This is a genomic window from Brevibacterium sp. UMB1308A, assembly GCF_030230605.1.
Taxonomy (GTDB): domain Bacteria; phylum Actinomycetota; class Actinomycetes; order Actinomycetales; family Brevibacteriaceae; genus Brevibacterium.
Genome location: NZ_JASPDO010000001.1, coordinates 1 through 57,671 on the forward strand (window position 1 = coordinate 1; position 57,671 = coordinate 57,671).

Sequence of the window (57,671 nt, forward strand, 5' to 3'; positions counted from 1 at the left end):
TTCACCTACGAAGACGGCATCAAACTCCGACAAGGATGGGCAGGAAGACACCCCTGACACGCCAGGCCCATACACACTTTTTGGCCTATAACCCACAAAAGTTACAACCGGCTGATTCACTCAAAGACTAAAAACATTTCGAGAAACCGAGCATCCAGAGTCTACCAACACTGAGCACTCTCATGCCCGGCCGCCTGGCGGTCGAGACTCTCTGTTTCACACCTCGGCCAGAAACCACACAAGGCCAGCTCGCTTTGGAGCTGACCTTGTTTGTGTGGTAGCGGAGGCGGGACTCGATCCCGCGACCTCACGATTATGAGTCGTGCGCTCTAACCAGCTGAGCTACCCCGCCATAGGCACGAACCGTAATTCGCACGAGAGCCCCAAAAGGGAATCGAACCCTTGACCTTTTCCTTACCATGGAAACGCTCTGCCGACTGAGCTATTGGGGCAACGAAAGAAAACTATACACACCCGCGCGGGGTGATGCAAAATTTGGGCACGTCTTCATTCAGCCTCGCATCCACATCACCCCGCGCTTCCAAACCATCAGGTGCTAAACAGCCACGCCGCCTTGGAAAACACGCTTCTCAACACTGCGCAACTGTCCAACACCGCTCTCTTCCAGACTTCCTTCAAACAGCACAAAGTCACCGTGGTTACCCACGCGCACTCTGCCCACTGAGTCATCACCCATCAAGTCCGCGGCGTTTGCGGTGGAGGCGCGCAACACCTCGGCGGTACTCATCCCCACACCAGCCATGAGTTCCAATTCCTCCAAATTCTGCCCGTGAACGCCTACCCCGGCGTCGGTTCCCATGGCGATCCGCACGCCCGCTTGGTGAGCCATGGCAACAGACTCGCGGTGACGCTCGGCCACTCGGCGCGCTTTCTCGACCATGGCTTCAGGAATCGGCACACCCGCCTCAGCAGCGCGAATCACTGCCAGCGGAGCCTGCAACGTGGGCACCAGGACACAGTCTCGCTCAAGCATCAGGTCAACAGTTTCGTCGTCCAAGTAGATGCCGTGTTCGATCGAGGCGACCCCGGCCAGCACCGCATTCTTGATACCTGCGGTCCCCTGCGCGTGTGACATGACGCGGCGTCCCTGCGCGGTGGCTTCTGCAACAATCGTGGAAATTTCGTCCACCGTGAACTGTGAGTGGCGCGGGTCGTCAGCCGCGGACAACACTCCCCCGGTTGAACAAATCTTGATGTGGTCGGCACCAGCGCGGATCAGCTCACGCGTTTTCACCTGCACACCCTGGGCGCCGTCGGCCACTCCAGATGGGCGCCCAGGGTGGGGCATCAGCATGGGCGAACATGCACCTGAGGGCAACATCCCGTCGCCGTGTCCAGCGGTCTGGCTCATGATGGTGACGGCCACTTTGAGTCGCGGCCCGCGCACCAGCCCGCGTTCCAGAGCTTCGCGCACACCCGCGTCCGCTCCGCCGGCGTCCCTCGCCGAGGTGACCCCAGCTTCCAGCGTCAAACGAAGGTTTTCGACGCCTCGGTAGAACTGGAGAGAGAACGGTTCGGTGAACCCTTCGAGCGAACCCGCGTTGTTGACCAGCGCGTGGATGTGGCAGTCGATGATTCCTGGGGTCAGGGTGTGCCCCGTACCATCCACAACGGTTTCTGACTCGCGCTTCTCAAGTGTTCCTGCAGGTTCGACAGCGCTGAAGCGCCCTTCCTCGACACGCACGTCGTAGGTTCCGTCTTTAAACGCTTCCCCGTCGAACAGTGCAACGTTTGTCACCAGCACGTCTGCTTTTTGTGCCACGTTTTCTCCTTCGAAACAACTTATGCGTTGGCACTCATATTAGACAGGCGTGAAGGTGCCTGCGGTGGGGTATCCCCATGTGAAATGGGAGGGCGCGTCCCCTTATGACGTGCGAGGGCGCGTCCCAATAATCGCCCCTTACGAATGCGCGATGTCGTACTTCGCAGCCAAGAACCCTTGGAGTCGCCCAGGCTGGTTCGTGATGATACCCGTGACCCCTGCCCCTACGAGCTTCTCCCAGTCACGCGGCGAGTCCGTGGTGTAGACAAAAACGGCCAGGTCACGGCCCAGAACTTCTTCAACAAAATCCCTACGCGCGTGGAAGCCCCGAATCGACGGGTTCACCGCAACAACCTCAAGCCGCTGCGCAAGTCCCATGTCCTCTTCACGAGGCACCAAACGCAACAACCCACGTGGCACGTGCGGGGCAATATCCCGGCATACCTCTACTGAACGCGCGTTGAAACTCTGGAGGATGACACGGTCGGCCATTCCCACCTCGGCGATTTCTTGCCCAACCCGGGCCACCGCGCCCGGACTCCATTCACCCTTGAGCTCCAACAGCATCCGACCGCCCATTTCCGCAACGTTCTTCAGCATGGCGTCCAAACGGGGAATGCGCTGACCGGCAAAACCCAGGCCGTGGCCGTAGCCGGCGTCGGCCAGCGAAATACGGTCGTAGCTCATGTGCGCGATCGTGCCCTGAATGTCAGTGGTGCGCTGCAGCGTGGGGTCGTGCACCACAACGGGCACACCATCTGCGGTGACGTGAAGATCGACCTCAATGAAGTCACACCCGATCAGCCGGGCCGCATCCACGGCCGCCATCGTGTTCTCAGGCACAGCCCCCGAATACCCTCGGTGGGCGATCACCCAGGGTTTGACACCTCGGCCGGGAACTTCGTCGATTTCACGTTCACGCAGATAGTCAGAAAACATCACACAACTCCGAAAGCAAGCATGGCATCTGCTACTTTACGGAATCCTGCGATGTTTGCACCCATGACGTAGTCGCCGGGGTGTCCATATTCTTCAGCGGTCTCGAGACAGCGGCGGTGGATGCTCTGCATGATTTGGGTGAGGCGTTCTTCGGTGTAGTCGAAGGACCAGGAGTCACGCTGCGCGTTCTGCTGCATTTCCAACGCCGAGGTGGCAACCCCACCTGCGTTCGCAGCCTTACCGGGCCCGTAGAGGACTTCCGAGTTCTGGAACGCTTCGACGGCCTCTTCGTTGCAGGGCATGTTCGCGCCTTCTGCGACTGCTTGGACGCCGTTCTTGATGAGTTTCTTGGCGTCAGAGCCCAGGAGTTCGTTTTGGGTAGCGCACGGCAGAGCCACGTCCACTGGCACGTCCCACGGGCAGTTGTTGGGGACAAACCGGGCCGAGGTGCGGGTCTCCACATACTCGCCGATGCGTCCGCGCCGGTTGAGTTTGATGTCCTTGAGTAGTTCTAGGTCGATGCCCTGCTTGTCGTACACGTACCCGGAGGAGTCTGATGCTGTCACAACCTTTCCACCCAGCTGGTGGACTTTTTCGATCGCGTAGATGGCGACGTTTCCGGCTCCGGAGACGGCTACAGTGGTGCCGTCCAGGCTGGTGTTTTTGGACTTGAGCATTTCGTTAGCGAAGATCGCGGCACCGTATCCGGTGGCTTCGGTGCGTACCAGTGAACCGCCCCAGGTGAGGCCTTTTCCGGTGAGCACGCCTGATTCGTACCGGTTGGTGATGCGTTTGTACTGGCCAAAGAGGTACCCAATTTCGCGTGACCCCACACCGATGTCACCTGCTGGAACGTCGGTGTATTCGCCGATGTACCGGTAGAGCTCAGTCATGAACGACTGGCAGAAGCGCATGACTTCGTCATCGGATTTGCCGCGCGGGTCGAAGTCCGACCCACCCTTACCACCACCGATGGGCAGGCCGGTGAGGGAGTTCTTGAAGATCTGTTCGAAACCCAGGAACTTGATGATTCCCAAGTTGACCGACGGGTGGAAACGCAGACCACCCTTGTATGGCCCTAAGGCTGAGTTAAATTCGACACGGAATCCGCGGTTGATTTGGATGACGCCGTTGTCGTCGATCCAGGGCACACGGAAGATGATTTGGCGTTCCGGTTCGCACATTTGGCTGACGATGCGAGCGTCAGCGTATTCAGGGTGACGGTCGCCCATTGCACGAAGGCTGGCGAGGACTTCCTTTACCGCCTGGTGGAATTCCGGTTCAGCCGGGTTGCGTTTGAGAACTTTGCTATAAAGTTTGTCGATTGCTTCGTCTAACACAGCTACCTCTTTTCCGTATGACCTGCCCTCTCAATCTATGGGAAAACCGGGTCACCTCACTTTTCGGTCTCAAATTTTGTGCACGGGGTCACGTATGTAAGGCGAGAATGACGGCGCGTCTTACTGCGCTGTTAGTGCCTACTGGGTGCGTGACCGCATGCTGGGCATGCGTGCATGTATGCGGGCTTGGGAGCGTGGCACTGTGGGCAGGTGGACGTGCCCGAGGTGTTCCCCGGGTGAGTCGGACCACTGCCCGTAGGGGTGAAAGCGGGCCCCGAGCCGTACGTTGCGGAGCTGTGCGAACTGGGCGCTGCGGAGTTGCGCGGTGTGGAAAAGCTAGGCGTGGAAAAGCTCGTTGGGGCGGAGCCTTGGTGTGTGCCTTGATTGAGCGACGGCCTGCCGGGGTGAGCATTAGCACCTGGGGTCGGTTGCCCACCGGAGGGCCTGCTGGCTGGCGCGTTGCGCACTGGCCTGTTGTTGCGGGGAGCAGAGTTCTGTTGTGCCGGTGCTGGTTTTTGGACACTTGCCCAGTACGATTCTTCTTTCAGAAGGTTTTTAAACATTCGAACCGCCGCCTGGTCATGCGTATCGTTCATATTAACGGGCGGTTCTTCGCGCAAGAGTTCCAAGACGTCACTTAAGTTGCATACAGGAATGTTTCCCGTCCACGTAGTTCCTGGAAAAATGGACCCGCTCCCATTATTTGTGGGCATCAACACGACACGCGAGGTGACGTTGTGGGGCAAACGGGCATCGGACGAACGTCGTTTCACAATTGAGTCCGCCATTTCCATGTTGCGCGACATGGAACGTGGCTGGCCAATATAAACGTCTTTTTGGTTATCGACTGCGACGAGCTTGTTATCCTCATCGACTTTCCACGTGATGTCTCCCTGCATGTAGTACTTGAGGTCGATCACCCAGATGCTACGGCCTGTGACTATCACACAGTCGATGTCGGATGAGTACTTTGTGCTCCACCCCACCTCTTCGTCGGGAATGTGGATTGACCAGAACGTCGCAAAACGGTCGAGCATACCTTCTGCGGCTAGCGTTTTCGCGAAATTCAGCTCACCCAGTTGGCCTTTAGCGACCTTAGATTCATTGAAACCCGAGGATTCCAAGCCAGCGCCTGGGCTACCGAACATCAAGTCATGTCCTGTTGGCCGTGGCCAATCTTTCACCTGGTCGGCGTCATACTGCGATCGTGTCCCGGCCTGGGTGGGAGAGGTTAACCGATTGCGCTGAGCGTTGAGCTCCCACTCTAATGCGACTTCAGCTTCGCGCCGCTGAATGGCGAGCGAGTCGCGTTCGTCCTGTTCTGTGCCAGTAATCACGCGTTTTGCCGCTATCGCGCGGACAATGAGGAGAACCCAAGAGGTAATCCACCATAAGAATTGAGCGGTACCTGCGATCCAAAAGCGTCGGTTGACGTCTTTGTCTGGGATGTCTAGTTCGTACAGTCTTTCGGCGATGAGCGAGCCGTCGAGAACAAAGCCGATGCCTGTCACCACAGTCAGAATTCCCATAGCGATAACGGCTTCTGCGACGCTGCCGATTTCGCGGTACTCACGGACCGAAGTTGCTTTCAGGGTGCGGAAAGATCCAATCACCATGTGAAGCCCGAATTTAAGCAAAACAAGCGCACAAATACACGCGACGATTTGCCCAAAAATTGAGCGTCCCACAAAGGGGTTGCAATACCAGAAGATAGTGATGGCTAGAAACCAAATCGTGTATATCCACCCGGTGACGATGACTACACGGCGGGGACGCCGTGCCCTATCTGTCCTAAGCTCTTCAGCCAATGCCATCCCCGATCTTCATTCGCGCAGTCAGCTACCGTTTTCAAGATAAATGTGTGAGTGCAGAGCAATGCCCATCACTGCACATTGCCTACTACTTATACATCGCTCACCAAGCTTTTCAAACCCGTCGGACGGTGAGTGGGGTGCTATCTAGCGCTATTAGTGTTCGCCGGGTGCGTGACCGCATGCTGGGCATAAGTGCATGTATGCGGGTTGAAGCGAATTACACCGGGGGCAGGCTGACAGTCCCGAGGTGTTACTTGAGTGCGCTGGGCCACTGCCAGTTTGCGCGGCGGCGGGACCTGACCCGTATTCAGCGGACTGCTGGGAGCCGGTGGGGTTGTGTTTCGACTGGACGCGGAAGCTGGGAACGCCGGGGTGCTCATGTGAGTATGTGGGTGAGTGAGGTTTCGGCTTTTCGGGTTGTTTCGGTTCGGGTTGTTTGGGTTCCGGAGGTGACGGGTGGGGCTCGTTTAAGTATGGGTCGAAGTCCCGTGGTTTCGCATCGCCTGAGCGAGTGGGTGGCAGGGCGGTAGGTTCTGGGTCAGGGTCAGTAGAAACGTGAGGCGAGGTGTCACCGAAGTTGAATGGTTGGTCGTTTCGGTTGGAAATTGGTTTGGGTATGGTGCCGTAGTCCGGGAGTACAACCGCATCGATTTTATCGCTAGTTTCGTACTCTGAAATGCGACGAGAAATAACAGCGCGAATAATCAGGCAGACAAGTGATACCAGCCACCACAGGAACTGTAGTTTGCCCACGACTGGCATGGCAGTGGGGTGAAGAGGCCAGGTGAATTCTTTTTCGCCCTTCCAGCCAAGGTAGATGAGGCCTGTGATGATGGCGAACCGCACGCAGGTGCCCAATACAGTCGGAACATAGCTTGCGGCCTTTGGCACCGGGTTGAATGTGGTCTTGAAAGGCTTCGCAACATTGCTAATGAGGAGCAATATGATGACCCCGCCCACGTAGCACACCGCTTGCCACAGTGGCACACGAATCACTGAAGGTTTGAAATACCAGAAGAAGGCAAGTGCAAGCGCGCCGCCCATGACAAACCATCCGGTGAACCTGATGAAGATTCCCGCTTTACGAACTCGGTTTTTTCTTAGCTGCCCAGCCATGTTTTCCTCCAGGAACCACTTCTATGATCATGCCAGTCGCTCAACTGTTTTGCCAGCAGTGAGCTGAGGTGGGACGAAGACAAGGCGCGAGAAATCGTTGCCGAGTACATCAAGCCACGCAGATAAATGACCGAGCCATCAAAAAGAAGATCACCATGAATACTGAAAACTTCCCCCAGCCCTCTTCAGACCAAGTGATGAAAGACGTTGAGATTGTCCGTCAGCTTCTAGTCGCGAACGAAACGAAAAGACCCGACCAGTCTTGAGTCTGGTCGGGCCCCTTGTTTCCTGTGGCAGGTATAGGATTCGAACCTATGAAGGCAATGCCGGCTGATTTACAGTCAGCTCCCTTTGGCCGCTCGGGCAACCTGCCAGGGGTGCGTGAAGCACCTGAGCAATACTAGCGGAAGTTTCGCCAAACTAAAAATCCGCACCCAGGTGCCCCGCTACCCCACCTACGCCGAGGTCGTTTCCGGGTGCTCCTCGAACGTCCCCTTCTTGCGAACCCGGCTGTAAATTGCTGCACCGACGACCAGCGCCAAAGTCACGTACAACACAATCGTGATGCTAGAACCGAACAGAACAGACACATCACCGTTCGAACTCAGCAGCGCGTCACGCAGGTTCGTTTCCGCCAACGGCCCCAACACCATGCCGATCATCAGTGGCGCAATCGGCATGCCAAAACGCCGCATCATCCAGCCGACAAGCCCAATGGCCAACAGCATGGCCAAGTCGAACACCGAATTCGACGTCGCCCAAATACCCAACACACAGAACATGGTGATGCCCGCGTACAAGTACGGCTTAGGGATCAGCAGCAACTTCGCCCACAGCGGCGCAAACGGCAAGTTGAGAATCAACAACACCACCATGGCAATGAAGAAGCTTGCCAGCAGACCCCACACCAGTTCAGGTGACCGGTCAAACAACAGCGGCCCGGGCTGCAGGCCATACTGCTTAAACGCAGCCAACAGAATCGCAGCAGTCCCAGTCACCGGCAACCCTAAAGCCAACAGCGAGGCCATCGCCATACCCGTGGTCGCGTTACCTGCCGCCTCGGGAGCAGCCAGACCTTGGATCGCACCCTTACCAAACTGGTTGCGCCCAGATTTCTTATCAATCCTGCGCTCCAGCCCGTACGCCATAAACGTGGGCACTTCAGAGCCACCCACCGGCACTACCCCGAACGGCAACCCGATCGCAGTACCACGCATCCATGCAGGCAGAGCTTGACGCACCTCGGCGCGGGACAAAAACGGCCTACCCGCCGCCAGCACCTTGAATTGGTCACGCTCACGGCTAGCACGGCTCGCTACCCGAAGGATCTCGCCCAAGGCCAGAACAGCCACGGTCACGGTCACAATTGAGATGCCGTCAAACAGTTCAGGCACCCCAGAGGTGAATCGTTCCACACCGGAAACGGAGTCGATACCCACGACCGCGATCGCCAAGCCCAACGCCAGCGAGCCCAGCCCCTTGACCACCGAATCCGAGACCACCGACGACGTTGCGACAAACGCAAACAGGGCGAGCGCGAAGTACTCGGCCGGACCAAAGAACGCAGACAGGTTCGCCAAGGTCGGCGCCAAAAACACCACCAAGATACTGGCAGTCATTCCACCAATGAACGCACCGATCGCGGCGGTCGCTAACGCCTGCGGCGCCCGTCCCGAGGTGGCCATCTTGTGACCTTCGAACGTTGAGGCGATCGCGGAGGACTGCCCGGGCGTGTTCATGAGAATCGCCATGGTCGAGTCACCAAACAACCCGCCAAAATACACGCCGGCGAACATGATGAAAGCCCCAGTGGGTTCAAGCGCAAAGGTCATGGGCAACAGCAACGCCACTGCCATTGACGACCCCAGGCCGGGCAGCACTCCCACTGCGGTACCCAGCAGACATCCCACCAGGACCCAGAGCAGGTTGATTGGGATGAGCGCGGAACCGAACCCTTCAATGAGTGAACTTAGGGCATCCATCAGCGGCCTCCAGCAAAAATCAGTCCTGATGGCAGATCAACGCTTAAGAGCACTGCGAAAATCAGGTAAATAACACTCGACAAGAACAACCCAACCAGCACGTCCATGAGCCAGCGCTGCGAACCGATCGCGTGGGCCACCATGACGAACATCAAGGCTGCTGAGATGATCCAGCCAATAGGCACGATCAGTGCGATGAACAGCACCAGACCACCCACGGCCCACGCCACGGCGCGCCAGTCCGTGTACCAGGCACGTTCTTCGAGGTCTTCTGGTTCGGTTGCTGGCGCCAACTCAGGGAGTTGTGGCTTGCGGATGATGTCAACCGCGAGCACCGCTGCGAGCAGGTAGAGCGCCACAATGATGATCCACGGGAAGAACTGTGGCCCAGGGAGGTCCACGCTTTCCGGCACCTTCATCGCAAACTGGCCAATCAGCATATATGTGGCAACCGCCGCCATGAGCGCGGGCATAGCCAGCCCTGCGCGGCCGGTCCACCAACCTCGGTCCTTGAGGTTTTCATGCCCCAGGATTTCAATCTGATCATTCTCACCCGGTTTGACCGGGTCAACTGCGCGTGATCCGCTCACAGGCCCAGCTCCTTCAGTAGTTCAGCGGTCTTCTTTTGGTCTTCTTCGAGGAACTTCGCTAAATCGTCCCCGGTTTCCCACGCATCGGTCCACGCGTTGCGTTTCAGAGCGTCCTGCCATTCGGGGGTATCACGCATTTCCTTGAGCAATTCCAGCTGCTGCTGGGCTGCTTCTTCACTTACGCCTGGAGCGGCCAACATGCCACGCCAGTTCGCTAGGACCACGTCGTGTCCCTGTTCTTTGATGGTGGGAATGTCAACGCCTTCGATCCGTTCAGGACCGGTCACACCTAGCGCTTTCACACGGCCTGCTTCGACCTGGTCAGCTACTTCGTTGTACCCGGTTGCCGCGTAGTCCGCCGTGCCGTTGAGTAGCGCGGCAATGGCTTCACCACCACCGGACTTAGGGATGAACGTGGTTTCTTTACCGTCCAGCCCCGCTTCTTGAGCGAGATTGGCAACCACGAGGTGGTCCATAGACCCTGCCGACCCGCCGGTCCACGGGTGACCCTTGGGGTCTTCTTTCCATTCGTTGAGCAGGTCGTCAATGGTTTCAAGCGGGGAATCCGCAGGAACGATCACCACGTCGTAGTCTTCTGCGATTTTCGCCAGAGGAACAACATCCTCGTACCCAACCGGGGAGTTGTTGATGAGGATTCCGCCGGTCATCGCTGATCCCGTAGCCAGAAGGGTGTCAGACCGTTCGTGCATGGTGGAGAAACGCCCCAAGCCAATGGTTCCTCCCGCTCCCGGGATGTTGACGACTTGCACGTTTCCAACCAGACCTGCCTGGCGCATAGCCTGTTGCTGTTCACGCACAAACCCGTCCCATCCACCGCCGGCACCTGCCGGTGCGATGAGGGTGAGGTTCGCGCGCACGTTGTCTGATGCACTGGCGCGCTGGATGGACATCGTCATGGCGACCACCAGCACAACCGCGGTGATCACCGCGAACACCAGCAGCCCAACTGGGCGTTTGCGTGGCTGTGAATTCATAAAGCTTCCGTTCTGTTCAAAAGTTCAAGTAGCGTAGATCACCATGAAAACTTCGTCAAAAGTGACAGCGCCTATTCACTATGGTGAGACAGGTTACACTGTGGGTTGATCACGCTGAAGAGGAGACAACATGGCGAGCGACTCAAGTTTTGACATTGTGAGCAAGGTTGACCGTCAAGAAGCGGACAACGCGCTGAACCAAGCGGCAAAAGAAATTCACTCACGCTACGACTTCAAAGGTACCGACGCCTCGATCGAATGGTCTGGCGAAAAGATCATGATGAAGGCAGTCAGCGAAGACCGCGTCAAGGCAGTCCTTGACGTTTTCCAGTCCAAGCTGGTGCGCCGTGGCATCTCGTTGAAGTCACTGGACGCAGGTGAACCATATGCGTCCGGTAAGGAATACCGCCTAGAAGCTGCGATCAAAGAAGGCATCGACCAAGAAAACGCCAAGAAGATCTCTAAGCTCATCCGCGAAGAAGGACCTAAAGGCGTTAAGGCACAGATCCAGGGTGATGAACTGCGCGTGAGCTCTAAGAAGCGCGACGACCTACAAGCCGTCATCGCCATGCTCAAGTCCCAGGACTTGGATGTGGACCTGCAGTTCACGAATTACCGCTGAACATGGACGCGCACGGCCGCACCCGCGCAACTGAACTCAACGCGGTCACCACGTTCCTGGACATGGCCGCGGACCAACAAGGCAGCCCACAAGCCAGCCCGTACCCCAGCTCCCAAGCAACACAGCCTGGCCCGCTGACCGGGCTCACGTTCGCGGTAAAAGACGTCATCGACGTCGCTGGCGTGCCCACCTCCATGGGATCGAACGTCACGGTTCCCGGCACCCAGCCGGCGACCACCTCGGCGGCCCTTGTCACCCAACTCACCAGCCTGGGAGCGGTCGCAGTTGCCAAAACCAACTGCCAAGAGTTCTCCCACGGCATCCTTGGTGACGTGAGCGCATTCGGCCGGGTCGTCAACCCTGTTGACCCCGCCCTGTGCACGGGTGGGTCCAGCTCAGGTTCGGCTGCATTGGTGGGCGCGGGGGTCGTGGACTTCGCGCTTGGCACGGACACAGCCGGGTCCGTGCGCGTACCGGCGGCGTGCTGTCACGTCACCGGCTTCAAACCTACGTTTGGCGTGCTCCCGGTTGACGGGATTTTTCCGCTCTCCCCCACTTTCGACACCGCGGGCCTGTTTGCCCGTGAGCCGGAGTTGGTGGCTCGCGTGTTTTCCGCGCTCACCGGGCAGGCTGTGGCCCCGGCACCGGACCAGCCGCGGATCGGATTCGTTGACGCCCGCGGGACCATCCGCTCCGTCACCGGGTACCTGCCGGACGCACACAATCTCACCACCTCGGGCGAGGAACTTTTTGCGCACGCCGCGGGCGTGTATGACGTGGTGCGGAAATTCGAGTCCACGCGCATCCACCGGGAGTTCATGGAGTCCCAGGCAGCCGCGTATCAGCCTGCGATTCTGGCGAAGTTCCGGGATGCGCAAGGGGTCAGCGAAGAGGACTACCGGCGTGGCCTGGCCCAGGTGACACAGTTGCAAGAGAAGGCCGCCGAGGTGTTCGCCAGCGTCGATTTCATTGTCACCCCCGCGGTTGATGGGCCGCTCGCCACGTGGGAGCAAGTGGATTCGGACCCTGGCGTGCGCGGGGCATACATGCATTACAGCCAGCCGTTTAACGTGTTGGGGTGGCCGGCCGTTGTGGTGCCGTTGAGCACGCGTGATGAAGCCGGGCACCCACAGTCGGTGCAGATTGTGGCGCACCCGGCTAAGGACAGTGAACTGCTCGCGTTCGCTACGGCGTTTGCGGGATCAGTGAAGTCACGGACTGAGTGAGCCCGCCCGCCAGCTCAGTTAGCACGCACGTCGGCTCACTCAGTTAAACAGCGGGTTCGCCTTAGGCTTTTCTGCGTCCCGCACCGGTGCCGGCGGCGTGCCGTCACCAAACGGTTCACCGCCCAAACGCTCACGCTCATGCGGGGTAAGCCACACGTTCACGTCCGGACCCACCGGCACAATTCCCGTGGGGTTAATGTCCGTGTGAGTCCCGTAGTAGTGCTGTTTGATCTGGTTGAAGTCCACCGTGTCACCAAAGCCCGGGGTTTGGAATAGGTCACGTGCGTATCCCCACAGGTTTTCAAACTCTGTGAGCCTGTTGCGGTTGGTCTTGAAGTGCCCGTGGTACACCGGGTCGAACCGCACCAGCGTGGTAAACAGGCGCACGTCGGCCTCAGTGATCGTGTCACCCATGAGGAAGCGTCTCGTTGCTAAGCGCTCTTCCAACCAGTCCATAGCCACGAACAAGCGTTCAAAGGCCTCTTCGTACGCCTCTTGACTTCCTGCGAAACCACACCGGTAAACCCCGTTGTTCACCTCGGTGAAGATGCGGGTGATGATGTCGAACATTTCGTCCCTACCATCTTCTGGCAACAGATCAGGCGCGTCAGGACGGTGAAATTCGCGCCACTGGGTCGAAAAGTCCAGGGTGATTTGCGGGTAGTCATTGGTGACAACGGCCTTGGTGGGAATGTCTACGATCGCCGGAACGGTGATTCCGCGGTCGTAGTCAGCAAAGCGGTTGAGGAAGTTGTCACGCAGGTGATGGTTACCAAGCACCGGGTCCACCCCGTCTGGGTCCAGGTCAAAAGTCCACGACTTCCAGTCGTGAATGGGCCCGGGTAGTCCAATACTGATAACGTCTTCTAGCCCCAAAAGCCTGCGCACGATCAGTGTGCGGTTAGCCCACGGGCAGGCCCGCGCAGCCACCAGGTGATAACGACCGGGCTCTACCGGCCAGGCTTGAGCACCTTTGGACAGGCCATACCCAACACTGCCCACCTTGGATGCTGGCGGTTCAGGGAGCGCCCCAACGTCCTCGGACACAATCCGGTCCTCAATGTACGTGGTGTCTCGCTCAAAGCTCTCACCAGGTTTTACATATGACCCGTGGGCGCCTTCTTCGCGTGCCGTAGTTGCCATGGTGTGAGTGTCCTTCCTAGCGTTATGCCGTGCTTGAGTGTCGCAGCGCTACCCCGCGTTGTAGCTGTTGCCTGTGGCCAGTCGCATGAGGTCGCTGTCGAGGTCGATCGACAGCTCCGTATCACTGGCCGAACCGTACGAGTGCTGGTAGTGGTCCCACGTAGTATTCCGTGCAGTTCCGCGCACATCAGCGCGGATGAGCGCCAGCAGCTCGCCTGCCGCTCGAGCACTGCGGGTGCGCAATTTGGGGTCGTTGAAGTCATCTGGGGCCGCAAACACCGAAGTGGGTGTCGTGTATGTGCGCAAGTACGCGAACAGGCCGCGTATCTGATCATCGACTACCAGCGCGTGACGTTGGCTTCCCGCTGTACCTGCCAGCAAAACCGGGGTCCCAATAAGCAGGTCGTTATCCAGCGCTTGGAAGAACGCCATAAAGACAGCACTTGCGCCGGCTTTGAACACCGGCGTTCCCACGATGAGCGCGTCCGCGTTGAGCAACGTGGCCTCAATCTCTTGGAGCGCAGCCGACTTGTGCCCGCTCACCAGTGCGGTCATCGCATCCTGGGCCACGTCGCGCACGTTGATTGAGGTGCACGTGATGTTGTCACCCGCTTCTTGGACGCTCTTAGCGATCTGCGAAAGCAACATCGCGGTCGATGACGTTTCGCTGGTTCCTGCGTTGATCACCACTACTGTGGCGTTCGGCATCGTGACTATCCTTCCTGGTCTGTGTCGAGGTAGGGCGAGCCTCCAGTGACGTTGTCACCGCGGTTAGCCCGAGGTCGTGGCTCCCGAGGTGGTGTGTCACCGTAGCGAGCCCGTACCAGGCTTTCGTGAGTTGGCGCGTCGGGGACTTCCGGGTCGCGACGGGATTCGAGTTCTTTCCGCAAAACGGGCAGGACTTCTGATCCCAGTAGTTCGATCTGTTCCATGACCATGCTGTGGGGCATACCCGCGTGGTCCACGAGGAACATTTGGCGTTGGTAGTCTCCAAACGTTTCTTGGAACGTCAAAGTCTTCTCGATTATTTCTTGTGGGCTACCCACACTCAGGGGTGTTTGATTGACGAACTCTTCGAGCGATGGACCGTGCCCGTACACCGGCGCCTCGTTGAAGTATGGGCGGAATCGGTCCCACGCGTCTTGTGACTTGCGGGCCACAAACGCTTGCCCGCCCAGTCCCACGATGGCTTGTTTGGCAGAACCGTGCCCGTAGTGCTCATAGCGCTGGCGGTAGAAGTTGACGAGGCGTAGTGAGTGTTCGGACCGCCAGAAAATGTGGTTGGCGAAGAACCCATTGCCGTAGTACGCGGCTTGTTCTGCGATTTCAGGGGTGCGAATGGACCCGTGCCACACAAAGGGCGGAACGCCGTGCAGGGGCCGAGGTGTTGAGGTGAATCCGTTAAGAGGCGTGCGGAATGACCCTTCAAAGTCCACCACGTCTTCGCGCCACAGGCGGTGGAGCAGGTTGTAGTTCTCTAGAGCCAGCGGCAACCCTTGGCGAATGTCTTGGCCGAACCACGGGTACACCGGTGCAGTGTTTCCGCGTCCCAGCATGAGGTCCATGCGCCCGTCACTCAGGTGCTGGAGCATGGCGTAATCTTCAGCGATTTTCACCGGGTCATTCGTGGTAATGAGGGTTGTCGACGTAGAGACTTTCAGGCGCGTTGTCTGCGCAGCAATTGTGGCCAACAAGGTGGTAGGGCTTGACGACACGAACGGCGGATTGTGGTGTTCACCGATCGCGTAGACGTCGAAACCAGCCTCTTCAGAAAACACCGCCTGCTGAACCAGGTTACAAATCCGCTCACCTTCGCTTGGGGTTTCTCCCGAAACGGGGTCACGGGTCACATCACTGACCGAAAACAGCCCGAACTCCATGGCACCTCCATCACGCACATAGTTGATACTTCAATCAACGCTGTCTGCCGTGATTTGTTCCCTTTCGCGTCGCGCGCAATGTGATTGACGGAATCGATATCGACCATTCAACTTCCGCTCGAGGGATCACTTCCCATTCTCAATGAGTTAGGTTAGCCTAAGCTAAGTTAAGCATTGGTTGTTCTCCATGAACGACAGGAAAACAGGAAGGGCCTTGGCCATAAATGGTCGCAACTGATTTCGATATCGCCGTAGTAGGGCTTGGCGCGATGGGATCCATGGCGCTGTGGCAGATTACCCGCTTAGCACCTCTCGATTCCATCGTTGGAATCGAGAGGTTCAAACCGGGCCATGACAGGGGATCTTCTCACGGAGGATCACGAATTTTCCGACGCACTGTATTCGAAGGGTCCCACTATGTTCCTCTCGCAAGTCGCGCACTCGAGTTGTGGGACGAGCTCGATAAATCATCCACCTCACAGTTGCGCGTTCAGGCTGGAGGCTTAACCATCGGTGCTACCGATAGCGACTTTCTGAATGACGCTCAACGGGCTGCCCAAGCGGGCGGAGCAGAAGTGGAGTTACTCAGTCGCGAAGAATTACGCGCGAGATTCCCCCAACATGCGCTCTTTTCAGACGACTGCGGCCTGTTTGAACCGAACGCCTGCGTGCTTCATCCCGAGCACAGCATTCGGGCCGCCGTTGAATCTGCTACGCATGCAGGCGCCACATTGTTAACCAACGCACACGTCACTTCTCTCGCTGCACGGAAATCTCACTGCGTTATCAGCACGTCAACCCACACCATTACTGCTCGCCGCGTCATCGTAGCCGCGGGCGCATGGAGCACACAGCTCCTCCCAGACGAACACATACCGATCCGGGTACAACGAACTGTCCCAGTTCACTTCCGCACACCGGCCGACCATACACATGATTACGGCCCACAACGCTTTCCGCTCTTTATCCGCGACAGCCGTCAGATCAACCTCTGGGGAATTCCTGACGTTGACGGACGGGGAGTCAAGATCGGCGTAAAAAACGCCCAAAAACCGTGGCTCGCCGAGGTCGAACACAACTGGACACCTGCTCGCCCCTCCGATATCGCCCCTGTGATCGAGGCATGTGCCCAAGCTATTCCAGAACTCGCAGATGCACAGACTTCGGGGCATCCATGCATGAATGCACGAACACCCGACGGCCAATTCATCATCGGCCCCGCACAGAACTACCCGAACATCACGGTTCTGGCAGGGTTCGGCGGACAAGGGTTCAAGTATGCACCCGCTATCGGCGAACTTGGCGCTCTCCTTGCTTTGGATAGCTCAACTGAGACCGACATCTCGGCATTCTCACCCACACGTCTGCGCCACCTTCGCTGGGGCACGCCCGCAACACCCTTATTCCAACCAACCGAGGCATGATCACCATGACACAATCAAAACACTCGTCCATTAGGACCATCATCGCCACCATTGTGGCCCTCGTTCTTACCCTCACGGCCTGCTCACCACAGAAATCGGCCGATTCCGCTACCGACACCCAAACACTGACCGACGCGATTGGTCGAACCGTCAAGATACCTAAGAATCCGGACCGAATCCTGCTTGGCGGGCAACGTGAGCTATACACCACTGCCATCCTTAATCCGGATAATCCTCTCGACAAGATCGTCGCTTGGCCCAATGATCTGCTTGAGAATGACCCCGACACCTACCACGCCTACGCCGAAAAATTCCCCAAGCTCAAAGAGATACAAACGACAGGTGAAATCTGGGACAACTCATTTTCACTTGAGCAGGCCCTGCAAACCCGACCGCAAGTTTTCGTTATCAGCGCCTCAAGTTTTAAAGCCGCGGAAGAAGCAGGCATCATCAGCGGTTTCGAAAAGGCTGGAATCCCAACCGTTGTCATTGACTACTTTGTTGAACCAATCAAGAACACCGTGCCAAGTATCCGGATCATGGGTCAACTGTTTGGACAGCAACAGCGCGCTGAAGAATTCGTCAAGTTCTACGAAAGCAAAATCAAGAATGTCACCGACACGTTGGAACGCACAAAGCCTCAGGAACAACGCGTTTTTCTATGGCGCGCCCCAGGCTACTTTGACTGTTGCCAAACTTTTAAAGAGTCTAACCTCGCAAAAATTGTCACGGCAGCAGGAGGCACGAATCTAGGTGACAACCTGCTCAGTAGCCAGCAGGGCACCCTTTCGCCAGAAGCAGTAGCAAAAGCGGCACCCGATGTCGTCATTGCAACAGGAGCAAACTGGTCAAGCGAGTCAAGCCCCGCAAAGCCGGGCACGTATGTTCCTCTCGGATATTCAGCAGACTCGAAGAGCGTAGCCCAAGAGTGGAAAAAGGTACTTGAAAAGCAGACTGTCATCAACCAACTTCAAGCGGTGAAAAGCAAGCGCGCGTATGTTGCGTGGCATCACTTCTACGACTCCCCATACAACTTCCTTGCCGTCGAATGGTTTGCACAAGCAATTCATCCTCGCGAGTTCGCGGGCCTAGAGCCCGAACGAGACTTCCAAGAGCTACACACACGTTTTCTCCCCGTTGACGCAAACGGAACGTTCTGGACAGGCCTACCGTGATTCTTCATAGCAGAACATCAGCTGAACAGGGCGCTTCGGTACATGCTCATATTCGCTCTACACAACGACGCTTGGGCGTCCTCGGTCTGCTTGCCACACTTCTTATTGTTGCGGGATTTGCAGATGCTTGGATTGGGGGTGCCCCAATGCCCGCCGAGGCATTTTTCCATGCGCTTATAAGTCCAGCGACCAGCGAAAAAATCGATACCCAAATCGTTTGGGATGTGCGCTTGCCCATGACCGCAACAGCAATAACCTGCGGCGCCGCCTTGGCGATGTCCGGAGCACAGATGCAAACAACCTTAGGAAACCCCCTGGCAGAGCCGTACACACTCGGCATCGCCTCGGCGGCAAGTTTTGGCGCATCATTGGCGGTAGTCACGGGATTCGGTTCTACCGCACTTGGGTCGGTCCTGGGCGTCGCAGGATCCGCTTGGGTATTCGCCATGATCGGTTACGGCATCATCCTAGGAATCGCAAAACTACGCGGCCCGAGCGCCGAAAGCATGATTCTTGTGGGAATCGCCATCGTGTTCTTTTTTGACGCACTCCTGGCCCTCATGCAGTACATGGCATCCGTTGTGGAACTTGAGCAGGTAGTCTTTTGGACGCTTGGCAGCTTGACCCGTGCGACATGGCCACAAATCGCACTCATGGGAGTCATGCTGACGATTGGGGGATTCTTTTTTGTCTCAAAGGCGTGGACACTGACCGCCTTCCGAATGGGAGACGATCGCGCCCGCTCGATGGGCATACCTGTAGAACGCACACGCTCGCAGGCCCTACTAGTAGCTTCGTTATTAGCTGCGACCGCAGTATCTATGGCCGGAACAATTGGTTTTATCGGGTTGATTGGCCCTCATATAGCCCGGACTTTGGTAGGCGAAGATCAGCGATTCTTCTTGCCTGCTTCAACCATGACTGGCGCATTGCTTCTTACCTCTGCATCGATGGTGGCAAAAATCATTCAGCCCGGAGTAATTCTACCCGTGGGAATCATTACAGCCGTTGTAGGTGTACCCGTCTTTCTCACCTTGATTTTGAGCCGAAGAAGAAAGGTTTGGTCATGAACGAACTTACGATCCAAAACGTTTCGTGCAGACGCGGAAAGACTCAGATTCTTCACAACGTCAGCATCAAACCATGTCAGCTCGGATCTGTCACGGCTGTTGTTGGGCCCAACGGCGCAGGAAAGTCGACGTTCTTACGATGTGTGGCAGGTTTGGAAAAGAACTACCGTCCCGCACATCCGGAAGAGATCTTGTACCTTCCACAAGATCCGCCCCCTCCATCGTCGCTGTCAGTTTTTGAATCCGTTTTAGTTGCGCACCAACAAGGAAAATCCGGTATTGGGCATCTTCGCGTTACTCGTTCTGCGCGTTGTCGCGTTCAGGAGGTCATTGAACGTTTAGGCCTAGTTGAATTTGCCAACCGTGCAATGGACCAACTTTCTGGTGGCCAGCGACAACTAGTTAGCCTTGCCCAAGCTGTCGTGAGAAAACCTTCCGTTCTCTTGCTTGACGAGCCAAGCAGTGCGCTCGACTTGCGAAATCAACTCGTCTTGCTCGACCACGTACTGACCTTCGCACGAGAGCAACCTGCCGTCGTGATCGTCGCAATCCACGATTTAAGCCATGCTGCCCGCTTCGCCGACAACGTGGTAGTGCTTCATCAAGGATCGGTTCACTCAGAAGGACCGGGCCGCGATGTCATCACACCCCCGATGCTCAGAGATGTCTACCAAGTGCACTCTCGTGTGGATATTTGCCCTGACGGTGGCCTAAGCATCGACGTTTCTAAAGCCCTCTAAGCCGGCTAACCTCGCAAACTACTCCTCGTTCGACACTGCTTCGCGGGCGGCCGCGATCATGCCTTCACGAGTAGCTACCTTGATACGTTCACGACCGTGCGGGGCGCCAAATGCGCGCTCCGCCGCTTCTAGCCGGTGGACACCTTCCCAGTCGATGAAGTCCACGCCCCTGCCCTTGAGCAACTCAACAATCGCGTCCTCAGATGCGTTGTCAGGCTCCGGCAGTTTCCCTTCGACAAAGTCGGTGATCACGTGCCCAATCGTCTCCAGCGCATCACCCTTGGTGTGACCAATAAGCCCCACCGGGCCACGCTTGATCCACCCAGTGACATACACGCCAGGGATAACCGGGGCTTCATTCGCCGTCATCTGACTTTCGCCGTCCACCACACGACCTTCAACGTTGGTGATCACACCCTTACGGGCATCAAACGGAAGCTGTGGCAGAGGCGTTCCAAAGTACCCAACCGCCCGGTAGATAGCGGTCACGTCCCAGTCGTGGAACTCACCGGTCCCGGTAACGTTGCCGGTACCATCCAACTCCTGACGCTCGGTCCGCAAGCCAGTGACTCCAGTTTCTTCGTCACCCAGAATCGACACGGGCGAGTGTAAGAAGTGCAAGTGCAGACGACGCTTAGCTCCCGTTGGCTCGCGGAGCGTAAAGTCAGTGAGCGTCTTGGTCACCTGCTTGACCTGGTTCGATTCTTGGATCGACTTCATTGACCCTTCGTCGAACTCAAAGTCCTCCGGGTACACAACAATGTCGACATCCTTGACCTGACCCAGTTCACGGATCTCCAGTGGCGTGAACTTAGCTTGGGCAGGCCCACGGCGTCCAAACACGTGAACATCGGTCACCTGGGACTTCTTCAACCCTTGGTACACGTGGTCCGGAATCTCCGTGGTCAACAAGTCGTCTGCCTGCTTAGCAAGCATGCGTGCGACGTCCAATGCCACGTTTCCATTACCAATAACAGCCACGCTCTTCTGATCCAGCGGCCACTCTTGGGACACATCTGGGTGGGAGTCATACCAATTGACAAACTCCGCTGCCCCATAGGACCGCGGCAGTTCAACACCTGGAATCCGCAGGTTCGCGTCAATGAAACAACCTGTTGAGAAGATCACCACGTCGTAGAGCTTCTGCAGGTCGTCCAAGTGAATGTCGGATCCAAAATCAACATTGCAGAACAAGCGAATGTCACCACGGTCAAGAATCTTCACCAGCGCGTTGGTAATGCCCTTGATTCGCGGGTGGTCGGGAGCAACTCCGTAACGCACCAAACCAAACGGCGCGGGGAGGCGTTCGAACAAATCAATACTGACCTCAAAATCGCGCTCTGCTTTGGTAAACAGATCAGCGGCGTAGATTCCTGCCGGTCCTGCACCCACGATTGCTACGCGAAGTGGTCGATTCATGTCACACCTTTCTTCAGTCGCACCCAAGTCTAAGTACTTTGCCTAATAGCCTGCTAATTTTTCCCGCTCACAGCCAGCATTCGTGCGCGGACTCACACTCCCCGGTTACACGCCACCCACCCCCAAACTCACACCGCAACCGCCACAGTGAGACCGCACACAGCTCAACGAAACTTATGTATAGACTTCCCGTGTGAACGCGCACCCAAACAACAACTCAAACACCCCGGAACCCAACCAGGGCATCCCTGATGATGAACAAGCCCGCCGTAAGGCCGGGCTCATTTTTGGGCTCAGCGCGTATCTCCTGTGGGGCGTCCTACCCCTGTTCTTCATGGCCATCCAACCGGCCGGCCCACTTGAAATTCTGGCCCACCGAATCATTTGGTCGCTGTTTTTCTGCCTGATCCTCTTGCTGTTCGCCCGCGGCTATCCCCGGCTATGGCGCCTGCTGCGCACGCCCCGCGTTCTAGGGATCCTCGCATTGGCGGCCATCACTGTTGCCATCAACTGGTTCGTGTTCGTCCTGGGTGTGGACATGGGCCGTGTAGTCGAAGTATCACTGGGTTACTACATCAACCCACTAATCTCCGTACTCCTTGGCGTTCTGTTCCTGAAAGAAAAACTCCGCCCGCTCCAGTGGCTAGCCATGGGAATCGGCGCCGTAGCCGTCATCGTCATTGCAGTGGGCAACGGGCGAGTTCCATATCTTGGCCTAGCTGTTGCAATATCGTTTGGCCTCTATGGGCTCATCAAAAAACAGGTCGGCGGCCGAGCAGGCGCACTCGAAGCGATGACCATCGAAACGATCGTGCTGTTTATCCCGTCCGTGGCCTATGTCCTCTACTTGATGTCACAGGGCCAGTCGAACTTCGAAACCCAAGGCTCACTTCACGTGATCCTCATGCTCTGTCTAGGACCAGTCACTGCGATCCCACTGATCCTGTTTGGTAGCGCAACCTCACGTATCCCCTTGTCATGGGTAGGCATGCTGCAATACGTCACCCCCACCATGCAGTTCCTCACCGGAGTTTTCATCATGGGCGAGGATATGCCCCTGTCCCGCTGGGCAGGGTTCGCCATTATTTGGATTACCGTGGTGCTGGTGTGTGTGGACGGCGTGATGGCCGCCCGCCGCAGGCGCCGGCTCCGCTAACGTAGAGCCCCGCTACCCCCGCCGAGGTGGTTACCGCGCCCGCTCGACCGTCCCGTATGCGAAGGTGGCAAGTGCATCTTTGATTTCACCCGCAGGCAACGGGGCCAGTGCATCTACCGCACGGTCTGCCCATGCGCGTGCTTCTGCCCGCGTCTGTTCAAGCACTTCGTGCCCAGCTAGAGCTTGACGGGCTTCTTCCAAAGCCGCATCTTCGGTGAGGTCGGCGTCCACCTTGGCGAGCACCTCGGCGGCGGACTTATCCCCCGCCTGCGCTGCCTTGCGCGCCAACAGAACGGGCAGGGTTGCTACCCCTTCACGCAGGTCAGTACCCGGCGTTTTACCTGAGTCCTTACCGTCGACCGTGAGGTCGATGACGTCGTCGGCCAGTTGGAACGCCACCCCCACGGCCTCGCCATACTCCTTGACAACAGGGCGCAACTCGGCTGGCCCGTCTGAGGCGATCACTCCGAACTGGCATGAAGCAGAAATCAGGGACCCGGTTTTGTCGGCCAACACTGACAAGTAGTGCTCAATCGGATCGTCCGATTCGGTAGCCCCCACAAACTCGTGCAACTGGCCCAGAACCAAGCGTTCGAACGTTTCGGCCTGCACCCGCATGGCTTCAGCGCCCACTTCCAGGCTCAGTTGCGAAGCGCGGGCAAACAGCAAGTCGCCGGTCAGAATCGCGACGTTGTTACCCCACTTTTCGTGGGCTGATAGCGCACCCCTACGTTTAGGCGCTTCGTCCATGACGTCGTCGTGGTACAGACTCGCCAAGTGAACCAGCTCAACAGCCGCCGCCGCGGTGTGCACGCGGGGCGAAACGCCACCGCCTAATTGCGAACACAGCAGAACCAACATGGGTCGGACACGTTTTCCTCCCGCCCGCATCAGATGGTGGGAAGTTTCGTCAGCAAACGCCGAGGTCTGACTCGCAGCCGCGTCAAGCACCGTTTCGACGTGCTGGAGTTCGCCAACAAGCATGTTCGCCATCTCTTCTGACAGAGATCCGCCCACCGCATCGAGCGCGAGTCGCCCGTGATTCTTTGGCGCCGAGGTGCTTGTCATGTCCCCATTCCTGTTTCGTTGCTTGTTGCGGGCACCACCCGTTCGAGACCTGCAATGACGTGATCGAGAATGTCCTTGCCTGAACGTTCTTCGTACACGTTTGCAAACAGTTTCACCACGAACTTCATCAGCGTGGAACTGCTCATACCGTACTTTAGTCCCAGTTTCATGATCTGGGGGTGTCCAATGAGGTTTGCGAAGACTCGGCCCATCGTCACATACGATCCGTACGCGTCCCGCACGATCGACGGATATGAGCTCATCGCCGACTTCCACGCCCTGGTTGGATAACCATGGTGGGTCACCACAATATCGGCTGCTAGGCGGGCTGACTCCATTGCGTAGTCTATGCCTTCACCGTTGAACGTGTTCACCATGCCCGCAGCGTCACCCACCAGCATGACTCCGTCTTTGAAGTGCGGTGTGCGGTTAAACGCCATGGGTAAGGCAGCGCTCTTCGCGTCTGCCAGCACCGCGTCAGGGTCGATGCCCCAGCGTTGCCCCACGGACCCTACCCACTGGTGCAGTGTCTTTTTGTAGTCCACACTGCGGAAGTCAGGTGACGTGTTCAACATGCCCAGCCCCACATTGACCGTGCCGTCACCTAAAGGAAACAGCCACCCGTAACCAGGCAGAGGCTCCCCGCTACCCCCACTGCCTGAGTCTGCGCGTAGCTCAAGCCACGACTCAATGAAATCGTCGTCGTGACGTGGCGACTCAAAGTACGTGCGCACCGCTACCCCCATGGGCCGGTCGTCACGCTTGCGGATCCCCATTTTCACCGCGGTTCTGGACGATACCCCGTCAGCCGCGATCACTAACGGCGCCCGGAACGTCACCCGCTCCCCCGTTCGACGACCTCGGTCATCAGTCGCCTGCGCATGCACACCGGCGACCCAACCGCCTTCAAAGAAGGCCTCTGTCGCCTGTGTATTCTCAAACAGGTGAGCGCCACTGGCCTGTGCGTGACGGGCCAGCGCTTCATCGAGCACAGTACGTGGCGCTGTCAGCCCGTAGTTGGGCATGCCGGACACGAGCGGCCATTCGAGTTCCACCCGGTGACCGCCACCAAACAGGCGCAAACCTCGGTTCGCGTGCCACCCCGGGTTCTCAAAACCCAAATATCCCAGCTCGCGCACCGCCCGCGGGGTCAGTGCGTCACCACAGATCTTGTCGCGCGGGAAACTAGCCTTTTCGACCAGCGCCACACGTAACCCACCTCGGGCCATGTGCGTGGCGGCCGCTGAGCCACCCGGGCCGGCACCTACAACAATGACGTCAAAGTCAGCCACTTACGACTGGCCTCCCGGCTTAACAGCTCCCGGTTTAACAGCGTGGTGGATCGCCACGATTCCACCCGTAAGGTTGCGGTATTTAACCTGGTCAAAGCCAGCGTCGCGAATCATGTACGACAGGTCCAACTGCGCGGGCCACTCGCGGATCGACTCAGCCAGGTACACGTACGCTTCCGGATTAGAGGACACGACCTTGGCCACCGCAGGAAGCGCCCGCATGATGTACTGCTTGTAAAACTTGGAGAACGGCGCAAACGTGGGCGTTGAAAACTCCGTGATGACGAGTCGTCCGCCCGGTTTGAGCACCCGCAACATCTGGGCCAACGCACGCGCCGGATCCTGCACGTTGCGGAACCCGTACGTAATGGTCACGGCGTCGAATTCGTTGTCATCAAACGGCAAGTCCAGTGCATCCGCGTACACAAACTCAATGTCGGGGTGGCGTTTGCGACCCACTTCCAACATGCCTTCAGAAATATCGCCGGCGATCACGCGCGCGCCCGCTTGAGCATACGGAACAGAGCTGGACCCCGTACCGGCCGCCAAGTCCAAGATCTTTTCACCTGGCTGGGGGTCAACCGAACGCGTGTTTTCCACTCGCCACCACCGCGACAAACCAAATGTCATGGCGTCATTTGTGAGGTCGTAACGGTCTGCAACAGCGTCGAACATCGACGCGACATCCGATTTCTGCTTATCTAAGTGGGCGCGGCTCATTCCTTTATCTTCGCAGGTCTGACGTGGCTTAGCGAAATCCCTTCCCGCTACCATGAAGGACGTGAACGGTGAGACAAACGCAGAAACCCTGGCAGATACTCTGACAGTGCGACCCGGCGACACAGTGCCCACACTGTCTGTCCGGTCGTGGTTTGTCGACGGTGTCACCCCAGAAGCACCCGCCCCTTTCGTAGGTGGCCTCCCCGCCACCAGCATGGAGTTCCTCACCCAGTTGCCCACGGACACTCTGGCCTGCTGGGTGCGCGGCAACAGTGGGTTGGTGGGCTTTGGTCGCGCTGTGCGGATCCGCGCCCGAGGTGCCAACCGGTTTTCGGATCTGTCCACTGTGTGGCGCTCAGTGTCTGGCAACGCCACGGTTGATAACCCCGTTCGTTTGCCGGGTTCCGGGCTCGTGGGTTTCACCACGATCGCGTTCGCTGAGGACTCGCAAGCCGAATCCGTCATCGACATCCCCCAGTTCATTATGGGTAGGCGCGACGGGCGTGTGTGGCTCACCGCCGTCAACGTCACCGGCACTCCTCACACGGAACTCAAGCTTCGCGACGTGGCGTTGCAGACACCTCGGGACCCGCAGGTACACGACGGGCACGTCTCCGGCGGGCGCTACACGCGCGCTGTCACCGAGGCCATTGAGATTATGCAGTCCGGGCGCGCCAGCAAGATCGTGGTGGCCCGGGACGCTGTGGTCGAAACCAGCAACGACATTGACGTGCGTGCCCTGGTGGGCGCGTTGAACCGGTCGTATCCGTCCACGTGGACGTTCTGCGTGGCCGGCATGGTGGGGGCCACCCCAGAACTCCTCATCTCACGCTCAGGCGACCGGGTAGAGTCCCGGGTTTTGGCGGGCACGTACCGGGTGGCACATGACCCGAGGTCGGAGCTGGCGGCCGCCCGCGCCCAGTTGGGTGGGGCCAAGGACACGGCAGAACACCGTTACGCGATCGACTCGCTGGCGCATACTCTTGAGCCTTTGTGCTCTGAGCTCGAGGTGGACCCTGAGCCGCACTTGCTGGCCCTGTCGAATGTCATTCACTTGGCGTCCGATGCTCACGGGATCGTGAAGCCTGGCCACACACTGTTGGACGTTGCGCAGGCCGTTCACCCCACTGCCGCGGTGGGCGGGGTGCCGCGGGAGGCGGCCTGGGAGCACATCGCGCATGTAGAAAAAGCGGACCGAGGTCGTTACGCGGGCCCCGTGGGATGGATCGATGGCAACGGGGATGGCCAGTTGGGCATCGCGTTGCGGTGCGGTCAGCTAGAAAGCCGCAACAAGATTCGCCTGTGGGCCGGTTGCGGGATCATGCCGGATTCCGACCCGGCTTCCGAACTTGCGGAAACTCGCGCCAAGCTCACACCTATGATGACTGCACTGGGTGTGGCCCACCTTATTGATCAGGTGTAAGTACCACTTCGTACACTCCCGGCTGTTTGCCGTCGACCGCGGCCTGCAGGTCGCTCATGGTGTTGATGTACCTGTACGGCCAGCCGTAGGCGGTGGCCAGGTGGTCGAAGTTTCGGCCGTGGCGGGTCGCGAAGAACCTGTCAAAGTATGGCGCTAAGTGGTCTTGGCCGTGTTCGAGGCCAGCGAAGATGGACCCACCATCGTCATTGAGAATGTAAATCTGCACCGGTGGCAGGTTTTCGCCCACTTCCAGCAAAAGCCCGCCGATGTCGTGCAGGGCGGTCACGTCGCCAATCACAATTGCCAAGGGGTCAAAAAACTGGGGGTGCTGACTCTGCCCGGCTTTTGCGATCCCAATCCCGGTCGAGATGAGCCCGTCAATCCCGGCCAATCCCCGCGACGCGTGCATGAGGCAGCCGGTTAGAGGCACATTCGCTAAGTACCGCACAGCATTCGAGCTTCCCACCAACATGTGGGAACTCCCAGCCGCAATTGTTGACACGATGCTTTCTGCCACGCTGAGTTCTGTTGGCTGGTTCCCCCAGAACTTCAGACGCAGTTCATGCCCGGCCTCCGTGCTGCCGTCTGCGCCATCTGCGCCTGTGCCCGACCGTTCCGCGCTCAACGCCCGCGCCCGCTCACGCGCTTCGTCCGGCCACCATTCGACGTTGATCGGGATCGTGAAAACTTGCCGCTGGGCCAACAGCTTGGCGGTGGGTCTAAACAGTGTGACCTTTCCGTACTGAACCACCGTGGTCACGTCGTCCCAGCCACGCGTTTCCAACACTCGGTGTGGCACGGGAACGGACAAGTCAATAAGCGCCGAGGTGGGTTCAGCAAACACCGGAACCCCCGCCAGCATGCCCCGCACCACTCCGTGCGAGTCGTCAAAACCTGAACAGTCACCCACTACTGCAACAGTTCCAGGCTTCTTCAGTGCGTCCAACGCATCTGCGAGCGCCTGAATGTCCTGCTCTCGTGGCTGAGCGTGCAAGATCGTGGGGCGCTCCCGGGGCACGTCCCACGGGAAGTCCGATGCTTCTGGCACCAGAGGAACATCGAACTGCACGTTCAGTTGCACCGGCCCGGGCAGACCCGTTTCACCCATTGCCACCGCCAACGCTTCTGCGACCGGGGCAGGTTCACCTGCCGGAACATCGTAGGCGGCTAACACCTCGGGCAAAACACGGGACTGGTCATCCAGCGTCTGGTTAGCTCCCGTCGCCCGCAGACGCGCTGGCCGGTCCGCCGTCAAGGCGACGATGGGCACGTGACTGTAGGCCGCCTCGGCGATGGCGGGACCCAGGTTCAGAACCGCCGTTCCCGAGGTAGTCACCACCCCAACCGGCCCCGGAACCAGTTGCGCGCGCAGTCCCTTGGCGAGCCCTAGAGCGAGGAACCCAGCGGAACGTTCGTCAATGCGGACATGCGCAGTGATGATGCCTTGCCGGTCAAGCTCAGCAAAAGCGTAGGTGAGTGGCGCGGACCTGGAACCGGGGCACACAACAACGTGTTTCATTCCGAAACGCACGCACTCTCGTGCAATTTCACGGGCGGTAGCAGTGGAGATGTTCACGTCTCGATTCAATCACGCTTAGTTAGACTGAAAACATGAACTACCCTCCCTCCCCGTACGCGTCCTCTGTTGCACCGCTTGCACCGGCGGTACACAGAAACGACAAGCGACGCGGCTGGCAGCTCTGTTTGGGAACCGTGCTGTTCTTTGTTTCTCAGGCTTTTATGGTCATCCCGGTCGCCGTGTATGCGATCGCCACGGGGAAGCCTGACGACATCGCTGACATGATTGGGTTCAGCGGACGGACCCCCGAACTTCTCCCCACTGTTCTTCTCTGTGTGGGAGTGGCGTGTGGCATCGCGGTTTCGATGCTTGGCTACATGCTTATCGTGAGCAAAGTGGGTGGCACTCCCGGAAACGGGTTGAAGGGTAAACGCAAGTTCTTGGAGTTCATTTTGGGGGTAGCCTCAGGGGTCGTTCTGATCGCGCTGGCGGTGGTAGTGATCTGGGTGCTGGGCGGTTATTCGGTGACCGGTATCCACACGGGTCCCACACTGTTGCCTGCTCTTCTTACAGCTGCCGCGATCGGACTTGGGCCGGGCTTTATGGAAGAGGTCCTGTTCCGAGGTTTCGGGCTACGCATTTTGGACGCCTGGTGGGGTTGGCTACCGGCCCTGCTGGTGACCTCTCTGGTCTTTGGGCTCGTCCACATCACCAACCCTGAGGCCTCGCTCTTTGGGGCCGTCGCAATCGCACTGGAAGCAGGCGTTCTGTTAGGCGCTGCGTATTTCCTCACGCGTCGCTTGTGGTTAGCGATTGGTATTCACACGGGCTGGAATTTCGCTCAGGCTGGTATCTTCAGCTCCGATGTTTCCGGAACCGGCGACACCGCGGGCCTGCTCGTGGCCACATGGCACGGACCGGCATGGCTCACCGGAGGGGACATGGGGGTTGAAGCGTCAGTCATCACTATCGTCATTGCGCTTTCCGCTGGGGTGCTCATGTTGGTTCTGGCTTACACCCACGGGATGCTCAAACCTTCAGTCAAACGCGAACAGCGCATGTTGCAACCCTGAAACATCCCACCAAATTCGCATGATCGTGATGTTGTAGTTTTTGGTCCGTTGTTATCGTTTTTCATGGAGGTACAACATGAAAACCATTCGAACCGCTTTTGCAACCGTCGCGATCGGCGCATCCCTCACTTTGGCCGCCTGCTCAACAGGTGAGCCCGGCGCCCCCACTGAAGGAACCAACGAAGGCCAACAGCAAGGCCAGGATCAGGGCCAGGGCTCGGGTGACGATCAGGCACAGAACACCGCGTACACCAAGGAACAGGTCGAACAGGCTTTCAAGGACGCGGGATATGAGCTCCAGGCTAACGCGCAGCCACCAACCATGGATATGGAGAAGGCAGAGATTGAACCTGCAGAATGTAAAGACATTCTCTTGAGCCAAGTTCAGCGCATCGACCAAACAACTTCCGACAAAACGATTGTGGGAACTAAAGGTCAGGATGCAGCTGCCTCAGGAGTTGTTTATGGCTCTGAAGATGAGGCCAAAAAAGAACTGGCAAACTCCAAAACAGGCATGAGCAAGTGCTCCACCATCACGATGAGCGTAGGGGGCCAAAAGCTCACTGTTACAACGGAGACAAAGGACAGCTCAGTAGACGGCGCCGACGAGGCTCTGGTCACGAGCATGGAAGTCAAAGACTTGGGCACTGGCCCTGTCTCAACGGTCACCACCCGCAAGGGTAACGTGCTCGTCAGTGGTACTACGATCGGGGCAGAAGCCACAGGCGGTGACTCTGACGACGCTGAACTGTCGAAAGAAGTTCAAACCATTCTAGAAAAACTCGGTTAGTCCTCACGACTCTCTAGCAGCCGCGCCCAGCACGCGCGCAACCGCCGAACCCACCATTCGGCACGCGCGGGCTGGGCACGATACTTTTCCAACAAAAACTGCGACGGTTCCACCCGCCCAACTGGCAGCACGCCTTCGCGAGCTTGCAACGGATTCGTCACCACATCGGCGGACAACAGCGCAGCTGTGCCCAAACCTGCGGCCGATTCGTCGTCGAGGCTCGCTGCCAGCGCTACCCCAACGCTGAGCCCCACCGAGGACTCAAGAGCAGACGACACCGTGACCGGCAATCCACACTCCTTCACCACGCGGATAGCGGCTCGCACACCACCCAACGGCTGAACCTTGACGACAATATGATCGGCGGCCCCCAGCTGCGCAACCCGAAGCGGGTCCTGGGCCTTGCGAATCGACTCATCGGCAGCGATCCGCACGCCCTCCACCTGTTCACGCACAGCCGCTAAGTCCTCGACGCGCGCGCACGGCTGCTCAACGTACTCCACCCGTTCAAGAAACGCGGACAAGTCAGCAAACCTTCGTACAGCATTCACGGCTTCTGAAACGGAATACGCCCCGTTGGCATCCAACCTGATCCGCGCGGAACTTAGCCTCAACACGGCACTCACCCGCTCTACATCCTCGTCCACACTGGCAAATCCGCGGGCGGCGATCTTCACTTTTACCACCTCGGCGCCGGGATACCTTCCCAGAATCCCACCAACCTCGTGAGCGGGGCACGCCGGTACGGTCGCGTTGATGCGCACCGTGTCACGCAAAGGCGTAGGGAACTCGGTCGTGGCCGCTTCGACCGTGGCACGCAACCACCGTGACGCCTCCTCCACCTGGTACTCCACGAACGGCGAAAACTCGGCCCACCCGGCTGGCCCCTTGACCACCATGAGTTCCCGCTCAGTGATGTCGCGAAAGCGCGTCACCATGGGAAGGGTCACCACGTGTATTTCGCTGAACAGTTCGCCGGGGTCATGTGGAAGATCGCGTGCGTCCATGCACAAAACTGTAACCACTATGCTGGCTTCATGACTGTTTCAGACATTTTCGACCCCACCAAATGGCGTGAGGTTCAAGGATTCGACTTCACCGACATCACCTACCACCGGGCCATCAACCCCGACGGTTCGGACTTTGGGTGCGTGCGCATCGCATTTGACCGGCCACACGTGCGCAACGCTTTCCGCCCGCACACGGTCGACGAACTGTACCGGGCACTTGACCACGCACGCCAAACACCCGACGTGGGGTGCGTTCTGCTCACCGGCAACGGACCCAGCCCCAAAGACGGTGGGTGGGCGTTCTGTTCCGGTGGGGACCAACGAATCCGAGGTCGTTCCGGCTACCAATACGCAGGCGGCGAAACCGCTGAAACCGTGGACCCAGCCCGGGCGGGCAGGCTCCACATCCTCGAGGTCCAGCGCCTGATTCGCACCATGCCCAAAGTGGTGATCGCCGTGGTTCCTGGCTGGGCGGCCGGTGGCGGGCACAGTCTGCACGTGGTGTGCGACATGACGATCGCCAGTGAGGAACACGCAAAGTTCAAGCAGACCGACGCCGATGTGGGTTCCTACGACGCCGGTTACGGATCCGCGTACCTGGCCAAGATGGTGGGACAGAAGCGCGCCCGCGAAATCTTCTTCCTGGGCCGCACCTACTCTGCTCAAGACATGTACGACATGGGCGCGGTCAACGAAGTGGTGCCCCACGCTGAGCTTGAAGACGCCGCCCTACGCATGGCGCGCGAAATCATGGGCAAGTCCCCCAACGCGCAACGCATGCTCAAGTTCGCGTTCAACCTGGTTGACGACGGGCTGATTGGTCAGCAGGTGTTCGCCGGTGAAGCCACACGTTTGGGCTACATGACTGATGAGGCTGTTGAAGGCCGCGACGCTTTCTTGGAAAAACGTGACCCCGACTGGTCCCCATTCCCGTGGTACTACTGAGGTGCCACTGAACCAGTGAGTTCCTCCGACTTCTCCTCTGTCTTCAACCTGTTTGCAGGGGCCCTGGACGGCACGCACACACTCGTGCTGCCCGGCGGCCCCATCACCGAACTCACCGCGGTCACTGACCCGGCGACCACCCCCGCTGCCACCCCGGGCGCAACTCCCGAGACAGCGCTGGTGGTTTACACCTCGGGATCGACGGGTGTGCCCAAGGCAGTTGCGCTTTCAGCGTTGGCGTTGACGGCCTCGGCGCGTTCCACTGAACGGTTCCTCCACGGACCCGGACAGTGGCTCTTAGCGCTCCCCCACACGCACATTGCCGGGGCACAGGTGATTCTGCGCTCCCTGCAGGCAGGAACCGAGCCGGTGGTCCACACGGGTGCGTTCTCAGCGGACTCGTTCGCCCAAGCCGCCCAGAAGCTCACCGGCGACCTCCCCCTGTACGTATCGCTAGTGCCTACCCAGCTGGTGCGCATCTTGCAATCGCCCCGGGCCACCGAAGTCGCCCGCAGGTTCGCCACGATCCTGCTGGGAGGAGCAGCGATATCGCCGGCCCTGCTTGAGCGTGCGCACGATGCGGGACTGAACATCGTGCGCACCTACGGCATGAGCGAAACCGGTGGCGGGTGCGTGTATGACGGGGTGCCGTTCGACGCGGTGACGCTTAAGCTGGATGACCAGTCGCGCGTGATGATTTCTGGGCCCGTTTTAGCTAATGGGTACGTGCGGATTGAGCCGCGCGATCCGAGTGGGCACGGGGCGGTCGGCAGCACTGGCAGTGGCGGCCCCCTCACAATCGCACCCATCGATCACCCAGCCGGCGCGGTTCCCCCGGGCGCGCCCAGCGGGTTTTACGGAGACACTTTCCTCACCTCGGACCTGGGTTCCATGACGGACGGGGTTTTAAGCATCCTGGGCCGGGCTGATGACGTGTTTATTTCCGGTGGCGTCAATGTGTCACCCCTGCGGGTAGAAAATGCGGCGTTGCGGGAACTGGAACCATTGGGGGTCGCCGAGGTGGTCCTCACCTCCCTGCCCGACCCTGAGTTTGGTGAGCGGGCCGTCCTGCTGATGGCCGGTTCGTCCAGTGTGTTCGCGCAACTGTCACACACCGAGTTGAGTACGCGTGTGAAGTCGCTGTTGGCAGGCACAGGGCTGGGGCCAGCTGAGCTTCCTCACCGCACGTGGTTGGTTGACCAGATTCCGCTGAAAGGGATTGGTAAACCGGACCGCAGAGCGGCCCGCGACCTGGCTCAAGCGCTGGCTACCGGACGGGTAGACTAGAGAAGTTTTGAGGAGGTAGGTCATGGCCACGTTTGGTCAGTGGGTTGAAGGTGCCCGGCTTCGCACTCTGCCGCTTGCGTTTGCGCCGGTGTTCGCGGGGGCAGGAGCCGCTATTGGCGCGGCGGGAGGCGTGTCTGAACTGATTATCGGTTCACCCTTGCCTACCGATTCTCCCCAGCCCCGCTACCTTCACGTGATTGTGTGCTCTGTTTTAGCGCTTATCGTGGCGCTTGCCCTGCAGATTGGTTCGAACTTTGCCAATGACTACTCCGACGGAGTGCGAGGAACCGACGATGTGCGCGTAGGTCCCACTCGTTTAACGGCTAGTGGCCTTGTTGCCCCACACAAAGTGAAAAGGGCTGCCATGCTTTCCTTTGCCACGGCAGGGGTCGCTGGCCTTGCGCTCACGGTGGTAGCGCAGGCATGGTGGTTTATCCCCGTGGGTGTGCTTGCGGTTCTCGCGGCGTGGTTCTACACGGGGGGCTCTCACCCGTACGGCTATTACGCGATGGGTGAAGTGTTCGTCTTCATTTTCTTTGGCCTGGTGGCAACCGTTGGAACCGGTTACGCAATAGCCGGAACAATGACCCTGTCCATGTGGGCGGCAGCCGTAGGGGTTGGCATGTTCGCCTGTGCTGTTCTTATGGTGAACAATCTGCGTGATATCCCAACCGACACTCAAGCGGGTAAGACCACGCTGGCGGTAGTGTTGGGAGATCGTAGGGCCCGCGTGGGCTACGCCGTCATGGTGAGCATCCCCTACGCTCTTCTAATCATCCCCGCTCTTGCCGGTCATATGGCGGCCCTCATTACCGTCATTTCTTTTGCCCTCGTGATTTCTCCTCTGCGCACCGTGCTGGGCGGGCGCACCGGAACTGATCTCATTCCGTGCATCAAGTCAACCGGTCTTGCCGCCCTTACCTATGGCGCGCTTTTAGGCTTGGGCCTCGCACTGTAAGCGGGCACCCTGGAAATGAGCTCGCGCTATAAGCGAACCTTCGCCTACTCCTGAGACCCGTCTACCTGCGCGTCCTCAATAGCTTCGTCGGAGTCCTTTTTGACCTTCTTGGCCTTGGGCGCGCGGGCCTTCCGGTTCTTGTTACGTTCAATGAGCCCGTCGGTGGCGCGCATCCGCAAACCAGCCAGCATCAGGTAACTCAGGAATGCTGAAATCAGGATCGCAGCGATCATGGCGATCAGGTTGAAACCAAAAATCCAAATCGTCAGTGACACGACAATAACCAAAACGGCGAGTCGGGCCAGCAAGTACAACACATAGTCACGCATGATGTAACGAGTTTACTTCAGTCCACGTAACCGTCGAAGACAGGCCATCACCTAAACTGGGTGGCATGTCTCGAATCTTGCTCAGTGTCATCGTCATTTACGTCGCGGTTGCACTGTATTCCGTTTTTGATGCCGCTGTCCGTGACAAAGACCAGATTCGGATCATGCCTAAGGCCGCATGGATTGCCGTCATTGTTCTGGTTCCTTTGGTGGGACTGCTTTTGTGGTTCCTCTTTGGCCGTGGAACCACCAATAGCGCCCCCACCCGTGGAGTGGCACCAGATGACGACCCTGAATACCTCCGCAAAATCTCAGAAGACCTGGACTGGGAGCGCCGCAAAAAGCAAGGACGTAGCGACTCTGAAGAACCCGGCGACCCTGGCAAGCCCCACAGCGAGGAGTAACCGTGGAACACTCCCCTCAAGTTCGATACGAAGTTCGGGTTAGAGAATCTCTTTCGCACAACCTGAAAGTCTCCAGGTTTTTCAACCTCATGTTGCTGTGGACCGGCGCAGTCGTTTTTGGCCTGCTGGGCATCTTCGTCGTGTGGATCACGTTCGCCACGGAGCCTGAATCACGTGAGTGGATGGAATCAAGTGTCGCGTGCTTGGTGTTGTTTTCGTTTTCTGCGCTCTCCATATTTGCAGCACGTATGAAGCGGCGAATTTTCGCTGGACCGCTGGAATCCGGCGTGCATTTCACGATTACCGACACCACGGTCGAGTACCCTAAAATCGGCCGCATCAAAGCCGCCGAATCATGGCCCCTGAAGCAGACCCACATTAGCCTCAAGCGTGGCCGCTTCGGAACTCTGACCCTCGAATGCCCGGGCCACCGTCGTCGCACGTACGGGCAAGCGGTGCTACGTGACCCCGTGGAAGAGGTCTATGCAGCCATCACCGCTCAAATCGAGCGCGCCCAGACTATTTAGCGTCTGCCTCGAACTTCGCCTCGACACCCACCTCGGGAAGCTGGTTTCCGCGGATCGTAGCCCCTGCCGTCTCCTTCATGCACAGGGTTGCAATCAGACCAATCACGCACGCACCCATCATGTAGAACGCCGGCACCAGCGGTGAACCGGTCTTCCCAATCAGCCACTCATTCACGGAAGGTGCGGTACCACCGAAAGCGGCGGTGGCAACGTTGTACGTAATCGCGAAACCTGCGTAACGCACCTGGGTGGGGAACATGGCGGGGAACGTTGCAGAAATCGACGACAGCTGCGGGATGTACAAGACTCCCAGGACGAAAATACCCAGCAGAGCGAACCCAAAACCGTTGGGCATGATCATGTACATGGGCACGGAGGCCACAATCAGCCCAATCATGGAAAACGCCCACATAGGCTTACGCCCAAACTTATCGCTCAAAAGTCCGCCAACAGGCATCAGCAGCATCATACCGAACTGCGCGAGGAACATAATGGTTAGCGTTGTCTGCGAGGACAGCTCAACAGTCTTCTCAAAGTACGTGGGCATGTATGACAAGAGCGTGTAGTTCACGACGTTCACGGCTGTGACCAGTCCGGTCATGATCAGCATCTGCTGCCAGTGGTCCTTGAACAGTGAGCCGAAAACCTTTCCTGTCGATCCTTCGTCGGCACTCTTCTCATCCATTTCCTCAAACACAGGCGACTCGCCCAACTTGCTGCGCAAGTACAGACCCACAATTCCCAGCGGACCGGCGATCAGGAACGGTACACGCCAGCCCCACTCCATCATCGCTTCGTTACCTATAGTCAGCTCACGAAGAGCACAATGAGCGAACCAAGGGCAAAACCAGCCAAGGTTCCGAACTCCAGGAAACTTCCCCAGAACCCACGGCGGTTACGGGGTGCGTATTCGGCCATCATGGTGGCCGCACCACCGTATTCACCACCGGAAGAGAACCCTTGCACAGCGCGCAAGATCACCAGCAGGATGGGAGCCAAGATCCCAATGGTTTCGTGGGTAGGAAGCACACCAATGAGGAACGTGGCACCGGCCATCATCAGGATGGTGAGGGCAAGGACGTGTTTGCGCCCGAGGCGGTCGCCCATTGGCCCCCAGAAGATACCTCCCAGCGGGCGTACTAGGAATGAAAACGCAAAGGTCGCCAGGGCCAGGAGGGTTCCGTACTGACCCGGGAAAAAGTGTTGCGTGATGTAGGTGACGGAAACGGCGTAGATACCGTAGTCGAACCATTCAGTCGCGTTACCGATTGCAGAAGCCGCGACGGCCTTTCGAACAGTGGATGTGTCCGGCTCCTTCAACTGCGGTTGAGTCACAACAACAACTCCTCGTGTGCGGTATAGCTTTCCAAGTCTCCACGGTTTCAATTGCTCATTGGTTTCTCAACGGAAAGCCACGTTTGCACATGTTTTGTTAAGGAACGAGAATCTGCTCACCCCTCCATCACTCCACGTGAACTACGGTTTGCGAAATAAAACAACCCTGAGAGTGCTTAACACTCTCAGGGTTTACACAAAGTGTGTTCGTTTTTGCTATTCGAGTCCAGAGTAGCTGTGCAGACCGTTGAAGTAGATGTTGACCACCGCGAAATTAAACAGGACGGTGGAAAAACCAACCAGGTTGAGCACGGCGATTGAGCGTTGTGACCAACCACGGGTTGCACGTGCGTGGAGGTACGCGGCATAGATGACCCACACCACGAACGTCCAGATCTCCTTGGTGTCCCACCCCCACGGGCGTCCCCACGCGACTTCAGCCCAAATTGCACCGGCGATCAGGGTGAAGGTCCACGTGATGAATCCAACCGCGGCCAAGCGGTACGAAACGATTTCAATGCGTTCAGCCGAAGGAACACGTGCCAAGAACCGCAGTGCTTTAGGGATAGGGCGGTCTTCCTTTGTCCGCTTTTCATAGTTGAGGGTGAGCAACTGGAAGATCGCAATAATCGCAGACACCGTCAGCAGTGCGGTAGACAGGATCGCAATAGGTACGTGAATGTAAATCCAGTACGACTGCAAAGCAGGAATGAGCTGAGCGGCTGGGGTGTAGAACACCGTAATGCACAGGCCCAGAGTAATCAGCGCAAAACCTGCGACGAACGTTCCCATGTAACGCAGGTCTTTAAACTTCAGAACTGCCAGATACGTGATGACAGCCAGTGCAGAAGCAACCAGCGCGTACTCCATCATGTTGCCCCACGGGACGCGCATGACTGCAATTGTGCGAGTGACAACAGCACCCACGTGCATGAGAACAGCAAGAACTGTCAGCGCAGTTCCCACACGAGCCCAGCGCCTGAAGTTATCCGAACCACTGACCGGAACCGGCGAATCTTCGTCGCGTTCAGCAACTGCTACGCCACCGCCACGGTTCCGTGAGGTGCGCGCGACCGCGCCGGCTTTTGCAGCTGTTTTTGCTTGGCTCTTTGCCTGATTCTTGGTGGAAGCAGAATCACCAAACAGGTCCAGAGAGTAAATGATGAAGGCGATCGCGTAGACCGCCATGGCCGAATAAATCAGCAGATTGGACCAACTAGCCCAAACAACAGAGACGTCCATTAATCTTCCTCTTCACGCGCAGATTCATTCAAGTGTACGGCAAGCGCTTTTACTGCGTGCTGGACCCTGGGGTCTTCCCCACGCGCAAGAGCCGCGACTTCTGCCCGGCCGTCAGTAACACGCACCCACATACGGCGGCGCGGAATGAACAACGACAACCCCAGACCAACCATAAGCAGAACGGCCCCTACCAAAAGCACACCCTGTGTGGGGTTGGAGTGAATGTCGACGGCGACAAAGCGTTTCACACCGTCAAACGTGACTGTGCCCAAACCTTCTGGAAGCTCCACAGTTTCACCCGGTGCCATCTGTAGCGTGACGGGCTTGCCTTCGGCGTCGGTGATCTCCCGCATCTTAGAGGTATCGAGTTCGTACACGTTCTGAGCGACACCTTCATCCAGACCCAAGTCCCCCGCATACACGCTCATTACCAAATATGGCTGATCTGCTGCCGGGAAGGTCGAAATCAGTTCGCCTTGCTCATTGAGACCGGCGGTGGGAAGGAACACTCCCCCAAAGCCCAACTGTTCCCCACCGGTATCCGGAACCTTGACGACACCTCGGGACGCGTACGTGCCGTCAACCGGTAGGAATACAACGGGACCGGAGAAGGTGACATCACCGTTCGCGTTCTTCACCGTGACTTCAGGAGCATAACCGTTACCCGTGAGGTACACGCTGGTGCGACCAAACCGCACAGGGTCGTTGACCTGCAGGACCTTGTTCTCTTCAACCCCCTGGTAGTTGGTGGTGACATTCGCTGCGAAGTGCCGGGGCTGAGCGAACTGCGACCCCACCGATTCGCTGTCGAACGTGGCGTCGAAACGATTGAGGGTCATGCGGAAATCGTCCAGATTATCCGGGTTGTAGTAGGTGCCCGGGGTGAAGTCGTCATACGACACCAGCGAGTTGGAGAAGGTGTCGCCCTCCACCAGAATCCGCTGCCCGGAATACGACACGAGCGCGCCCAGAGCGAACACCACAACAACCCACAGGATCGAAAAGTGGAACACCAGGTTCCCGGTTTCGCGCAAGTATCCGCGTTCAGCCGCGACGTGGTCGTCGTTGCGCACTGTGCGGTAGCCGGCCTTTTTCAGTGCCCATTGTGCCCGGTCCAGGAGCTCTTCGCCGTCAGTGTCTTCAAGCTCCCACTCCTGGTGAGCTGGCATCCGCGAAAGCCTGCGCGGCGCTTTTGGCGGGGCCTTCCGCATAGCTTTGAAGTGCTGACCGCAGCGAGGCACGATACAGCCCACCAGCGACACCATGAGCAAGATGTACACAGCAGAAAACCAGATCGACGAGTACACGTCGAACATCTGCAGTTTGTCGAGCACCTCACCCAAGGTGCCGTTTTCTTCAATGAACGTGCGCACCTTACCGGGGTCTTGAATGCGTTGTGGCAAGAGCGACCCAGGGACCGCCGCCATGGCCAGAACCAAGAGCAGGATGAGAGCGAAACGCATGGTGGTGAGTTGGCGCCATGCCCAGCGCAACATTCCCACCGTGCCAATATTTGCGGGAGCTTGCGTTTTTGTACTCACTACACCACCAACTCGAATCCGTTTGCCCACAGTTGCATATAGCTCATCATGAGATTCCACAGCCCGGTGACCATGGCCAGCCCCAGCACGATCAGCATGATTCCGCCCGCTCGCACGATTGCCCGCTGGTGACGACGCACCCATTCGAGTTTGCCCATCCCCTTGTGGATGAGAAACGCGACAATCAGGAACGGAATCCCGATGCCTAAGCAGTACACGAACGTCAGTACCGCTCCTCGCACCACGTTTCCGGTTCCACCAAAGCTGGTGGACATGGCCAGAACTGCTGCCAAAGTGGGGCCAATGCACGGCGTCCAGCCAAGGGCGAATGTCGCGCCCAAAAGGGGCGCTCCTAGAAGCCCAGCCCGAGGTCGTTTGGAGATCCGCACATCGTTCTGCAGACGCTGGAAACCGCCCAGAAAAGCGATTCCCAGGATCACGACGATGACCCCAAAGATCCTGGTGACAATATCAATCCACTGGGAGACTAAAACGCCTAATCCAGAAAACAAGATCCCAATGGCCACAAAAACGGTGGCGAACCCCAGGATGAACAGCCCCACGCCTGCTAACACCGTCCAGGTTTTCTTGTCCTTGACGTGGGTTCCAGAAAGCCCTGTCACGTACCCCACATAGCCGGGGACCAGGGGAAGAATGCAGGGTGAAAGAAACGACACGAGTCCAGCAAGGAGCGCGACCGCCATCGCTAAGAGAATAGGGCCGTTGAGAACGGTGTCGGCAAAGGACTGGCCAGCAGAGGCAAGCATACGTACAGGCATCAATTGCCCAGAGTTTCTTCGACCAAGCCTCGCAACGTCGATTCTTCTACTGCGCCCACAACACGCGCTGCTGGCCGTCCTTCCTTATCGAGGATGACCGTGGACGGAGTCGCTTGCGGGGGTAGAACTTCAGACAGAGCAGCAACAATTGAACCGTCAGTGTCCAGAGCGTTCGCATACTTCACGTCGAAAGTCTTGGTGAAACCTTCTGCGGCAGCTTTTCCGTCCCGAACGTTCACCCCTAAGAATTCGACGTCGTCAGCGAATTTGGTGGCGACCTCGTTCAGGGCTGGAGCTTCTTTTCGGCACGGTGGGCACGCCGCGTACCACAAGTTCACCACAACAAGTTTGGGCTGGTAGTCCTTCACCGAGCCCTGCTTTCCATCCAAAAGTGTGAAGTCGAAGTTCACGGGTTCGCCCCGCTCAGCTTCTGGGATCTGTGTCACAACACCGGAACCGGACACGTAGCCCTGCCCTGACCCTGCCTGCTGAGCAAGCGAATCAGATTTCGTTGAACAGGCGCTCGTAGCGACAAGCGCTGCCGTTGCCAACACTGCTGTGAGAGCTTTGCGACGGTTGACGGTCATGCTCCCGCAACTCCCTTCGCCGGTTGCAGATCTTCTGCAATGTCGATGTAGCCGACGTCGACAAGTGAACCATTTTCAAATGTGAGAGTCGTCGAGGACGCCAGTGCACATTCGCGGTGACGTGGGTCGTGCACCAGTGGACGATCTTCCGCGTCTAAACGCGTCACCCAAATAGGAAGCTGGTGCGACACGATCACACCGTCAACCTCTTCGAGCTTCTCACTGCGCGCGATGTCCTCCAAACGGCGGTGCACACTCGCTACTGCCGCGCGCATCCGACGCACTTGGTTCACATATGGTTCGCCCCATGACGGTTTTAACGGGTTGTACAAGCGTTGCAAGTTCTGTGGTTGCATGAGCGAATGACGGTCAACTTTTGTTCCTTCGAACTGGTTTTCCGCTTCGATGACTCGTTCATCAACAACAGGCTCAATATCCAGGGCCTGTGCAAGTGGGGCGATAGTCTCCTTGGTTCGCAAAAGTGGAGAACGCACCAAATCGCGAACCACAAAATCAGATCCCGTGTAGTGTTCGGCTACTCTCTGAGCCATCTGATGACCAACCTCAGACAACCCAAAGCCCGGAAGGCGACCGTACAAAATGCCTTCAGGGTTGTGAACTTCGCCGTGCCGGTTCAAGTGAACACGGATAATCATTTTTAGCCTTTCGCTTGAGCGGCGGCGCGTGCGGCGGCAGGCAACGCAGACACAATCCTGTCAACGACCTCGGGAGTGTGCGCCAAAGACAAGAACCACACTTCATACGCGCTTGGTGGCAAGTGCACACCCTGGTCAAGCATCGCGTGGAAAAACGCCGCATACGCGTCACTATTCTGCGACTGTGCATCAGCGTAGTTGACCACAGGACGGTCAGTAAAGAACACCGAGAACATGGAGTTCGCGCTCTGCACCGTGTGAGGCACACCAGCCTGAGTCAGTTCCTGGGTCACCGCAGCACGCAACTGGTCGGCAACGGATTCGATGTGGCTGTACACATCGAGTTCTTTGGTCAGCTTCAACGTGGTCAAACCAGCGGCAGTTGCCACAGGGTTTCCTGACAAGGTACCCGCCTGGTACACCGGGCCCGCCGGAGCGAGATGCGCCATGACATCGGCACGCCCGCCAAATGCCGCAGTTGGGAAACCGCCACCCATGACCTTGCCGAACGTGAAGAGATCTGCAGGCCCGTCCGGGTAGCCCTCACCAACAGCAGACTCATAGCCGTACCAACCGGCCTCTGACACGCGGAAACCAGTCATGACTTCATCAGAGATCATCAGGGCACCGTGTTCACGTGTGAGCTTTCGAATGAGCTGAGTGAAACCGTCCCGAGGTGGCACAATCCCCATGTTTCCAGGGCACGCTTCCGTGATCACACACGCGATCGAATCACCGTACTTTTCAAACACCTCGGTAAGGGCCTGGGCGTCGTTATACGGAACAACCAAAGTCTCCGACGCTTCCCCGGCAACCACGCCAGGGGTGTCTGGAAGGCCAAACGTAGCAACTCCCGAACCGGCTGCGACCAACAGCGCATCCACGTGCCCGTGGTAGCACCCGGCGAACTTCACCACGCGAGACCGACCCGTGAAACCGCGAGCCAACCGAATCGCGCTCATGGTCGCTTCAGTTCCAGAAGACACCAAGCGCACCTGCTCAACCGGGTCCATGCGGGCGACAATTTCTTCTGCCAACGCAACTTCGTTTTCTGACGGGGTCCCAAAAGAGAAGCCCTGGTCGGCTGCTGCGTGAACAGCTTCGAGAACCTGCGGGTGGGAGTGTCCCAAGATCATGGGTCCCCACGAACCAATGAGGTCCACATACTCATTGCCGTCTGCGTCGTACAACAGCGCGCCTTTAGCGCTACGGATGAAACGTGGAGTACCACCTACCGCTTTAAACGCGCGAACAGGCGAGTTCACTCCCCCAGGAATCACGGCCTGGGCTCGGGCAAACAAACGTTCCGACTCAGAAGTTACGTGGGACATACAAACTCCTCCTCGTCTCTAGGCTAACTCGCGAAGGTGAGAGTGAACCTTCTCGTAAATTTCGCCCAGTGCTTTAATCTCGACCGGATGTAACACGTCAACAAAATTCTCTCGCACACCTGTCACGTGCGTGGGTGCGGCCTCGTGCAACAACGCCCAGCCGGCTTCCGTCATGTAGCAGCTGACACCTCGGCCGTCACCCGCTGCGGACACCCGCTCTACCAAGCCCCGCTTCTCCATCCTGGCCACAATGTGCGTCAGGCGAGAACGAGACATACCGATCTCAAAGGCCAGCTCCGACATGCGGCACGACCAGTCCTCGGACTCCGACAAACGGACCAGCACCTCGTACTCCGGGATCCCAATCCCAAAGTCAACACGTAAGTCCTTATCCAAAACAGCCATCAGCAGCCGCCACGACTCAACCATGTGACGCCACGCGCGCTGCTCAGATTCGTCAAGCCACCGAACCGAGTTTTCATCGGTTCGCTCTACGCTGTGCTCAGCCGTCATGATCGGCCGTTCAACCGGGAAGCAACCTCGGTCGCCCAGTACGTCAAGATCGCGTCAGCACCCGCGCGTTTAAACGCGGTCAGACTTTCCATGATTGCAGCGTCGCGGTCGATAGCCCCAGCAGCGGCGGCGAACTCGATCATCGCGTATTCGCCGGACACCTGATACGCCCACACCGGTACGGTCACTGATTCGCTTACCTGAGCAAGCACGTCCAAGTACGGCATGCCGGGCTTCACCATGACAATGTCAGCGCCCTCGTCAACGTCCAGAGCGACCTCTGTGAGAGCTTCACGACCATTAGCTGGGTTCTGCTGATATGTACGGCGGTCGCCCTTCAGCTGCGAGTCGACAGCTTCGCGGAACGGGCCATAGAACGCTGAAGCGTACTTAGCGGCGTAGGCCAGAATAATTGTGTTGGTGAAACCAGCTTCGTCAAGCGCTTCACGCACACGTGCCACCTGTCCGTCCATCATCCCGGACAGGCCAATCACGTGAACACCCGCGCGCGCTTGCGCCACTGCCATCTGGGCGTACAGCTCAACCGTGGCGTCGTTGTCCACTTCGCCTGTGTCCGTGAGAACACCACAGTGACCGTGGGAGGTGAACTCGTCAAGGCACAGGTCCGCCATGACGACCGTCTGATCACCAACAGCCTCAACGACCGCACGAATCGCACGGTTCAGAATCCCGTCTTCAGCTGTCGCCTGACTACCCGTCTCATCACGGTGGCTGGGAATCCCAAACAGCATGATCCCACCCACGCCCGCGTCAACGGCCTTGCGGGACGCGTCAACCAGGGAGTCGAGCGTGTGTTGCACAACCCCCGGCATCGACGTCAACGGCGCCGGCTCGGTCAACGACTCCTTGACGAAGAGCGTTTCAATCAAGTCGGCGGCATGAAGCCTGTTCTCTTGCACAAGCCTGCGAACAGCTGGCGTGCTACGAAGACGACGTGGACGGTACATTATGACTTCCTCCTGGTACGGCGACGCTCCGAGGGCCGAAGAGCGGGTTCGCCTTGAGCTTCCGCGCGATCCCGCAGATCGCGCGCATAATCAGCGAGGTCCTCAATTAACGATTTGACGTTAGCTTCCTGAGAAACAATGTCGACGACCAGCCCGTGAGACTCCGCAGTTTGCGCAGTGGCCGGTCCAATACATGCAACCACAGTGGTCGCCGGCGGTTTACCCGCGATACCCACGAGATTGCGCACAGTTGAGGACGACGTAAACAAAACGGCATCGAAATCGCCGCGCTTAATCGCCTCACGGGTCGGAGCCGGTGGCGGGGCAGCCCGGACAGTCCGGTAGGCCGTCACATCGTCAACCTTCCAACCCTTTTCCTGCAGGCCGTTGACCAACACCTCGGTCGCAATATCCGCCCGCGGCAGCAACACCCGGTTAAAACCTTCAACGTCGTCGAACACCGGCCAGTCAGCGGCAAGCCCGCGCGCAGACTCTTCAGACGTAGCAACCAACTCAGGCTCGATCCCCCACTCGCGCAGGGCAGCCGCAGTCTGCGCACCCACAGCAGCCACGCGCACACCAGCCAAGGAACGCACGTCCAACCCCAGGTCACCCAGCAGGACCCGCACGGCACGCACCGCATTAATCGACGTGAAGCCAACCCACTGGTAGTCCCCGTCAACAAGTCCGCGCATCGCGCGCTCCATCTGCCCCGGCGTCCGAGGTGGTTGGATAGCGATCGTGGGAACGACCTCGGACTCCGCGCCGTACTCATGGAGCACCTGAGCGGTGATCTCGCCCTGCTCACGCGTGCGCGGGATAAGCACATTCCACCCGAACAGCGGCTTGGTCTCAAACCACGAAAGCGGGCCACGGTCCTCAATTCCCGCACCCAGAATCGTGACAATCGTTTCGTGAGGAACAGGCTGGCTTTCCAAACGCTGTTCCAACGCACCCAAAGTGGTGTCCACAGAAACCTGGCGCACGCGAGACACACGCACAACCGAAAGAACGCGCGTAGCCGGATCCCAACCGTCGTTGAGAAGAGAGCGGATCGCTGCGACCGTGTTTTCGCTGTCACCGGTCAAAACGTGGGCAGTGTTGCGGTGCTTCGACACGTCCGTGTGGGTCATTTCACCAGCTTCGACAAACCTCAGAGACCGCACACGGTTGGTGGTGATCGGAGTTCCCGTAAACGAAGCAACGGCTGCTGACAGGCCTACCCCGGGAACCACCTCGATCCCGGTGCCCGTGCGACGCACGGCAACGCCTTCAGAGTTCAAGGCCGAAAACAGGACACCGTCACCGGCGTACAACCGCACGACCAGGCCATGTTCTTTGGCAAGTTCACCCATCTTGCGACCACGCGTGGACGGTGTTTGCCCCAGGGATGACTCTTCAACCCGGGTGGTCTGCGACGGGGCGTACGTATCGACAATATCGGTGTGAAAATCCGGGTCATACACAACAACCTGCGCGCTGGCCAGAATGTCGGCCGAACGCACAGGCAACAGCCCGGGATCACCCGGACCAGTCCCCATAAAAACAACCAGCGGTTTTTGTGGGATCAGTGGAAACACCGTTGAAGCGCTCATGGTTTTACCTCAAGTTGGGCCTTCGGAGCATTCGCACCGGTCAACGTATCTGGAACAACGCCTAGCGTGTCGAGAAGCTCATCGGCGATCTGTGTCCCCACATCGATTGCCGCGTTGACACCAGTGTTGGCCACGGACCGCGTCATTCGCGCCAGTTTACCGGCATCGTCAGCCATGACTGCAGACAGTTCAATAGACCGTTCGGTCACATTCGCAAGTGCACCAATTGGGGCTGAGCACCCTGCCTGTGCACGCGACAAAATAGCGCGTTCTGCAACCACTGCCCGGTACGTGGTTTCGTCGTGGATCGCCAACAGACCCGACCGCAACTTCGCGTCGAACGGCTCACGGTCCGCGTTCTCCGCACGGCATTCGATCGCCAACGCACCCTGCCCTGGGGCAGGCAACATGAGTTCGGTCGTCAACGTCTGGGACACCTCGGCAAGGCGCCCCAACCGACGCATACCGGCGGCGGCCAAAACAACCGCGTCGAGCCGCCCATCGGTGACGTACTTGATGCGGGTGTCCACGTTACCGCGCACACCGCGAATGTCCAGATCAGGGCGGGCAGCCCGCATTTGCGCGGCCCGGCGTGGCGAACCAGTGCCCACGACTGCGCCCTGAGGGAGCGTGTCAAAAGTGAGTCCGTCGCGGGCAACCAGGACGTCCGATGGATCTACCCGAGGTGGTACCGCCGCCAAGGTGATACCCGGGGCTTGCGCTGTGGGCAGGTCTTTGAGCGAGTGGACGGCGATGTCGATTTTGCCTGACAGCAGAGCCTGACGCACCGCCGACACGAAAACACCTGTGCCACCCATGTTGGCCAAGGGCGTCATGTTGACGTCACCTTCTGTAACAACCTCGACGATCTCCACACGCCAACCGGTGTGTGCGGCGATGTCTTGAGCAACTCCCACTGACTGCGAGCGCGCAAGGTTGGACCTACGGGTGCCCAGTCGCACAGTGCGCGTCCATCCTTCTGGCTCCACCACGTCAAGCGTGTGATCGCCCACTGGCGTGGTTCCGTCGGTGGTAGTGGATTTGGCTGGCGCGGGGGTTGCGGTTTTGGCGGTTTTGGCTGGGCTGCTTTTCGCCGTGCGGTTTTTGGCACCCACGATCGGTAGCTCTGAGGTTTCAGGAGCCGCGGTGAGATCAAAGAGCGTGGACAGTGCGGCGGCGTAGTCTGTACTGGTTTCGGTGAGCGCCAGTTCTTTAACGCGGACGGTGGGGTTGTGCAGAATCTTGTCTACCGTGCGGTTTAAGGATTTACGGATTTCTGCCTGCACGTCGTCGCTGACGTCATCGCCCAGTTTGTTCACCAGCCGGCTGTACTCAGATTCAATAATCTGGCTGGCGCGTTTGCGCAACGCGACCACGGTGGGGTTGATCTTGGACGCCGCTTTTTCGGCCGCGACTTGGTGCATGGCCTGGCGGATCAGAGCACGCACTTGGGCCAGCGCGTCAACTGCGCGGGAGTCAGCGGCGAGGTTACTCTGGGCGAACTCCGAGGACAGCTGCTCAAGACCCATGAGGCTCACGTGCGGTATGTCTGCCACGCCGTGCTCAATGTCAAAAGGCATTGCGAGGTCAATGAACGCCCGCTTGTGTGGTTCGGGGGTAGAACTCATGGCTTTCACCACGGTGTCGGTCCCGATCACTGTTCCGCGGGCACCTGTCACACTGACGATCAAGTTAGAGTGACGGATTTCGTCTACCAGAGTGTCTTCTGACAGTTCAGTAAACGAGGTAGTGAGATCAGTGCCAAGCTCTTGAGCGAGCTCTTCTGCGTGCTCGATAAGGCGAAGGGCGCGCTCTGATGTTCGGTTAATCACTGTGAGTGATGAAACTCCTGAGCGCACCAGGGTGGCGACGGCCAGACCGGACATGGCGCCGGCACCTACGACGAGTGCGCGGGCTCCAGTAATTTCGCCTAAGTGTTCACGGGCGGAAAAGAGCGCGGTGTCGAGGAGCGAATTCGATACGGTGTCGAGCGCGGTTTCCGAGTGGGCGCGTTTTCCAACTTCGAGCGCCCGGCTCACAGCGCGTTCCAAGTCGCCAGTTAAGGTTCCAGCGGTGCGCGCTTCGTTGAGAGCGGTCCGCACTTGGCCCAGAATTTGAGCTTCCCCAATGGCCATGGAGTCCAGGCCGGTGGTGAGTTCAAACAGGTGTTCGTACGCTTCTTTTCCGTAGCGTACGAACATGTGTCCGGCCAGCTCTTTCCAGTCGAACGAAGTCATGTCGACCAGAGCAGATCCCAGATCAGCGAGTCCGCCGTGGAACCCAGAGACCTCTGCGATGATTTCGACTCGGTTGCACGTCGCCAGAACAACGACACCCATCACGTATTCGCCTGAGCAGACTCGTGAGCGCAACTGTTCGACTGCTGTCGTGTCAAAGGCGAATGCATCGAGCACGCTCATGGGAGCGGTGCGGTGTGAAACACCTAGGACGAGCAACGACACTGAGAACCCCTCATACGCAGCGTAGTGATGTGAATAGTTTTGTGGCCTAAATCAGTCTGATCAGACTGGTCTGGCTGGACCTGGTTAGTGTGTGTTCGTGCGGGTTGCGCGGATGAGCGAGGCTTTTAACCTGCGCTCGTCCACTCGGTGGAAGCTGTGTTGCCGTCCGTTGATCAGAACGACCGGCACTTCCCAGTCGTAGAGTTCCAGCAGTTCACTGTCACTGTCGACGTCGACCACGTTGAGCGTCCACGTGTGTCCCGTTTCCTGGGCCACACTGTCGATTACGTGAGTGACGGTCTCTTTTGCTTCATCGCACAGGTGGCAACCTACGCGATCCACAAAAGTCACAGTGTTTACCGTGTTTCCAGTGTTTCCCGACATGGCTTCGCTTACGCACGAAACCCCGTCGACGCTTCATCGACGGGGGTTTGTGATTTGTAGACTACTTCTTGTTGCGACGCTGGTGGCGCGTCTTGCGCAGAAGCTTGCGGTGCTTCTTCTTCGACATCCGCTTACGACGCTTCTTAATGACTGAACCCATAAGGTACCTCAATACTCGGCAATTTCTCGTGAACTTTTAGTGCCCACGAGCTGAACATAACCACGTAAGTGTATCGGTTCGTGGCTATTCATCTCAAACGAGTGTGCTGAAGCTAACGGTGTCAGTCGTAATACGGGTCCAGGCCGTAGAACGGGAAGATCGCTTTGCGCGTTGCCATGACAGCGCGGTCAATGTCGGCTTCCGGGTCATAGCCGTATGTCCACGGCTGAAAGTCATTGGTGCCACCGTCTGTCATGCGAAGCGGTGCTTCCCTCCCTGTGAGCGTCATGACGTAGTCACGCCAGCGTTGCGGGATTTCTGTTCCAGGGTCAATGTCAACGCCGGCCGAAATCGCAACGATCTGCGACCATGCTCGTGGCACCACGTCGATGATGGCGTATCCGCCGCCTCCGGTTGCGACCCATTTACCGTCGCACAGTTCATCGGCCAAATCCCGAACCCATTCGGCTCCACTGCGCATCGCGTCAACGGAGAGGCGCAAGTGCGTCAAGGGGTCCAGGCGGTGACCGTCGCACCCATGTTGGGACACGATCACTTGTGGTTTAAATTCGCGTAGGACGTGCGGGACGGTGGCATCGACTGCGCGCAGCCAGTCAGCGTCAGACGTCCGAGGTGGTAGCGCGATGTTCATGGCGCTCGCGGCTGCCTGGAGGCCCCCAATGTCGGCGGCGAACCCAGTACCGGGGAACAGGAATCGTCCGTTTTCGTGAAGAGAAATTGTCAGTACCCGCGGGTCGTCCCAGAAGAAGTGTTCGACACCGTCGCCGTGGTGGGCATCTAGGTCAATGTACACAACCCGTTCGTATCCGTTGTCTAAGAACTCTTGAACTGCCGCAGCGACGTCGTTGTACACGCAGAATCCGGCAGCCTTGCCGGGCATCGCGTGGTGCATTCCGCCACAGAAGTTCACCGCTCGCACGTATGAGCCGTTGATGACGGCTTGGGCTGCAGCAATCGAGCCCATGTAGAGCCGACCGGAGGCTTCGTGGATGCCGTCGAATCGTGGAACGTCTTCGGTTCCTACCCCGTAGGCTTCGATGGTTTCTTTTGACAGCTCACTGGTGCGTCCGGCGTCTTTCACCGCTTCAATAAAATCAGCGGAGTGCAGTTTTTTCAGTGCGTCGTCGTCGACCTGAGGAATTGCCCCGAGGTGGACGCGAGGGTGATCGAATATGCCGAGGTCGGTCGCCAGTTTGGCGGTCAAATCTAAGCGCAGCGGATGCATAGGGTGGGAAGGACCAAAGTTGTATTCGGTCACTGATTCGTCCCAGACAACAAAAACATCGTGGCTCATGTCACCACTGTAGCCCGTCTCAGCGTTGATCCCACTATGCTGTCATTCGTGAGTTCTCCCAAGCGAACCTTTTCCGAGGTTGTGTTTTCTCCGGGACGACGCGCGCGCGACTTCATTGACAGAGTTGCCGAGGCGTCACCGGCGCGTTTGGCGATCGTTTCATTCGTTGCAGTCGTAGCGCTTTTCACTGTTCTGCTATTACTGCCCATTTCGCATCAGAACCCCAACGACATTTCTTTTGCGCGGTCACTCCTCGTCAGTGTGTCAGCGGTGTGTGTGACGGGTTTGTCTCCGGTGGACTTTCAGGATTACTGGACTGGGTTCGGTCTTGTCACGATCACTTTGGCGGTTCAATTGGGTGGCTTGGGGATTCTCACCCTGGCGTCAGTTCTGGGAATGGTTGTTTCGAAAGGCCTTGGAGTTCGCCAACGCTTGATTGCTATGCAAGCGACGAACGCCGGCTCCCTTGGCCAAGTTGGTTCGCTTCTTCGCGCGGTGGTGATTACGGCGTTGGCTGTTGAAAGCGTTATTTTTACGATGCTTTTTCCACGCTTCCTCATGCGAGGTGAGGAAGTGGGCACGGCTCTCTGGTACTCAATCTTCTATTCAGTTTCGTCGTTTAATAACGCGGGTTTTTCTATCCACCCGGGAGGTATCGCCTACTACGCCGATGACCCGTGGATCCTGTTCACGCTCATGCTTTCGGTGTTTGTGGGTTCGTTAGGTTTCCCGGTCATTCTGGTGGTCACTATTTTGTGGAATAAGCCACGGTCGTGGGACTTGCACACCAAACTCACTCTCACCACCTCGGCGATCTTGGTGGTCGTGGGCTTTTTCCTCTTCTTTGGGCTCGAATACAACAACCCGGACACGCTTGGGAACAAAGGTTTCGGCGCCACCTTCTGGGAAACGCTGTTCATGTCGGTGATGACCCGGTCAGGCGGGTTCAACACAATCGACATGGCTCTTCTGAGCCCTGCTAGCCACTTGGTCACTGACGTGCTGATGTTCATTGGTGGCGGTTCGTCCTCAACCGCTGGTGGTGTCAAGGTAACGACGCTCGCGGTGCTGGTTTTGGCGGCCTGGGCTGAAGCGCGCGGTTATGACGATGTCACTGCTTTTGGCCGGCGGATCGGGCACAACGTGGTGCGCGTCGCGATTTCGGTGGTCTTCGCTGGTCTAGGTCTTGTGCTGGTTGGCACGATTGCGCTTCTTCATGTCACACACAACTCACTGGACATGGTGTTGTTTGAAGTCATTTCTGCTTTTGGCACGGTGGGCTTGTCAGTGGGTGTCACCAGCACGGCCCCAGACTCTGGCCTGTACATTCTCAGTGCCCTCATGCTGTTAGGTCGCTTAGGTACGATTACTCTCGCAGCCGCAGTGTCCAGCCGATCCACGAAGCGCTTGTTCAGGTACCCAGAAGAGAGGCCGATCATTGGCTAAACAAGACTCCCGCGACAACAGTTCTGTCCTGGTTATTGGTCTGGGGCGTTTTGGCGCTTCCACTGCGTCCAATCTGATGAAGCTGGGCCGGCAAGTCATGGCGGTAGAACGCAACCCCGAGGTCGTTAGTGAGTGGATGGGTAAGCTCACCCACGTTGTTGAGGCAGACTCGACGAACATTGAAGCGCTCCGTCAGGTGGGTGCCCAGGATTTCAACACCGCCGTTGTGGGGATCGGAACGTCCATTGAGGCCAGTGTTCTCACTACCGCTAATTTGGTGGACTTGGGCGTTGAGCAGATATGGGCGAAAGCGATTTCTTTGGCTCACGGCAAGATCCTCAAGCGCATTGGCGCTGAGCACGTTTTGTACCCGGAGTCAGAGGCTGGCGCACGTGTTGCGCACCTGGTGTCCTCACGCATGCTGGACTTCATTGAGTTCGACGACGGCCAGTTTGCTGTTGTGAAGATGCGGCCGCCTAAAGAAGTGCAGGACTTCACGCTGGCAGAGTCCGATATTCGCCAGAAGTACGGCGTCACCGTTGTGGGTGTGAAGGGGCCGGGCAGGGACTTCACGTATGCGGAACCGTCGAGTCGTATTGGCCCGCACGATGTGCTCATCGTGGCAGGTCACGTGGAGCTTTTGGCTCGTTTCGCTGACAGGCCGTAGGTCTAAGCGTTTTCAACCCCACCCGGGCTCTTGAGCCTCACTCTTGGCGCGCGGCTACCTTGTACGTGCCGTCGTCAAAGACCACTGTCCACACGCCACCGTATTTGCTTTGCGCCCACGACTCTGGCGAGTAGTCGGTTTTCGTGGTGTTGAATAGCACTGCGTCGGGTTGAACGTCGCCGACGGTTCCGTACCAGTACGTGTTGGTGTGGGGAACCGTGTAGGCAAGTAAGTAGATGTCGGTTGCTACCGTGTCGTATTCCGAAGCGGCTTCGATTGCGCTTTGCGCGCTGGGTGATGCGTACTGGTCATACTTCCACAGCAGGTTGATCTGTGATTGGGCGAGCATTGCACACGCGGCCACAAAGGCTACTGCAGGGGCCAGTTTGAAGAACCTGCGTGGAGCTACGTCGATCATCGACGCTGCCGCAATGGGGATGAGAACCGCAGAGTAGTGGAAGTCGAATCCCCAGTAGTACTCGACGTTTCCGACAAAGCGCCAGGCCAGAGTGGGAAGCATCAGAAGCATAAAAGGGCTCTTGAGCCCAATCACACCGGCGGCTAGGACCAAAACGCACACGACTGCGAACTTGGTGTCCACCGACTGTGTGAGCGTTTCCGCAACAGAAACGTTGTCGGTGTAGTCGTACTGCCCCTGAGGGTTCAGTGCAGGAAGAATCACCCGCACAGTGAGAACGAACCACAGAATGCCCCATGTTGCGAACCCGGTTGCCCACTGCCAGTCTTTGCGGTCTTTGAGCAATACAGCCAGCCCGAACATCAGAACCATGAGGCCCAGGTCTTCTTTCACGAACACCAACAGGCCAATCGCCACGGCAGCGTGGATGCGTTTGTCACGCATCCACCACACCAGCCCAAAAGCGATGAGTGGGACTGCGAAGGCGATTTCGTGGAACTGCGACCACACGGCGTTAATGAAACCCCACGACAGGATGTAGGACGCACCCAAAAGCGAGCCGCCTGTCAGTCCAAAACGTTCCAGGGCCAAGCGTGTAAGTGGCCATGCCGAAACCGCAAACAGAGCTGACTGGATAATCAGCAGTGTGAGCCCTGAAGGGAAGATCCGAAAAATAGGGCCTAACAGGATCAGGATGGGGTGGAAGTGGTCACCTAAAAGGTTGTACCCGTCGCCTTTGATGTTGACCACGGGGGCGCGGAAGTGCGCGTACTGATCGGCAAGTTGAGTGAAGATACCCAGGTCCCACGACGGGCTGATGAAACCACGCCACATCATGATTGAGAGGGTGGAGTAAAGAGCGAAACCTAGCACACAGACAGCGCCGGCGACTCCAAGATGCTGTGCCTTGGTTCCTTTGCTCATTCAGCGTTCTCGCTTTCCATTTCTTTGCCACGTTCAACAGCAGCTGAGCCGGCCTTGAACACGATGTCGTCAAAATTGTGTGCGCGGAAAGTTTCGATCGCCGCGTGAGTTGTTCCGCCCTTGCTGGTGACGGCTTTGCGCAGCTCAGCAGGCTCAGGCGTGCGGTCCAACAACAGCCCGGCGCCCAGTGCGGTTTGGGCAACCATGCGGTTCGCGGTTTCTTCATCCAGGCCCAGTTCCACACCGGTTTTGGCCAGTGCCTCAGCCAGCAGGAAGAAGTAGGCAACACCGGAGCCAGAGATCGCGGTCATCGCCCCGATCTGTTCTTCCTCAAGTGGGAACACCAGCCCGGCCCCAGAAAGTAGTTCGGTGAGCGCCTGAACGTGCTCGTCACTCACTTTCTGACCCGCGGACAGCGCTATGACACCTCGGCCCACCTGAGAAGGCGTGTTGGGCATGATGCGCACAACCGGGTTGTTGGGCACGTGCTTGGCCATCTGTTCCAGTGAGAACCCAGCGGCCATGGAAACCACCACGGTCTGTGGTTCCAGGTGTGGCGCGATTTCTTTGAGCGTCTGCGCCAGCATCCACGGTTTCACTCCCACAAATACGTACTGGGCCCCGTGGATAGCTTGGAGGTTGGCGTCCGAGGTCGTTTCAACTGCCAGCGTGTCGATTCCGAGCCGTTCGTGAAGGCGGGTTGCTGAGGCGACGGATGCGCACGTTGCGACGATCTGCGCATCGGTGGAGGCTTGTACGCCTTCCAGGAGAGCTGATCCCATGGAACCGGTTCCGACAAAGGCAATACGCACGCGTTAGCTCCTTACGTTGCTTCGTTGAGCCCTAAGTGTTTTCGGGCGAAGTCGAGGGACTCCTTGAGCATAGCGGTGCGCGTGGATTTTTTGGCGACGAGCCGTGTGTTCACTTCGACAACAACGTCTCCGGACCAGTTGTGTTTGGCTAAGTATTGCAGGGTTTCTGCCACGGGCATTTTGCCACGCCCGGGCACTAGGTGTTCGTCACGCAGCGAGCCAGACCCGTCGGTGAGGTGGACGATTGCGAGTTTGTCCTGGATTTCCGCAACGGTTTCTAACGCGTTCATACCCGCGGTTGACGCGTGGGAAAAGTCGAAGGTCATGTGGTCATAATCTTCGTCTAATGGGTTCCAGTCCGGGTAGTACACCAGGACTTCACGCAGGCCTGCCCGCCACGGGTACATGTTTTCGACTGCGATTTTCAGGCCAGTTTCTTTCACCAGTTCACGCACGCCGTCCACGAATCCGGTCGCGTAGTCACCTTGCCACCTAAACGGCGGGTGAAGAACAACGGACTCTGCCCCGCATTCGAGTGCGAGGTCGCAGGTCTTGCGTAGCTTTCGCCAGTGGTCCTTATCCAGCACTCCGGGTAAGAACAGCAGTGTGGGTGCGTGAAATGACACAACCGGTAGGCCGGAGCGGCGAATTTCGTTTTGGATCAACTGCGCATTCTGGGTGGTGCGGTTGTGGGTGATCATGATTTCTACCCCGTCGTATCCCAGTTCATGCGCCATGTTGAAGCACGTGGGGACGTCCATGGGGTACACCGAGGACGTGGATAAGGCTATCCTGATCCGTTCAGTTGATACGTGTTGGACCCCATGTTCGTACACGGGGTTTTTCGCAAAGTGTTCGCGGTGGCGAACAGAACTCTTCTTAGCTGAGTTCTTGCGTGTAAACGCCTTGCGGTGGGGCATGGTTGATCGTGCTTATCGTGGGAGTGCTACAGCGGGGCGCGAAAGAGTTTCTGACGAGTCGAGCAGGTCGAGTTTCCGCATGATGATGCCTTCACGCAGAGCCCATGGGGAAATGAGCATCGTGTCGATGTTGAAGATCGTGAACGCGGTTTCTGCCAAAACAGCACCTGCGAGCACTTGCCCTGAACGCGACTCTGAAACGCCTGGGAGTTCAGCTCGTTGAGCGGCGTTGCGACTGGCCAGTTGGTCAATGATCCCGGGAAGGTCTTTGCGACGGAGCTGACGGGGAACGTAGATACCGCTACCGCTGGGAGCTGCTCCTCCTAGGCGAGCGAGAGACCGGAACGTTTTGGATGATCCCACGACGTTGTCGGGTTGACCGACGCGGTTGATGAGGCCTGCGTAGCGGCCGATGAGTTGGCGGGCGTGCCGGCGTAGCGCGGCAATTTGGTCGGGAGTTGTGACGTCTCCCCCGTTGAGAAACTCGGAGTACATGCGCCCGGCTCCCAGCGGGACGGACACGGCCGCGTCTGGGTATTCGTCCTGGCCGGCTGCCATCTCTAAGGATCCGCCACCAATGTCGAGCAAGAGCAGCTTTCCGGCCGACCACCCGAACCAGCGACGGGCTGCCAGGAATGTCACGCGGGCTTCGTCTTCACCGCTCATGACGTTGAGGGTGAGCCCGGTTTCTTTGTAGATCTTTTCGATGGTGGCTTCACCGTTGGGGGCATCCCGCAGGGCCGAGGTGGCAAATGCCAGGATCTGTTCGGCACCTTGGACTTCCGCGATTTCGATTGCTTCTTTGCAGAACTGCATGAGACGTTCACGCGCGTATGTGGTGATCGATCCGTCTTCTTTTAAGTGTTCTGCAAGGCGCAGTACTTCTTTGTGGGAAGTAGCTGGAAGTGGCGGTGCACCAACTCCTGCGTCTACAACGAGGAGGTGGATGCTGTTGGATCCGATGTCGAGGACGGCTAAACGCATATGCGAAAGTTTACCCCTAGTAGTGCGGTCGTCTTGAACCGGCCCTGTAGCCCCTTAGTCCGTGGGCCAGTCGGTGCGGTTGATCGCGAAGTCAGGCGAGCGACGTTCAAAGAACGCTTCTTGGCCGCGCACGATTTCCTCCGCGTAGGCGTCCCTCACCCAGCCCTGAGGTTCGAAGGTGTCACCGCGCAGAATCCGCTTGGCACCCGTTTGTGACAGGGCAGACCTACTGGCGATCACCTCGGCGCGCTCCTTGGCAGTAGCCAACGGATCTTCCGAAACCTGGTGGAAGAACCCAAGCTGGTTCATCTGATCGAAATCGACGATCTCAGCTGACAGAAGAATATAGCGGGCCCACGACGTACCCAGGATCTCTGCCAGCCGCTTGGTGGGCCCGGGCGGGTACACGAGCCCCAAACGGGCGGCCGTCACACCATAGATTGAGCCTGGCTTTGCAATACGCACATCGCACGCGGCCGCGATTTCTGTTCCGCCACCCACGCAGTTGCCTTCGATCGCGGCGATCGTGGGGATGTCCATGTTGGCGATGGCGTCTTCGGCTTGGGAGTTGGTCTGCCAGAACTCTTCCAGCGGCACGTTGAGGTCTTTGATGTCCGAGCCTGCCGAAAAGTGCCCGCCAGCACCTGTAATGATGAGCACCTTGACGTCCGGGTCGGTGTCAACTGCTTTCGCGATTCCGGGCAGCGCCTTCCACATTTCCCGTGACAGTGCGTTGCGCTTTTCAACACGCGAAATTGTCAGAACAGCGATTCCGTTTTCCACGCTGTACTCAAAACCTGGGACGAGCGGAAGATCGTGCGTCATGGTGTCTCCTCGGACAAGGGCCGGTTACGGCCAGGAAAGTGGAAGTGG

53 protein-coding genes, 3 tRNA genes and 1 pseudogene are annotated in these 57,671 nt (G+C 58.1%); 17 read left to right on the forward strand and 40 right to left on the reverse strand.

Features of this window, described 5'->3' with window-relative positions; translation table 11 throughout:
• Window positions 1-275: 275 nt before the first annotated feature.
• The 11 genes from QP868_RS00005 to QP868_RS00055 all read right to left on the reverse strand — a co-directional run bounded on the left by QP868_RS00005 (window position 276) and on the right by QP868_RS00055 (window position 10,559).
• Window positions 276-352, reverse strand: a tRNA-Met gene (locus tag QP868_RS00005).
• A gap of 27 nt (window positions 353-379) precedes the next feature.
• Window positions 380-452, reverse strand: a tRNA-Thr gene (locus QP868_RS00010).
• 104 nt (window positions 453-556) lie between these two features.
• Window positions 557-1,783 carry a metal-dependent hydrolase family protein gene (locus QP868_RS00015; RefSeq protein WP_284924462.1) on the reverse strand — a complete coding sequence of 409 codons (1,227 nt, stop codon included), beginning with the start codon at window positions 1,781-1,783 and terminating at the stop codon, window positions 557-559.
• Window positions 1,784-1,921: 138 nt separating this feature from the next.
• Window positions 1,922-2,722 (reverse strand): glycerophosphodiester phosphodiesterase, encoded by an 801-nt coding sequence (locus QP868_RS00020; RefSeq protein ID WP_284924713.1) that lies wholly within the window; start codon window positions 2,720-2,722, stop codon window positions 1,922-1,924.
• Window positions 2,722-4,062, reverse strand: coding sequence for an NADP-specific glutamate dehydrogenase (gdhA, locus tag QP868_RS00025; RefSeq protein ID WP_284924463.1), 1,341 nt, complete (start codon window positions 4,060-4,062; stop codon window positions 2,722-2,724). The genes QP868_RS00020 and gdhA overlap by 1 nt, the downstream gene beginning before the upstream one ends.
• A 131-nt stretch (window positions 4,063-4,193) precedes the next feature.
• Window positions 4,194-5,678, reverse strand: coding sequence for an NERD domain-containing protein (locus tag QP868_RS00030; protein WP_284924464.1), 1,485 nt, complete (start codon window positions 5,676-5,678; stop codon window positions 4,194-4,196).
• Window positions 5,679-6,029: 351 nt separating this feature from the next.
• Window positions 6,030-6,992: a hypothetical protein gene (locus tag QP868_RS00035; protein WP_284924465.1), complete on the reverse strand. Its 963-nt coding sequence runs from the start codon at window positions 6,990-6,992 to the stop codon at window positions 6,030-6,032.
• A gap of 291 nt (window positions 6,993-7,283) precedes the next feature.
• A tRNA-Tyr gene (locus QP868_RS00040) sits at window positions 7,284-7,365 on the reverse strand.
• Between the two features lie 82 nt (window positions 7,366-7,447).
• Window positions 7,448-8,974 (reverse strand): tripartite tricarboxylate transporter permease, encoded by a 1,527-nt coding sequence (locus tag QP868_RS00045; RefSeq protein ID WP_284924466.1) that lies wholly within the window; start codon window positions 8,972-8,974, stop codon window positions 7,448-7,450.
• On the reverse strand, window positions 8,974-9,564 hold the full coding sequence (locus QP868_RS00050; protein WP_284924467.1) for a tripartite tricarboxylate transporter TctB family protein: 591 nt from the start codon (window positions 9,562-9,564) through the stop codon (window positions 8,974-8,976). The genes QP868_RS00045 and QP868_RS00050 overlap by 1 nt, the downstream gene beginning before the upstream one ends.
• Window positions 9,561-10,559 (reverse strand): Bug family tripartite tricarboxylate transporter substrate binding protein, encoded by a 999-nt coding sequence (locus tag QP868_RS00055; RefSeq protein WP_284924468.1) that lies wholly within the window; start codon window positions 10,557-10,559, stop codon window positions 9,561-9,563. Before QP868_RS00055 ends, QP868_RS00050 begins: the two co-directional genes overlap by 4 nt.
• Before the next feature lie 130 nt (window positions 10,560-10,689).
• Between QP868_RS00055 and QP868_RS00060 the strand changes: the two genes are divergently transcribed.
• Both QP868_RS00060 and QP868_RS00065 read left to right on the forward strand, forming a co-directional pair.
• Entirely contained in the window at window positions 10,690-11,181 is a 492-nt protein-coding gene (locus QP868_RS00060) for a YajQ family cyclic di-GMP-binding protein (RefSeq protein WP_284924469.1), read from the forward strand.
• Between the two features lie 2 nt (window positions 11,182-11,183).
• Window positions 11,184-12,407 carry an amidase gene (locus tag QP868_RS00065; protein ID WP_284924470.1) on the forward strand — a complete coding sequence of 408 codons (1,224 nt, stop codon included), beginning with the start codon at window positions 11,184-11,186 and terminating at the stop codon, window positions 12,405-12,407.
• A gap of 39 nt (window positions 12,408-12,446) precedes the next feature.
• Here QP868_RS00065 and QP868_RS00070 read toward each other — a convergent pair whose 3' ends face one another.
• Genes QP868_RS00070 through QP868_RS00080 form a run of 3 tightly spaced genes read right to left on the reverse strand, consistent with a single transcriptional unit; the run spans window position 12,447 to window position 15,430 of the window.
• Window positions 12,447-13,550, reverse strand: a complete 1,104-nt coding sequence (locus QP868_RS00070; RefSeq protein ID WP_284924471.1) for a glutathione S-transferase family protein — start codon at window positions 13,548-13,550, stop codon at window positions 12,447-12,449.
• A gap of 48 nt (window positions 13,551-13,598) precedes the next feature.
• Entirely contained in the window at window positions 13,599-14,258 is a 660-nt protein-coding gene (locus QP868_RS00075; protein ID WP_284924472.1) for an NAD(P)H-dependent oxidoreductase, read from the reverse strand.
• A gap of 5 nt (window positions 14,259-14,263) precedes the next feature.
• Window positions 14,264-15,430 (reverse strand): LLM class flavin-dependent oxidoreductase, encoded by a 1,167-nt coding sequence (locus QP868_RS00080; protein WP_284924473.1) that lies wholly within the window; start codon window positions 15,428-15,430, stop codon window positions 14,264-14,266.
• Window positions 15,431-15,654: 224 nt separating this feature from the next.
• Here QP868_RS00080 and solA point away from each other — a divergent pair, with 224 nt between their 5' ends.
• Genes solA through QP868_RS00100 form a run of 4 tightly spaced genes read left to right on the forward strand, consistent with a single transcriptional unit; the run spans window position 15,655 to window position 19,839 of the window.
• Window positions 15,655-16,854 (forward strand): N-methyl-L-tryptophan oxidase, encoded by a 1,200-nt coding sequence (solA, locus tag QP868_RS00085; RefSeq protein WP_284924474.1) that lies wholly within the window; start codon window positions 15,655-15,657, stop codon window positions 16,852-16,854.
• Window positions 16,855-16,859: 5 nt separating this feature from the next.
• Window positions 16,860-18,029 (forward strand): ABC transporter substrate-binding protein, encoded by a 1,170-nt coding sequence (locus QP868_RS00090; protein WP_284924475.1) that lies wholly within the window; start codon window positions 16,860-16,862, stop codon window positions 18,027-18,029.
• On the forward strand, window positions 18,026-19,099 hold the full coding sequence (locus QP868_RS00095) for a FecCD family ABC transporter permease (protein ID WP_284924476.1): 1,074 nt from the start codon (window positions 18,026-18,028) through the stop codon (window positions 19,097-19,099). The genes QP868_RS00090 and QP868_RS00095 overlap by 4 nt, the downstream gene beginning before the upstream one ends.
• A complete protein-coding gene (locus QP868_RS00100; RefSeq protein WP_284924477.1) occupies window positions 19,096-19,839 on the forward strand; it encodes an ABC transporter ATP-binding protein in 744 nt (247 codons plus the stop codon). Before QP868_RS00095 ends, QP868_RS00100 begins: the two co-directional genes overlap by 4 nt.
• A gap of 18 nt (window positions 19,840-19,857) precedes the next feature.
• On the opposite strand, the gene QP868_RS00105 is transcribed toward QP868_RS00100, so the two are convergent.
• The gene (locus QP868_RS00105) at window positions 19,858-21,258 is read right to left on the reverse strand and encodes an FAD-dependent oxidoreductase (RefSeq protein WP_284924478.1); all 1,401 of its coding nucleotides are present in this window, start codon (window positions 21,256-21,258) and stop codon (window positions 19,858-19,860) included.
• A 193-nt stretch (window positions 21,259-21,451) separates the two neighbouring features.
• Between QP868_RS00105 and rarD the strand changes: the two genes are divergently transcribed.
• Entirely contained in the window at window positions 21,452-22,414 is a 963-nt protein-coding gene (gene rarD, locus QP868_RS00110; protein ID WP_284924479.1) for an EamA family transporter RarD, read from the forward strand.
• Window positions 22,415-22,444: 30 nt separating this feature from the next.
• Here rarD and QP868_RS00115 read toward each other — a convergent pair whose 3' ends face one another.
• From QP868_RS00115 to QP868_RS00125, 3 genes are read right to left on the reverse strand one after another with little or no spacing between them, the layout of a single operon-like run.
• On the reverse strand, window positions 22,445-23,482 hold the full coding sequence (locus QP868_RS00115; protein ID WP_284924480.1) for a polyprenyl synthetase family protein: 1,038 nt from the start codon (window positions 23,480-23,482) through the stop codon (window positions 22,445-22,447).
• The gene (locus tag QP868_RS00120) at window positions 23,479-24,774 is read right to left on the reverse strand and encodes a geranylgeranyl reductase family protein (protein WP_284924481.1); all 1,296 of its coding nucleotides are present in this window, start codon (window positions 24,772-24,774) and stop codon (window positions 23,479-23,481) included. The genes QP868_RS00115 and QP868_RS00120 overlap by 4 nt, the downstream gene beginning before the upstream one ends.
• A complete protein-coding gene (locus QP868_RS00125; protein WP_284924482.1) occupies window positions 24,775-25,494 on the reverse strand; it encodes a demethylmenaquinone methyltransferase in 720 nt (239 codons plus the stop codon).
• Window positions 25,495-25,546: 52 nt separating this feature from the next.
• Here QP868_RS00125 and QP868_RS00130 point away from each other — a divergent pair, with 52 nt between their 5' ends.
• Window positions 25,547-26,917: an isochorismate synthase gene (locus QP868_RS00130; protein WP_284924483.1), complete on the forward strand. Its 1,371-nt coding sequence runs from the start codon at window positions 25,547-25,549 to the stop codon at window positions 26,915-26,917.
• On the opposite strand, the gene menD is transcribed toward QP868_RS00130, so the two are convergent.
• Window positions 26,901-28,493, reverse strand: a complete 1,593-nt coding sequence (menD, locus tag QP868_RS00135; protein ID WP_284924484.1) for a 2-succinyl-5-enolpyruvyl-6-hydroxy-3-cyclohexene-1-carboxylic-acid synthase — start codon at window positions 28,491-28,493, stop codon at window positions 26,901-26,903. The two genes, QP868_RS00130 and menD, sit on opposite strands and share 17 nt — an antisense overlap.
• Before the next feature lie 35 nt (window positions 28,494-28,528).
• Between menD and QP868_RS00140 the strand changes: the two genes are divergently transcribed.
• Window positions 28,529-29,509, forward strand: a complete 981-nt coding sequence (locus QP868_RS00140; protein WP_284924485.1) for a CPBP family intramembrane glutamic endopeptidase — start codon at window positions 28,529-28,531, stop codon at window positions 29,507-29,509.
• Between the two features lie 76 nt (window positions 29,510-29,585).
• Window positions 29,586-30,299 (forward strand): sensor domain-containing protein, encoded by a 714-nt coding sequence (locus tag QP868_RS00145; RefSeq protein ID WP_284924486.1) that lies wholly within the window; start codon window positions 29,586-29,588, stop codon window positions 30,297-30,299.
• Here QP868_RS00145 and QP868_RS00150 read toward each other — a convergent pair.
• A complete protein-coding gene (locus tag QP868_RS00150; RefSeq protein ID WP_284924487.1) occupies window positions 30,296-31,306 on the reverse strand; it encodes an o-succinylbenzoate synthase in 1,011 nt (336 codons plus the stop codon). The two genes, QP868_RS00145 and QP868_RS00150, sit on opposite strands and share 4 nt — an antisense overlap.
• 30 nt (window positions 31,307-31,336) lie before the next feature.
• Here QP868_RS00150 and QP868_RS00155 point away from each other — a divergent pair, with 30 nt between their 5' ends.
• The 3 genes from QP868_RS00155 to QP868_RS00165 are packed head-to-tail and all read left to right on the forward strand — an operon-like array spanning window position 31,337 to window position 34,499.
• Window positions 31,337-32,254 (forward strand): 1,4-dihydroxy-2-naphthoyl-CoA synthase, encoded by a 918-nt coding sequence (locus QP868_RS00155; protein WP_284924488.1) that lies wholly within the window; start codon window positions 31,337-31,339, stop codon window positions 32,252-32,254.
• Window positions 32,255-32,269: 15 nt separating this feature from the next.
• Window positions 32,270-33,541 carry an AMP-binding protein gene (locus QP868_RS00160; protein WP_284924489.1) on the forward strand — a complete coding sequence of 424 codons (1,272 nt, stop codon included), beginning with the start codon at window positions 32,270-32,272 and terminating at the stop codon, window positions 33,539-33,541.
• A gap of 22 nt (window positions 33,542-33,563) precedes the next feature.
• The gene (locus tag QP868_RS00165) at window positions 33,564-34,499 is read left to right on the forward strand and encodes a 1,4-dihydroxy-2-naphthoate polyprenyltransferase (RefSeq protein WP_284924490.1); all 936 of its coding nucleotides are present in this window, start codon (window positions 33,564-33,566) and stop codon (window positions 34,497-34,499) included.
• Between the two features lie 44 nt (window positions 34,500-34,543).
• Here QP868_RS00165 and QP868_RS00170 read toward each other — a convergent pair whose 3' ends face one another.
• On the reverse strand, window positions 34,544-34,828 hold the full coding sequence (locus tag QP868_RS00170) for a DUF4229 domain-containing protein (protein WP_284924491.1): 285 nt from the start codon (window positions 34,826-34,828) through the stop codon (window positions 34,544-34,546).
• Window positions 34,829-34,893: 65 nt separating this feature from the next.
• Here QP868_RS00170 and QP868_RS00175 point away from each other — a divergent pair, with 65 nt between their 5' ends.
• Both QP868_RS00175 and QP868_RS00180 read left to right on the forward strand, forming a co-directional pair.
• Window positions 34,894-35,232 (forward strand): PLDc N-terminal domain-containing protein, encoded by a 339-nt coding sequence (locus QP868_RS00175; RefSeq protein WP_284924492.1) that lies wholly within the window; start codon window positions 34,894-34,896, stop codon window positions 35,230-35,232.
• Window positions 35,233-35,234: 2 nt separating this feature from the next.
• Complete coding sequence (locus QP868_RS00180; RefSeq protein WP_284924493.1) at window positions 35,235-35,759, forward strand: hypothetical protein; 525 nt, start codon at window positions 35,235-35,237, stop codon at window positions 35,757-35,759.
• Here QP868_RS00180 and QP868_RS12125 read toward each other — a convergent pair.
• From QP868_RS12125 to QP868_RS00250, 14 genes and pseudogenes are all read right to left on the reverse strand, one after another.
• Window positions 35,752-37,094: pseudogene (locus tag QP868_RS12125) on the reverse strand (MFS transporter). The gene QP868_RS00180 and the pseudogene QP868_RS12125 overlap by 8 nt on opposite strands.
• 216 nt (window positions 37,095-37,310) lie before the next feature.
• Window positions 37,311-38,336 (reverse strand): c-type cytochrome biogenesis protein CcsB, encoded by a 1,026-nt coding sequence (ccsB, locus tag QP868_RS00190; RefSeq protein WP_284924494.1) that lies wholly within the window; start codon window positions 38,334-38,336, stop codon window positions 37,311-37,313.
• On the reverse strand, window positions 38,336-39,877 hold the full coding sequence (resB, locus tag QP868_RS00195) for a cytochrome c biogenesis protein ResB (protein WP_284924495.1): 1,542 nt from the start codon (window positions 39,875-39,877) through the stop codon (window positions 38,336-38,338). Before resB ends, ccsB begins: the two co-directional genes overlap by 1 nt.
• On the reverse strand, window positions 39,877-40,656 hold the full coding sequence (locus tag QP868_RS00200; protein WP_284924496.1) for a cytochrome c biogenesis CcdA family protein: 780 nt from the start codon (window positions 40,654-40,656) through the stop codon (window positions 39,877-39,879). Before QP868_RS00200 ends, resB begins: the two co-directional genes overlap by 1 nt.
• Entirely contained in the window at window positions 40,656-41,243 is a 588-nt protein-coding gene (locus tag QP868_RS00205; RefSeq protein ID WP_284924497.1) for a TlpA family protein disulfide reductase, read from the reverse strand. Before QP868_RS00205 ends, QP868_RS00200 begins: the two co-directional genes overlap by 1 nt.
• Complete coding sequence (locus QP868_RS00210) at window positions 41,240-41,899, reverse strand: histidine phosphatase family protein (protein WP_284924498.1); 660 nt, start codon at window positions 41,897-41,899, stop codon at window positions 41,240-41,242. The genes QP868_RS00205 and QP868_RS00210 overlap by 4 nt, the downstream gene beginning before the upstream one ends.
• Window positions 41,900-41,901: 2 nt before the next feature.
• A complete protein-coding gene (hemL, locus tag QP868_RS00215) occupies window positions 41,902-43,230 on the reverse strand; it encodes a glutamate-1-semialdehyde 2,1-aminomutase (protein ID WP_284924500.1) in 1,329 nt (442 codons plus the stop codon).
• Between the two features lie 18 nt (window positions 43,231-43,248).
• Window positions 43,249-43,743, reverse strand: coding sequence for a MarR family winged helix-turn-helix transcriptional regulator (locus QP868_RS00220; protein WP_284924501.1), 495 nt, complete (start codon window positions 43,741-43,743; stop codon window positions 43,249-43,251).
• Entirely contained in the window at window positions 43,740-44,711 is a 972-nt protein-coding gene (hemB, locus tag QP868_RS00225; RefSeq protein WP_284924502.1) for a porphobilinogen synthase, read from the reverse strand. The genes QP868_RS00220 and hemB overlap by 4 nt, the downstream gene beginning before the upstream one ends.
• Window positions 44,711-46,306 carry a uroporphyrinogen-III synthase gene (locus QP868_RS00230; protein ID WP_284924503.1) on the reverse strand — a complete coding sequence of 532 codons (1,596 nt, stop codon included), beginning with the start codon at window positions 46,304-46,306 and terminating at the stop codon, window positions 44,711-44,713. Before QP868_RS00230 ends, hemB begins: the two co-directional genes overlap by 1 nt.
• Window positions 46,303-48,768 (reverse strand): hydroxymethylbilane synthase, encoded by a 2,466-nt coding sequence (gene hemC / locus QP868_RS00235; protein ID WP_284924504.1) that lies wholly within the window; start codon window positions 48,766-48,768, stop codon window positions 46,303-46,305. The genes QP868_RS00230 and hemC overlap by 4 nt, the downstream gene beginning before the upstream one ends.
• An 84-nt stretch (window positions 48,769-48,852) precedes the next feature.
• On the reverse strand, window positions 48,853-49,119 hold the full coding sequence (locus QP868_RS00240) for a glutaredoxin family protein (protein WP_284924505.1): 267 nt from the start codon (window positions 49,117-49,119) through the stop codon (window positions 48,853-48,855).
• 94 nt (window positions 49,120-49,213) lie between these two features.
• The gene (locus QP868_RS00245; RefSeq protein WP_005504750.1) at window positions 49,214-49,312 is read right to left on the reverse strand and encodes a 30S ribosomal protein bS22; all 99 of its coding nucleotides are present in this window, start codon (window positions 49,310-49,312) and stop codon (window positions 49,214-49,216) included.
• Window positions 49,313-49,433: 121 nt separating this feature from the next.
• Window positions 49,434-50,627, reverse strand: a complete 1,194-nt coding sequence (locus QP868_RS00250; protein ID WP_284924506.1) for an acetoin utilization protein AcuC — start codon at window positions 50,625-50,627, stop codon at window positions 49,434-49,436.
• 48 nt (window positions 50,628-50,675) lie between these two features.
• Here QP868_RS00250 and QP868_RS00255 point away from each other — a divergent pair, with 48 nt between their 5' ends.
• Window positions 50,676-52,073 (forward strand): TrkH family potassium uptake protein, encoded by a 1,398-nt coding sequence (locus QP868_RS00255; protein ID WP_350309948.1) that lies wholly within the window; start codon window positions 50,676-50,678, stop codon window positions 52,071-52,073.
• Window positions 52,066-52,740 carry a potassium channel family protein gene (locus QP868_RS00260; RefSeq protein ID WP_005884063.1) on the forward strand — a complete coding sequence of 225 codons (675 nt, stop codon included), beginning with the start codon at window positions 52,066-52,068 and terminating at the stop codon, window positions 52,738-52,740. The genes QP868_RS00255 and QP868_RS00260 overlap by 8 nt, the downstream gene beginning before the upstream one ends.
• A 37-nt stretch (window positions 52,741-52,777) precedes the next feature.
• On the opposite strand, the gene QP868_RS00265 is transcribed toward QP868_RS00260, so the two are convergent.
• From QP868_RS00265 to QP868_RS00285, 5 genes are read right to left on the reverse strand one after another with little or no spacing between them, the layout of a single operon-like run.
• Window positions 52,778-54,082 carry a DUF2079 domain-containing protein gene (locus QP868_RS00265; protein ID WP_284924507.1) on the reverse strand — a complete coding sequence of 435 codons (1,305 nt, stop codon included), beginning with the start codon at window positions 54,080-54,082 and terminating at the stop codon, window positions 52,778-52,780.
• Window positions 54,079-54,894: a pyrroline-5-carboxylate reductase gene (gene proC, locus QP868_RS00270; protein ID WP_284924508.1), complete on the reverse strand. Its 816-nt coding sequence runs from the start codon at window positions 54,892-54,894 to the stop codon at window positions 54,079-54,081. The genes QP868_RS00265 and proC overlap by 4 nt, the downstream gene beginning before the upstream one ends.
• 11 nt (window positions 54,895-54,905) lie before the next feature.
• Window positions 54,906-55,814 carry a sugar phosphate isomerase/epimerase family protein gene (locus QP868_RS00275; RefSeq protein ID WP_284924509.1) on the reverse strand — a complete coding sequence of 303 codons (909 nt, stop codon included), beginning with the start codon at window positions 55,812-55,814 and terminating at the stop codon, window positions 54,906-54,908.
• Between the two features lie 12 nt (window positions 55,815-55,826).
• Entirely contained in the window at window positions 55,827-56,798 is a 972-nt protein-coding gene (locus QP868_RS00280; protein WP_005884054.1) for a Ppx/GppA phosphatase family protein, read from the reverse strand.
• Between the two features lie 54 nt (window positions 56,799-56,852).
• Entirely contained in the window at window positions 56,853-57,623 is a 771-nt protein-coding gene (locus tag QP868_RS00285) for an enoyl-CoA hydratase/isomerase family protein (protein ID WP_284924510.1), read from the reverse strand.
• Window positions 57,624-57,671: the final 48 nt, after the last annotated feature.

Bases quoted from the DNA above. Each gene is read 5' to 3' on its own strand.
- QP868_RS00020 (WP_284924713.1), bottom strand. From the start codon at position 2,722: ATGTTTTCTGACTATCTGCGTGAACGTGAAATCGACGAAGTTCCCGGC.
- QP868_RS00030 (WP_284924464.1), bottom strand. From the start codon at position 5,678: ATGGTGATTGGATCTTTCCGCACCCTGAAAGCAACTTCGGTCCGTGAG.
- QP868_RS00035 (WP_284924465.1), bottom strand. From the start codon at position 6,992: ATGGCTGGGCAGCTAAGAAAAAACCGAGTTCGTAAAGCGGGAATCTTC.
- QP868_RS00045 (WP_284924466.1), bottom strand. From the start codon at position 8,974: ATGGATGCCCTAAGTTCACTCATTGAAGGGTTCGGTTCCGCGCTCATC.
- QP868_RS00055 (WP_284924468.1), bottom strand. From the start codon at position 10,559: ATGAATTCACAGCCACGCAAACGCCCAGTTGGGCTGCTGGTGTTCGCG.
- QP868_RS00060 (WP_284924469.1), top strand. From the start codon at position 10,690: ATGGCGAGCGACTCAAGTTTTGACATTGTGAGCAAGGTTGACCGTCAA.
- QP868_RS00065 (WP_284924470.1), top strand. From the start codon at position 11,184: ATGGACGCGCACGGCCGCACCCGCGCAACTGAACTCAACGCGGTCACC.
- QP868_RS00070 (WP_284924471.1), bottom strand. From the start codon at position 13,550: ATGGCAACTACGGCACGCGAAGAAGGCGCCCACGGGTCATATGTAAAA.
- QP868_RS00075 (WP_284924472.1), bottom strand. From the start codon at position 14,258: ATGCCGAACGCCACAGTAGTGGTGATCAACGCAGGAACCAGCGAAACG.
- QP868_RS00080 (WP_284924473.1), bottom strand. From the start codon at position 15,430: ATGGAGTTCGGGCTGTTTTCGGTCAGTGATGTGACCCGTGACCCCGTT.
- solA (WP_284924474.1), top strand. From the start codon at position 15,655: ATGGTCGCAACTGATTTCGATATCGCCGTAGTAGGGCTTGGCGCGATG.
- QP868_RS00090 (WP_284924475.1), top strand. From the start codon at position 16,860: ATGACACAATCAAAACACTCGTCCATTAGGACCATCATCGCCACCATT.
- QP868_RS00100 (WP_284924477.1), top strand. From the start codon at position 19,096: ATGAACGAACTTACGATCCAAAACGTTTCGTGCAGACGCGGAAAGACT.
- QP868_RS00105 (WP_284924478.1), bottom strand. From the start codon at position 21,258: ATGAATCGACCACTTCGCGTAGCAATCGTGGGTGCAGGACCGGCAGGA.
- QP868_RS00115 (WP_284924480.1), bottom strand. From the start codon at position 23,482: ATGACAAGCACCTCGGCGCCAAAGAATCACGGGCGACTCGCGCTCGAT.
- QP868_RS00125 (WP_284924482.1), bottom strand. From the start codon at position 25,494: ATGAGCCGCGCCCACTTAGATAAGCAGAAATCGGATGTCGCGTCGATG.
- QP868_RS00130 (WP_284924483.1), top strand. From the start codon at position 25,547: ATGAAGGACGTGAACGGTGAGACAAACGCAGAAACCCTGGCAGATACT.
- QP868_RS00140 (WP_284924485.1), top strand. From the start codon at position 28,529: ATGAACTACCCTCCCTCCCCGTACGCGTCCTCTGTTGCACCGCTTGCA.
- QP868_RS00145 (WP_284924486.1), top strand. From the start codon at position 29,586: ATGAAAACCATTCGAACCGCTTTTGCAACCGTCGCGATCGGCGCATCC.
- QP868_RS00150 (WP_284924487.1), bottom strand. From the start codon at position 31,306: ATGGACGCACGCGATCTTCCACATGACCCCGGCGAACTGTTCAGCGAA.
- QP868_RS00155 (WP_284924488.1), top strand. From the start codon at position 31,337: ATGACTGTTTCAGACATTTTCGACCCCACCAAATGGCGTGAGGTTCAA.
- QP868_RS00165 (WP_284924490.1), top strand. From the start codon at position 33,564: ATGGCCACGTTTGGTCAGTGGGTTGAAGGTGCCCGGCTTCGCACTCTG.
- QP868_RS00170 (WP_284924491.1), bottom strand. From the start codon at position 34,828: ATGCGTGACTATGTGTTGTACTTGCTGGCCCGACTCGCCGTTTTGGTT.
- QP868_RS00175 (WP_284924492.1), top strand. From the start codon at position 34,894: ATGTCTCGAATCTTGCTCAGTGTCATCGTCATTTACGTCGCGGTTGCA.
- ccsB (WP_284924494.1), bottom strand. From the start codon at position 38,336: ATGGACGTCTCTGTTGTTTGGGCTAGTTGGTCCAATCTGCTGATTTAT.
- QP868_RS00200 (WP_284924496.1), bottom strand. From the start codon at position 40,656: ATGCCTGTACGTATGCTTGCCTCTGCTGGCCAGTCCTTTGCCGACACC.
- QP868_RS00205 (WP_284924497.1), bottom strand. From the start codon at position 41,243: ATGACCGTCAACCGTCGCAAAGCTCTCACAGCAGTGTTGGCAACGGCA.
- QP868_RS00210 (WP_284924498.1), bottom strand. From the start codon at position 41,899: ATGATTATCCGTGTTCACTTGAACCGGCACGGCGAAGTTCACAACCCT.
- hemL (WP_284924500.1), bottom strand. From the start codon at position 43,230: ATGTCCCACGTAACTTCTGAGTCGGAACGTTTGTTTGCCCGAGCCCAG.
- QP868_RS00220 (WP_284924501.1), bottom strand. From the start codon at position 43,743: ATGACGGCTGAGCACAGCGTAGAGCGAACCGATGAAAACTCGGTTCGG.
- hemB (WP_284924502.1), bottom strand. From the start codon at position 44,711: ATGTACCGTCCACGTCGTCTTCGTAGCACGCCAGCTGTTCGCAGGCTT.
- QP868_RS00230 (WP_284924503.1), bottom strand. From the start codon at position 46,306: ATGAGCGCTTCAACGGTGTTTCCACTGATCCCACAAAAACCGCTGGTT.
- QP868_RS00245 (WP_005504750.1), bottom strand. From the start codon at position 49,312: ATGGGTTCAGTCATTAAGAAGCGTCGTAAGCGGATGTCGAAGAAGAAG.
- QP868_RS00250 (WP_284924506.1), bottom strand. From the start codon at position 50,627: ATGAGCCACGATGTTTTTGTTGTCTGGGACGAATCAGTGACCGAATAC.
- QP868_RS00265 (WP_284924507.1), bottom strand. From the start codon at position 54,082: ATGAGCAAAGGAACCAAGGCACAGCATCTTGGAGTCGCCGGCGCTGTC.
- QP868_RS00275 (WP_284924509.1), bottom strand. From the start codon at position 55,814: ATGCCCCACCGCAAGGCGTTTACACGCAAGAACTCAGCTAAGAAGAGT.
- QP868_RS00280 (WP_005884054.1), bottom strand. From the start codon at position 56,798: ATGCGTTTAGCCGTCCTCGACATCGGATCCAACAGCATCCACCTCCTC.
- QP868_RS00285 (WP_284924510.1), bottom strand. From the start codon at position 57,623: ATGACGCACGATCTTCCGCTCGTCCCAGGTTTTGAGTACAGCGTGGAA.